This window comes from Streptomyces xingningensis (assembly GCF_054957865.1).
This window is the reverse complement of the sequence record NZ_JBDJPF010000006.1, coordinates 111,604-158,197: the sequence shown is the minus strand read 5'-3', so window position 1 is coordinate 158,197 and position 46,594 is coordinate 111,604. Positions and strand designations below refer to the sequence as shown.

Genomic DNA, 46,594 nt, shown 5'->3' with positions numbered 1-46,594 from the left:
CGACGGATCCGGGCCCGGCCGAGGTCGCCACCGCCGTTCACCACTACGTCGACGCGCTCCGCGCCATGGTCCGCGACCGTACGCGCCAGCCCCGGCGGTAGGTAGCCCGGGTCAGGTGCCGTCGTAGGAGATGACGCGGCCGTGCAGTGCCTCGGCGACCTGGGTGCCGAGGCTGCTGTCGCAGAGGTTGACCGTCCAGTTCCCGGCGGCGACCAGGGTCGCGGGGACGCCCTGGTAGGCGATGGTGGAGCGCAGGTCGGTGTCGCGGTCGGTGTCGGTGGTGTAGAGGGCGAGGGTTGCGCAGTTGGGGGAGTGGCCGGTGCGTTTTCCGGTGGTGCAGGTGAGTGTGCCGCTTCCGCCTGCGCTGCGGTTGGTGCAGCCGACGGCCGTGTCGAGCGCGTCGGCCAGGGCGTTCACTGTGCGGTAACGAGGGGCGCCCGGGATGTCGGGCAGCGGATACTTGGGGATCTTTACTTCATCTGGTGGGAGGACGACACCGCTCAGCGCCTTGGCCACCTGAGGCGCGAAACGGGGGTTCCTGACCCAGATGAACCAGTTGCCGGCGGCCACGAGGGTATGGCTGGTCGGGGGCTTGCGGCGGAGCCCGATGGAGTCGCCGTTCTGCTTCCGGTAGTCGGACCTTTGTGGGTTGGAGACGTTGATCTCGTTCTCGAATTTGGTGCCCTGTATCTCTGCCTGGCAGTCCAGACCGGTGCCGAAACCTGGGTCTGTCTCGGCTCTGCGCAGGATCTTGCAGGGCAAACCCGCCTTGCCCAAGGCTTCCACTATGGAATCGGCCGTGGCGTAGTCGGGCGTGGTAGGGACATTGCTGGGCATGGGAAGCAGTGCCGGTGGATTGCCGTTCTTCGTCAGCCCACATGAGGTGAGGACGGCGACCGTCACCCCCGCGGCCAGCAGTCGGCGCATCAATGTGTTCTTGCGGATGGCTGTCATTTGGGCGGTGTGGGAGGGGGGCCGGGTTCCGGAGAGGGGGTGCCTGGTTTGGGAGCGCCTGTTCCCCTGCCGCTTGAAGGGGTGTTCGTCCCGTAAATCGGGTCCAGATTATAGGAATGCCCCTTGGGGATCTGGCTTTCGAACTGCTGGACAGCGTGCCGACGTTGGTCGTCGGTGAGCGCGTTCCAGCGATGTGTGTCCTCGAGATGAGGTTGCAACAGGTCCCAGTTCTGCGCACGACGTCTTATCGCTTCGCCACGGTGGGCCGTGTCGTCGCCGAACCGCTCGTTGGATTCGCGCACTTGCTGAGTGTCGGCCGCGTAGAGCATGAACAACTGCTTGTCGGTACGAGCGCCGTAGGGGTTTTCCTGGAGGCTCTTGAGGTAGTAGGCGCTCAAGCGGATGTCTTCGTTGGGGTTTTCTTCGATGTACTTGGCCAGCTGGGCGTTGCTGAGTTCATTGAGGGATCGACCGCCGGCGGTGAACTCGTCCTTGTATCTCCCTATGACCGAGCGCGCCGTCTTCAGCTTCATATGGGTGATGCCCAGCGACTTGTCCGGCTTGATGGTCTCTTCGAGCCCCCAGTCGCGGAGCCGCCCGTACCAGGTGTACAGCCCACCGCCGGTCTTCTCGACCTCCTGATACGACTGCTGTTCCTGCCAGAGGATGGCGAGCAGCAGGTTTCTGCTCATCCCGGTTTCCTTGGAAGCCCGTTCCATCGCGGCGAGTTGGGCGGGGGAGACATTGACCGGGTGCAGGTCACCCGGGCCGTTGGCCATCCGCAACGCGATATTGAGCGGACTGCCTTCGGTGAGTCCTTCCTTGACCAGCTTGGGGTCCTTGATGTCGGTCAGGCCCCGGATGGTGCGGAGTGCGGCGGCGGCGTCGGTGTCCGCCTTGGTGGCCTTGGTGAGGGCATCGCGGATGATGCCGAAGGCGTGCTCCATCGCCTCTTTCTGCGAATCGGCCTCGCCGGGGGAGAGCGGAGCGGTAGCGGCCTGTATTCGGCCGCCTTCGTCGACGTGCAGGCCGTGCGAACCGGCGTAGTCGAGTGCGCTGTGCAGGTCGCGCTGGGCGGCTTCGACGGCGTCGGCGAGGTCGTCGTAGACCTTGGTGAGTGAGCGGAGGGAGAGGTTGGCGGCCTCGTAGTCGTCGGCGTGTTTGACGAAGACGCGGCGGGCTTTTTCGCCGGTGTCGCCTACCCAGCACTGCTGGAGGGTCGCGGCGACGTCATCGCGGGCCAGGCCGCCGATTTCCGCGCAGTGTTTGGCCGCGCGGAGGACGTCTTCGGCGGCGTCGCGCCAGAGTTGGGGCTTGGCGTTCTTGAGATCCGGCACCGAGACCATCAGGCGCCCTCCAGGGAGGCGGCGTCCTGGTCGAGTCGCCCGGCGAGGGATTTGTCCGTGCCGGTGTAGAGGTCCATGGCGGCCGGGACGGCCTTGGCCGCGGCGCGGGCGGAGTGCCCGAGGTCGTGCAGCCGGTTGCGCCAGGCGCCGACGCAGTCGTTGTTGACCGCCGCGACCGCCCAGTTGGAGTGGGCGTTGCCCGCGGTGATGGGGTCGTCCAGCTTGGTCTTGTCCTGGCCGTTGGAGCTGGCCGTGTGGAAGTCGGCGGCAGCGGTTTTGGGCCTCGCGGCCTGCACGCCTATGTCCGGGTATGGGTACATCGGTCGTCCCCTTGTTCGGTACGCGTTCGCGACAGGGTAACCGCCGGTTCACCAAATCGCTCGGGTCAGGCGCCCTCGCGCAGCACCGCGTGGATCAACTCCCGCTGTTCCTGGGTGAGATGGGGGTCAGCGCAGTGGACCTTGCGGCTGTCCACCGTGATTTCGTAGTGGAAGCCGTCCGGGACGCCCCTGACCGGGGACTGGTGCCCGGGGGCGAGGGCCCGGTGTGCCAGGGCCTCCAGGTGTTTGGCGTCGGGCCGGCCGGAGGTGTCCAGCTCGGCCCGGCGCTGAATGCCGGCGAATCCGCCGGTCCGGGTGATGACGATCCGCATGGCGTCATTGTCGCCCGGTGGGCTCCGTGTTACGAGGTGGGGACGCCCACCTGGGACCACGCCTTGAGCACCGCCTGGACCGCGTCGCCCTCGCCGTACAGGCTCCGGGCCACCGAGGCGGTCTGGGTGGCGAAGGTGGCGAAATCGGCATCGGAGGGCAGTTGGCCGCCGGTCAGGGTCTGGTACCAGATCTTTCCGGCCCGTTCCCAGGCATGGCCGCCCAGGGCGGTGGCCAGCAGATAGAAGGCGTGGTTGGGGATGCCGGAGTTGATGTGCACGCCACCGTTGTCCTGGGCGGTCTGGAGGTAGTCGTGCATGGTGGCGGGCTGGGGGTCCCGGCCCAGGTTGGGGTCGTCATAGGCGGTGCCGGGCGCCTTCATGGAGCGCAGCGCCGTGCCGTGGACCTGCGGAGCGAGCAGGCCCGCGCCGATCAGCCAGTCGGCCTGGTCGGCGGTCTGGCCGAGGGCGTACTGCTTGATCATCGAGCCGAAGACATCCGAGACGGACTCGTTGAGGGCGCCCGACTGGCCGTGGTACTCCAGGTTGGCGGTGTGCTGGGTGACGCCATGGGTCAGTTCATGGCCGATGACGTCCAGGGGGATGGTGAAGTCCAGGAAGATCTGGCCGTCGCCGTCACCGAAGACCATCTGCTCGCCGTCCCAGAAGGCGTTGTCATAGCTCTGGCCGTAGTGGACGGAGGCGATCAGCGGCAGCCCGGCGTCGTCGATGGAGTGTCGGCCGTAGACCTTGAAGTAGAAGTCGAAGGTCGCGCCGAGGCCCGCGTTGGCGCGGTTGACTGTGGCGTCCTTGGACGGCGGGGCTCCCTCGGCGTGCACCTCGTGCCCCGGCAGGGTCTGCTGGTGCCGGGAGTCGTAGATGGTGCGCTGGGGGTGATCGGATGCGGTGCCGGTGTCGGCCACGGCCGTGGTGCGGAGCGCGGTGATCCGGCGCCGGGTGCGCAGGGCCGCGTCGTGCTCGAGGGTGCTCCGGGCGGGCTCGTGGTGCCGGGGATCCTCGGCCTGGGCGAGCCGGTCCAGCAGGTGTGGAGGGACGATGCCGCGATGGACGGTGCTGGTGTCGGTGGGGTCCATCCCAGCAATCTGGCACCGGCGGGTGGGGCTGTCACTGCCCGGTGCCGGGATTCATGAGAATGGGTGGCGGGCCTCCGCTCCGGGCGACGGACCGGAGCGGATGGAGACGCCGGACCGGAGCGGACGAAGGCGACGGACCGGAGCGTTGCGTCCCGGATGCTGATACGCCCCGCCACATTCCGGCGACCTCGGTTAGGGTGCTGCACATCATGCGTTTCGGGCTGCTTCTTCTTAGCTGCCGCGGTGAGGGCCTGTAGTCGTAGGCCGACCCCCTCTCCGCGGAGTTCGGTGGTGCCCAGCAGACGGTATCCCTCGTCGGTCTCCCCTCCAGCGGACACCCGAGGAGCCCTGCACAGATGTCCAAGATTTTCGATTCCGTCGGCCGTCCCACCCCGCTCACCGCCGCCACCGTGACCCAGCGGCCGTCCGGGATGCCGGTGCACCGCTACGGCCGGTACGAGGCCGTGGAGATCCCCGACCGCACCTGGCCCGGCAATCGCATCACCGCCGCGCCGCGCTGGCTGTCCACCGATCTGCGGGACGGCAACCAGGCGCTGATCGACCCGATGTCCCCGGCCCGCAAGCGCGAGATGTTCGACCTGCTGGTGCGCATGGGCTACAAGGAGATCGAGGTCGGCTTCCCCTCCTCGGGGCAGACGGACTTTGACTTTGTACGGTCGATCATCGAAGAGGGCGCCATCCCCGAGGACGTGACGATCTCCGTCCTGACCCAGGCGCGCGAGGAGCTGATCGCGCGGACCGTGGAGTCGCTGCGCGGGGCGCACCGGGCCACCGTCCACCTCTACAACGCCACCGCGCCGCTCTTCCGGAAGGTCGTCTTCCGGGGCTCGCGGGAGCAGGTCAGGCAGATCGCGGTCGACGGGACCCGGCTGGTGATGGAGTACGCCGACAAGATCCTCGGTGCTGAGACCGCCTTCGGCTATCAGTACAGCCCGGAGATCTTCACCGACACCGAGCTGGACTTCGCCCTGGAGGTCTGCGAGGGCGTGATGGACGTATGGCAGCCGGAGGACGGCCGGGAGATCATCCTCAATCTGCCCGCCACGGTCGAGCGTTCGACGCCCAGTACCCATGCGGACCGCTTCGAGTGGATGTCCCGCAACCTGTCCCGGCGCGAACACGTCTGTCTGTCCGTCCACCCGCACAACGACCGGGGCACCGCCGTCGCCGCGGCCGAGCTGGCGGTGATGGCCGGGGCGGACCGCGTCGAGGGCTGTCTGTTCGGCCAGGGCGAGCGCACCGGCAATGTCGACCTGGTCACCCTGGGCATGAACCTCTTCTCCCAGGGCGTCGACCCGCAGATCGACTTCTCGCAGATCGACGAGGTCCGCCGGACCGTCGAGTACTGCACCCAGATGGAGGTCCACCCGCGCCACCCCTATGCGGGCGACCTGGTCTACACCGCCTTCTCCGGCTCCCACCAGGACGCCATCAAGAAGGGCTTCGAGGCGATGGAGGCCACCGCCGCCGCCGCCGGGAAGAGCGTGGACGACATCGAGTGGGCGGTCCCGTACCTGCCGATCGACCCCAAGGACGTCGGCCGCTCCTATGAGGCCGTCATCCGCGTCAACTCGCAGTCCGGCAAGGGCGGTATCGCCTATGTGCTGAAGAACGACCACAAGCTGGACCTGCCGCGCCGGATGCAGATCGAGTTCTCGCAGATCATCCAGGCCCGGACCGACGCCGAGGGCGGCGAGGTCACCCCGCAGGAGATCTGGTCGGCCTTCCGCGACGAGTACCTGCCCACCGAGGACCGCGCCTGGGGCCGGATCGAGCTGCGCTCCGCGCAGACCACCACGGCCGGCGAGGGCACCGACGTGCTCACCGTGGAAGCCGTGCTGGACGGTGCGGACACGGTGCTGCACGGCGTGGGCAACGGTCCGATCTCCGCGTTCTTCGACGCGCTGGCCGCGGTCGGGATCGACGCCCGGCTGCTGGACTACACCGAGCACACCATGAGCGAGGGCGCCGGCGCCCAGGCCGCCTCGTACATCGAGTGCGTGATCGACGGCAAGGTGCTGTGGGGGATCGGTATCGACGCCAATACGACGCGCGCCTCGCTGAAGGCCGTGGTGTCCGCGGTGAATCGCGCCTACCGACGCTGACGGCCGTTGTTCCGGGGCCAGTTGGCGTCCGGTCGTCAATGGCGCGCCGCCGAAACCACCGGATACGGTGGGCTCGGCGGCGCGTTCCGGGCATGCTCGGCCGAAGTCGGTGCACGAGGTACTGACGCCACATCATCGGTGTGGCTAACATCACGTCAACGCGGCCACGGGGCCGTGGCGTTATGGAGGTGCCCGGTGATGCACGCGCAAGGCCGACACAGCCCCGACTGGTGTGTGCTGGGCGTACGCACCGTATGGCGCACCATCGGCGACGGCGAGTTCTTCTGCCCCGGCTGCGGTGGCGACCGCAACTACCACCGCCGTACGGGCCGCCGCCGCCTGGTGGCGTTCGGGGTGCCGCTGCTGCCGCGCGGCCCGGTCGGGCCGATCGTGGAGTGCACGGCCTGCCACGCCCGGTTCGCCATGGACATCCTCGACCACCCCACCACCACCCGCTTCTCCGCGATGCTCCGGGACGCCGTGCACACCGTCGCCCTCGCGGTGCTGGCCGCGGGCGGCACGGAGGCCCGTACGGTCCGCCGGGCGGCGGTCGGCGCGGTGCGGGCGGCGGGGTTCGCGGACTGCAGCGAGGAGCAGCTGATCACGCTGATCGAGGCGCTGGCCGCGGACACCGGCCGGCTGCCGGGCGCGTGCGCCTCCTCGGCGGAGCTGGGACGGGACGGGTTCGACCCCTGTGGGACGGCGCTGGCGATCGAACTGCACGAGGCGCTGGAGCCGCTGGCCCCGCATCTCGCTCCGGCGGGGCGGGAGTCGATCCTGTTGCAGGGGGCGCGGATCGCGCTGGCGGACGGGCCGTACCGGCCGGCCGAGCGGGAAGTGCTGGCGACGGTGGGGCGGGCCCTGCTGATCTGCCCGGAGGACACGGACCGGCTGCTGACGGCTGCGCGTACGCCGTCGTAGGGTCCGCACCGCGCCGCGGGTGCGGGACAATGAGCGAATGAGTCTGTTCCGCGACGACGGCATCGTGCTGCGCACCCAGAAGCTGGGCGAGGCGGACCGGATCATCACCATCCTCACCCGGGGGCACGGCCGGGTCCGCGCGGTCGCGCGTGGGGTGCGGCGGACCAAGTCGAAGTTCGGGGCGCGGCTGGAGCCGTTCTCGCATGTCGATGTGCAGTTCTTCGCGCGCGGCAGCGAGCTGGTCGGGCGCGGGCTGCCGCTGTGCACCCAGACCGAGACCATCGCCGCGTACGGCGGCGGCATCGTCACCGACTACACCCGTTACACCGCGGGCACCGCCATGCTGGAGACCGCCGAGCGGTTCACCGATCATGAGGGCGAACCGGCCGTTCAGCAGTATCTGCTGCTGGTCGGCGGGCTGCGGACGCTCGCCGCCGGGGAGCATGCGCCGCATCTGATCCTGGACGCCTTCCTGTTGCGGTCGCTCGCCGTCAATGGCTACGCACCCAGCTTTGATGCCTGTGCGCGCTGCGGGATGCCGGGGCCGAACCGGTTCTTCTCGACCGCGGCCGGCGGAGTGGTCTGCGGGGAGTGCCGGGTGCCCGGAAGCGTCGTACCCTCCTCGGAGTCGATCGGACTCCTCGGCGCGCTGCTGACCGGGGACTGGACGACGGCGGACGCCTGCGAGGCGCGGCATGTCCGGGAGGGCAGCGGCCTGGTGGCGGCATATCTGCACTGGCATCTGGAGCGGGGACTCCGCTCCCTCCGTTATGTCGAGAACAGCAACCAGTCGAGAACAGCAACTAGGAGTAGTGGCACCGATGGCACGACGCGGGATTCTGGGCCGTTCCCGACGTGAGTACCGCACCCCCGACCCGCACCCGTCCGGTGCGCGGCCGCCGAAGATCCCCGGCGAGCTGGTGCCGGACCATGTGGCGGTCGTCATGGACGGCAACGGCCGCTGGGCCAAGCAGCGCGGACTGCCGCGCACCGAGGGCCACAAGGTGGGCGAGGCCGTCGTCCTGGACATCCTCAAGGGCTGCCTGGAGATCGGCGTCAAGAACCTCTCCGTGTATGCCTTCTCCACCGAGAACTGGAAGCGTTCGCCCGACGAGGTGCGCTTTCTGATGAACTTCAACCGGGATGTCATCCGCCGCCGCCGGGACGAGATGGACGAGCTGGGCATCCGCATCCGCTGGGCCGGCCGGATGCCGAAGCTGTGGAAGTCGGTGGCCCAGGAGCTCCAGGTCGCCCAGGAGCAGACCAAGAACAACGATGCGATGACCCTGTACTTCTGCATGAACTACGGCGGGCGCGCGGAGATCGCGGACGCGGCGGCGGCGATCGCCCGGGAGGTGGCGGCGGGGCGGCTCGATCCGGCCAAGGTCACCGAGAAGACCGTCGCCAAGTACCTGTACTACCCGGACATGCCGGATGTGGATCTGTTCCTGCGGCCGTCCGGTGAGCAGCGCACCTCCAACTACCTGATCTGGCAGAGCGCTTATGCCGAGATGGTCTACCAGGACGTGCTGTGGCCGGACTTCGACCGCCGTGATCTGTGGCGGGCCTGCCTGGAGTACGCCCAGCGCGACCGCCGCTTCGGCGGGGCGATCCCCAATGAGGCGGCCGCGGAAGGGTGAACGGGACGTGGCCTGGTGTGGGAGTGGTCCCGGGCGATGGCGAATTCGAGGGGCCACTCCCACGTCAGGGGTCAGCGCTTTGCCGCGCAGTCCCCGCAGGTACCGAAGATCTCGATGGTGTGGGCCACATCCACAAAGCCGTGCTCCTCCGCGATGGAGTCGGCCCACTTCTCCACGGCCGGGCCCTCCACCTCGACCGCCTTGCCGCACACCCGGCACACCAGATGGTGATGGTGCCCGCTGGAGCAGCGGCGGTAGACCGCCTCGCCCTCGCTGGTGCGCAGCACATCGACCTCGCCGGCGTCGGCGAGGGACTGGAGGGTGCGGTAGACGGTGGTCAGGCCGACGGAGGCGCCGCGGTGCTTGAGCATGTCGTGGAGCTCCTGCGCGCTGCGGAACTCGTCCACCTCGTCGAGAGCGGCCGCGACGGCGGCCCGCTGCTTGGTGGATCGGCCGCGTACCGGGGGACCGGCGGTCACCACAGTTGCCTCCTCAAGCTCGGCTGAACACCCAACGCACTGGTTACCGGGCCAATTGTGCCAGGCCCGGACCAGCGGCAGGTCACACCCGTACGTCGTCCGCGACGGCCGGGGAGGCCGGTGGCTCCAGGGTGCAGCGCTCCTCGTCGGCGGCCTTCCCGGCGCGTTTGCGGGCCAGCGGGGCGGCGAGGACGGTCAGCACGATGAAGACGCCGATCGCCAGCAGCACAATGGTCGCGCCCGGCGGGACGTCCACGTAGTACGAGGTGGCGGTGCCCGAAAGAGTCACCAGGACGCCGATGACAACGGACAGCGCCAGGGTGGTGGCGAAGCTGCGCGCGATCTGCTGCGAGGCGGCCACCGGGATCACCATCAGGGCGCTGACCAGCAGCAGGCCGACCACGCGCATGGCGACGGTGACGGTCACCGCGGCGGTGATGGCGATGGTCAGGTTCAGCAGCCGCACCGGGAGGCCGGTGACCCGGGCGAACTCCTCGTCCTGGCAGATGGCGAACAGCTGCCTGCGCAGGCCGAGGGTGGTCACGATCACCAGGGCGGCCAGCACACAGATCGCGACGATGTCCTGCTGCGAGACGGTGGTCAGCGAGCCGAACAGATAGGTGACCAGGTTGGCGTTGGAGCCGCTGGAGGAGAGGTTGATCAGCATCACTCCGCCGGCCATGCCGCCGTAGAAGAGCATGGCGAGGGCGATGTCGCCGCGCGCCTTGCCATAGGAGCGGATCAGCTCCATCGCCACCGCGCCGGCCACACAGACGGCCGCGGCCACCCACACCGGGCTGGTGTTGAGGAGGAAGCCCAGGCCGACGCCGGTGAGGGCGACATGTCCGATGCCGTCGCCCATCAGCGCCTGGTGGCGCTGGACGAGGTAGATGCCGATCGCCGGGGCGGTGATGCCGACCAGGAGCGCGGCGAGCAGGGCCCGCTGCATGAATGCGGCGTCGAGGATGTCCATCAGCTGAGCAGCCCTGTCCGAATCGGTTCCGCCGCCGGTCCGGCGTGCGGGTGTACATGGTCATGGCCGGGGAGGGCGTGCTGGCCCACGGCCTTGGGCGGCGGTCCGTCATGGACGACGCAGCCGTCGCGCAGGACGACCGCCCGGTCGATGAGGGGCTCCAGCGGCCCCAGCTCGTGCAGGACCAGCAGCACGGTGGCGCCCCGGGCGACCTCCGCGCGGAGTGCCTTGGCGAGGACCTGCTGGCTGGTGAGGTCCACGCCGGCCATCGGCTCGTCCATGATCAGCAGTTCGGGTTCCACGGCCAGTGCGCGGGCGATCAGCACCCGCTGGTGCTGGCCGCCGGAGAGGGCGTTCACCGAGTCCTTGATCCGGTCGGCCATGCCGACCAGTTCCAGCGCCTTTCGCACGGCCTCCCGGTCGGCCCTGCGGACCGGGCCCAGCCTGGTGCGCGCCAGGCGCCCGGCGGAGACCACCTCGCGCACCGTCGCCGGCACCCCGCCGGCGGCGGTGGTGCGCTGCGGTACGTACCCCACCCTCGACCAGTCGCGGAAGCGGCGCCGGGGGGTGCCGAACAGCTCCAGCTCGCCGCCGGTGAGCGGGACTTGGCCGACGATGGCCCGTACGGCCGTGGACTTGCCGGAGCCATTGGCGCCGAGCAGTGCGACCACCTCGCCGCGGCGCACGGACAGGTCGATACCACGCAGTACGGGCCGTGATCCCAGGGATGCCGTGGCGCCCCGCAGGGATATGACGGGCTGCTCCATGACTGCCTCCTCAGCTGTGCTCACTTGGCGCCGAGTGCCTTCTGCAGCGCGGTGAGGTTGGACTCCATCACTCCGAAGTAGTCGTGGCCCCGGGACTTGTCGGTGATGCCCTCGAGCGGGTCGAGCACATCGGTCCGGAGGCCGAGGTCGCCCGCGAGGGTCTTGGCGGCGGCCGGGCTGGCGATGGTCTCGAAGAAGACCGTGCCCACGTGGTGGTCCTTGGCCAGCTTGTGCAGGTCCTTGATCCGGGCGGCGCTGGGCTCGGACTCGGGGTCGACGCCGCTGATGGCCTCCTCGGTGAGGCCATAGCGCTCGGCGAGGTAGCCAAAGGCGGCGTGGGTGGTGATGAAGGTGTCCGAGGCACGGTTCTTCAGCCCGGCCTGGTACTTCTTGTTGAGCTCGTCGAGCTGCTTGACCAGGGCATCGGTGTTCTTCTGGTAGTCCGCCCGGTGGCCGGGGTCGGCCTCGGCGAGGGTCTTGCCGACGCCCTTGGCGGCCTCCGCGTACTTCACGGGGTCCAGCCAGATGTGGGGGTCGGCGCCCGCCTCGTGCTCGGAGTGGGAGTGGTTGTCGCCGGTGGTGTGGTGGTGGCCGTCGACCTCGGTGCCGTGTTCTTCCAGGCCGGTGAGGGAGGCCGCGTCGGCGATGTGCTTGACGCCGGACTGCTTGACCGCCTCGTCCACGGCGGGCTGGAGGCCCTTGAGGTAGACGATCGCGTCGGTCTTGCCGAGCTTGGCTATCTGCCGGGGCTTGAGCTCCAGGTCGTGCGGTTCCTGGCCGGGCTTGGTGAGGCCGGTGACCTTGACGTGATCGCCGCCTATCCGCTGGGCCAGGAACTCCATGGGGTAGAACGACGCCGTCACATGCAGCTTGCCGTCCTTGGCGGCGGCTCCCGAGGAGGAGCAGGCCGACAGCGTGACCAGGCCGAGGGCGGCGGCCACGGCGACGGCGGGGGTGGCTATTCGCGTGGTTATTCGGGGGACGCGGGAGCGGCTGACGTTCATGACAGTCATTTTCAACAAAAATGGAAACGATTGTCAACAAGGGGTGGGTCAAGCCAAGGCCAGAACCGATTTGATTCAGGGGGTGTCCGCGCCGGTAACCTGAAGCATTCGCCCACCCTCCCCCAGACTCCGTCCGGGGGTGCCCCCACCGACCACCACCCCCCATCGAGGCGCTACGCGCCACTCCTGTCCATTCGTTCGTCGTCGCAATGAAGAGAGCACCGTGGCCGCCGACAAGATCGACACCATCGTCAGCCTGAGCAAGCGCCGTGGCTTTGTCTATCCGTGCAGTGAGATCTACGGCGGCCAGCGCGCCGCCTGGGACTACGGACCGCTCGGCGTGGAGCTCAAGGAGAACATCAAGCGCCAGTGGTGGCGCTCCGTGGTCACCTCGCGCGACGACGTGGTCGGTATCGACTCGTCGGTGATCCTGGCCCGCGAGGTCTGGGAGGCGTCCGGTCACGTCGCCACCTTCACCGACCCGCTGACCGAGTGCACCTCCTGCCACAAGCGCTTCCGCGCCGACCACCTGGAGGAGGCGTACGAGGCCAAGCACGGCAAGCTCCCCGCGAACGGCCTCGCCGACGTCAACTGCCCGCACTGCGGCAACAAGGGCGGCTTCACCGAGCCCAAGCAGTTCTCCGGCCTGCTGTCCACCCACCTCGGCCCGACCCAGGACACCGGCTCCGTCACCTACCTGCGCCCCGAGACCGCGCAGGGCATCTTCACCAACTTCGCCCAGGTCCAGCAGACTTCGCGGAAGAAGCCGCCGTTTGGCATCGCCCAGACCGGCAAGTCCTTCCGCAACGAGATCACGCCGGGCAACTTCATCTTCCGCACCCGTGAGTTCGAGCAGATGGAGATGGAGTTCTTCGTCAAGCCGGGCGAGGACGAGAAGTGGCACGAGTACTGGATGGAGCAGCGCTGGGGCTGGTACACCGGCCTCGGCATGCGCGAGGAGAACATGCGGTGGTACGAGCACGCCGCCGAGAAGCTCTCCCACTACGCCAAGCGCACCGTCGACATCGAGTACCGTTTCAACTTCGGCGGCACCGAGTACTCCGAGCTCGAGGGCATCGCCAACCGCACGGACTACGACCTCCAGGCGCACTCCAAGGGCTCCGGCCAGGACCTGTCGTTCTTCGACCAGGAGGCCGGCGAGCGCTGGTTCCCGTATGTCATCGAGCCGGCGGCCGGCCTCAACCGGGCCATGCTCGCCTTTATGCTCGACGCCTACAACGAGGACGAGGCCCCCAACGCCAAGGGCGTCATGGAGAAGCGCACTGTGATGCGCCTCGACCCGCGCCTCGCCCCGGTCAAGGTAGCGGTGCTGCCGCTGTCCCGTAACCCGCAGCTCTCCCCGAAGGCCAAGGGCCTCGCGGCGGACCTGCGCAAGCACTGGAACATCGAGTTCGACGACGCGGGCGCGATCGGCCGCCGCTACCGCCGCCAGGACGAGATCGGCACGCCGTTCTGTGTCACGGTCGACTTCGACACCCTGGACGACAACGCGGTGACCGTGCGCGAGCGCGACACCATGAAGCAGGAGCGGGTCTCGCTGGACCAGATCCAGGGCTACCTGGGTGGGCGGTTGATCGGCTGCTGAGTACGTCCCGTACGGCTGTTGAGGGCCCCGGTTCCGCTGCGGCGGGGCCGGGGCCCTCGGCTTTGTCAGACCTCCCAGTCCGCGGTGTCCAGTTCGCAGTCGAAGGGGGCTGGGACGGGCACCTTGTCGCCGATCTTCACCTGCGTGTGCGCTCGGTAGCCGCGGTCGGGTGAGGGGTCGGAGTACACGGTGACCGACTCCTGCAGCACGTCGACGAGCACATAGACCGGCACTCCGGCCTTGCCGTAGACCTCGGTCTTCTTCTGGCGATCGTTGTCGGCTGTGGAACGGGAAGTCACCTCGCCGACCAGGGACAGCGCTTCGCCGGGAGCGTAGATGCCCTTGATCTTCAAGGCTGCCCAGTCGATGACGTAGAAGTCCGGGCCGTAAGCCTGTGACTGCTCGGCGAACCGGACAAGGCGGGGATACCCTCGCGCCCGATGTCCCTCGGGGACATGAGGACTCAGCTGTTCGATGGCGCTTTCGAGGATGTAGTCGTAGGAACACTGGGACCACGGTGACACGACGACATTCCCCCTGATGATCTCCGTGCGGTACCCATCAGGGAGACCTGCATCGACTTGCTCAAGAACCCGGCACAGCTCTTCGAATCCCCCTCCCCGGGGCTTCGGTGACCGTTCTATCGACTGGAGCGGCGGTGTCTCGACCATGACTGCCATGATGCGCCTCCTTGAGCGAGTAAGCGTGTCACCACACAACGTAGCGACCCCCACTGACAATCACCCCCGCCTCCCGAACCCCCGCCCCGCCACCACCGCGCACAGCGCCGCCAGCGGCAGCTCGGCCACCAGTGCCATCACCACCGCGGACGCGAAATCCGCCCCCGGCGCCGCCGTCATCATGTCGAACCAGGCGTCCATCACCAGCAGCGGCGTCGTCACCGCGGCGGCCAGTGCGTGGCGGGCGTCCCGGCGGGCGGCGAGTACGCCCGTGGTGATCAGGGCCAGCGCCTCCAGGGCGTCCAGGCCCACCCAGGCCGTGGACCACTTCGCGGCGGTCGTCTCGGCCGGGAGGCCGGTCGCCAGGACGAACAGCCAGGGGAGCAGCGCCAGTCCGCAGGCGGCGAGGCCGTACCCCAGCAGCCGGTGACGGCGCGAGCACAGTGCGGGAGCGGGAGCGGGGGCGTCCTCCCGCAGCTGGATCACCTCGGCGAGTGCGCCCGTCTCCTCTGCGTTGCCCACCGGCGTGGCGCGGCGCGGGGGTTCGAGGACGGTCATCGGAGGTGCTCCTTGGGGGGGCCGGGTGGATCTGGCCAGTTCAGAGTCGCCTGCCGAGGCGTGGAGATCAGTAGCGCTGCTGTCCGACCTGGGGTGGCACTGGCTATACCCCCGAGCCGGACGGCAGTGGCATGGTTCGGGCGTGACCTGCGCGCTTACGGTGTGGTCATGCACTTCCCCAGCTTGCTGCGGCCCCTGCTGCGCCCCTTTGAGAACGCCGGCCGGTCGATCGCCTTTCACTTCACCGGTGCCGCGGTGCACTTTGTCGCGCTGTTCGTTCTGGGCCTGCCGTGGCTGCCGGTGCCCGGTGAGCCGTCCGGGACGCTGGGCCCGCTGCTGGCGTTGACCGCTTCGCTGTCTGCCCTGATCGCCCTGACGCCCATGTTCACGGCGATGCAGCGGGCGCGCTTCCGGGGGTTCCTCGGGGAGGAAATACCCAAGCCGGTCAGGGTGGCGGGCGCGTCGCGCCGGGAGCGGGCCGAGAACTGGTTGCGCGCCGAGTCGTCCTGGCGGCAGGTCGTCTACCACCTGGTGATCGGGCCGCTGGTCACCCTGGGCGGGGCGGTGGTGCTGACGCTGTGGCTGGCTTCCGCCGCGGCGGCCACCGTCTTCGTCTGGGTCTGGGAGCTGACGCCGACCGAGTGGCGTGTGGAGCACCTGGGCTGGGCGACCCAGTCCATATACATCATGCCCTTTGGCATCCTCGGGCTGTTCGTCTCGGCCTGGCTCACCAACGCCCTCGCCCGGCTGGACACCCGGGCGGCCATGAACCGGCTCGGCCCCAGCCGCGCCGAGCAGCTGGCGCGCCGGGTCGAGGAGGTCACCGAGAGCCGCGCGGGCATGGTGGACGCGGCGGACGCCGAGCGGCGGCGCATCGAGCGTGATCTGCACGACGGGGCGCAGCAGCGGCTGGTCTCCATGGCGGTCAACCTGGGGCTGGCCAAGGTGAGTCTGACCGATCTGCCGGAGGACGCCCGGAAGGTGATCGACGAGGCGCACCGGGAGGCGAAGGAGGCGATCACGGAGCTGGGCAATCTGGTGCGGGGGCTGCATCCGGCGGTGCTGGAGGACCGGGGGCTGGACGCGGCGCTGTCGGGCATCGCGGAACGGGCGCCGCTGCCCGTGCACGTCCGGGTCGACCTGCGGTCGCGGCCCTCGTCGACCGTCGAGGCCGTCGCCTACTTCGTGGTGTCGGAGGCGCTCGCCAATGTGGTCAAGCATGCGCAGGCGTCGAGGGTGGATGTGACCGTCGAGCAGCATGGGGGGATACTTCTTGTCGTCGTTGCCGATGACGGTGTGGGCGGTGCGGATCCCTCCGGGGGCACCGGGCTGGCGGGGCTGGCCAAGCGGGTCGGGTCGGTGGACGGCACCTTCTCGATCAGCAGCCCCGTGGGGGGCCCGACCGTTGTGACTGTGGAGCTGCCGTGCGCGCCGTGATCGCCGAGGATTCCGTCCTGTTGCGAGTGGGGCTGGTGAAGGTCCTGGAGGCGGCGGGATTTGAAGTGGTCGCGGAAGCCGGGGATGCGGAGGCCCTGTTGGCCGCCGTGGAGGAGCACCGGCCGGACATCGCGGTGTGCGATGTCCGGATGCCGCCCGGGTTCACGGACGAGGGGGTGCGGGCCGCGCTGGTCATCCGCAAGCAGTGGCCCGGCATGGCGGTGCTGCTGCTCTCGCAGTATGTCGAGGAGCGGTATGCGGCGGATCTGCTCACCGGCGACACCCGGGGGGTCGGCTATCTGCTCAAGCAACGGGTCGCGGATGTGGAGGAGTTCATCGAGGCGCTGCGACGAGTGGCGGGCGGCGGTACGGCCCTCGACCCGCAGGTGGTCTCGCAGCTGTTGGTGCGGCGGCACAGCGATCCGCTGGACCGGCTGACGGCACGGGAGCGGGAGGTGCTGGAGCTGATGGCCCAGGGGCGGTCCAACGCGGGGATCGCCGGGGAGCTGGTGGTGAGCGAGAGCGCGGTCGCCAAGCACATCAACAGCATCCTGGCCAAGCTGGACCTGCCGAAGGCCGATGCGGACCACCGGCGGGTGCTGGCGGTGTTGCAGTTCCTCGGGGTGGGGTGAGGGGGTAGCGGGTCAGGCGTCGAGGCCGATGCGCTTGCGCTCGAAGCGTTCGCCGATGGCGTAGCGGCCGAAGCTGCGGACGAGGTAGGGGAGTGAGAAGCCGACAGCGACCGGGGCGGCGAATATCACCAGCACTTGGGCGATGCCCGAGCCCAGTGCGGCGGCGGTGCCCATGCGGCCGCCGGAACGCTTCCGACGGCCTGTGGCGCCGGCGATGCCCGACCGGTCCACGGTGCGGATGCCGTGGACGGCCACATAGACCGTGCCACCGCCGAGTACGGCATATACGCACAGGAAGATCGTCAAGGCGAGGGTGCCGGATGAGGCGACGCCCAGAGTGATACCGACAGCCATCACGCCGGTTATAGCCGATATCAGCAACCAGGCGAAGGCCAGGCCGATCCGGCGGCTCCAATAGGCTGGGCCCCGTTTCAGCCAGGTAAGCCCAACTCCGTGCAGTGGCCTGGGTGGTAGGCGCCATGCCGGGGGCATGGGTGGCTCGTCAGCCGAAGATTCCATGCCACACTTTCTTCGCTGTGTTCTCAGCCTTGTCCCGCATTCCCTTTACGTCGTTCTTCCACCATGCCTTACTGGCGTCCGCAAAGCCTTCTCCGATACCGACGATGACGCCGTCCTTGTGAATGTGGTCGCTGAAATGGGCGTTGTGGGTGAGTTCATAGCCGTAGGTTCCGACGCCGTAACCGACGCCTACCGCCACCACCACGCCTGCCGCGACAGTGGCTGCCGGGGCCCCCACCGGCACAAGGCCCTCCACGACGACGCCTGCCGCCAGTCCGGCCACCGCCGGGCCGCCGTCCTTGACCAGGGACTCGCGCCAGGACCAGCCCTTTTCATGGTCTTCCTGCATTTGGTAATAGACCAGGCCCGCGGTGAGGGCGCCGCTGAGCGGGCCCAGGGCGCCGTACGCCCCCATCTTCCAGCCGCGGGATTCATGCGCGATCTCCCCCAGCGTGATCCTCGCTCCGCGGCTCCCCTTGAACTTGCTCATCCAGCCCTCGACGGACGCGACCTTGAGGCGCTGTTCGATGACTGCGGCTCGAGCGGCGCGGCGGGCCTGGAAGTGCTCGTCCCATTCCGCGCTGCCCGGGGTGGCCGATGTGGGATTGTTCTTGAGGCCCTTCACCTCTTTTTCCAGCAATGCGAGTTTCTTCCGATGGGCCTCGGACAGGGCAGCCGGTACGGTGTACACCCCGCGGAGCACTTCGGCCAGGGTGAGTCCGTCCGCTTTGCTCAGCCCCTGAGTGGAGCCGCCGGGAATGATCTGTCTGGACACCGCGTCAAGGTGCTCGGTCGCCAACTTGCGGGCGGTGTCGGCGCGTTTCAGTGCCTTGTCCCGGCCGGTCTTGTATGTGGCCAGGGCGTGCTCGTCCGTGCCCTCCGCTCCGCCCCTGCTGTCGAGCAGGCCGGTGACCGTCTCATGGGCGATGCCGAAGGCATCGATGAGGCGCGTGAGCGCGGAACTCAGCGCGGCGTCCGCTACGTTGGGAGCCGGGTGGGATACCAGATGCTTGAATTGGTCGAGGTGTATCGCCTCGCCATGGAATCTTTTGCCCAAGTCGTCGATGTGGTCGATCGTGGCGTGGAGTTTGTCGGTCATGCTCGGTCTTCTTCCGCGTGCGACAGGGAAGTCGGGTCCACGGATATGACGGACATGCCCGCCCGGCCGTAGAAGACTTTTAACGCTCCTATGGGCAGTGCCACCCATGGCTGATCCGGGCCAAGGCAGGAAACCAGCCGCTCGGCGGAAGTGAACGCCCGACCGCAGAAATCACCGGACGCCGTCCGGCGTGTTTCGAACGCGACCTCGTTTTCCCCGCCGTCCACCGAGCGGGGATGCGCGGGTGCGAGGACGATGCGGTCGTCGGGCAGTGATGTATTCGACAGCGGTGCATTCAAGGGCGGAACTCCCGCCAGGCCGGGGCGACTTGACTGTGATCACCCTAGGCAGGGTTCAGGCCGGCAGTCCAGGAAAAGCAGGCCGGCCGCGCGTCAAGGGTGCGTTAGTGCACCGGATTTGAAGTGCGCAGCCCCCGCAGTATGAGGTCGCACACCGCGTCGAAGGCGGCGTCGATTTCGGGCCGGGACCACTCGGGCGCGTATGCGGGGTCATGGAAACGGCCCGTCGCGTCCCATATCGCGCGAGCGGTGCGGGCGGGGTCGTCGGCGGTGAACTCGCCCTGGCGGACGCCGCTTTGGATGATCACCGCGAGCTGGCCGATCATCGTCTCGATGTGCCGGTCGACCGTTGTGCTGTTCTCGCCGACGAGGACCATATACGTCGCGAACAGCTCCGGGTCGTCCCCCGCCTTGCGCCGCTTCGAGGCGAAGAGTGCCGCCAGCCAGTCGCGCAGCCGGAGGCCGGCCGGGCCGCCCGCCTCGGCGATCGCGGACAGCTCGGCGTGCGACTGGTCGAGCCAGCGGCCGGTCACGGCCTCCCGCAGCGCGGCCTTGCTGCCGAAGTGGCGGTAGACGCTGCCGTGGCTGACCCCCAGGGCCCGTGCTACATCGACCACGGTGGCCTTGGCCGGGCCGAAGCGGCGCAGTACGTCCTCGGTGGCTTCGAGGATGCGGTCGGGGGTCAGGGTCTCGGGCGGCATGGGGTGCAACGGTCCTTTCGGTCGCGGTCACCGACCGGTCGAGCGTAACGGGAGGTGCCAAGGTACTCCGCCCGACCAGGGCTACCGCTCGCTGTCCAGGTGCGCCATCTGCTCGGCGGGGTAGCGCTCGCCGGCCGCCGCGCCGGTCGGGACGGCCTGCTCGATGGCGGCGAGGTCGGCGGTGCCCAGGGTGACGTCGAGTGCGCCCAGTGCCTCGGTGAGCCGGTCGCGGCGGCGGGCGCCGACCAGCGGCACGATGTCCTCGCCGCGTGCGAGGACCCAGGCGATGGCGGTCTGCGCGACGCTGGCGCCGCGCTCCTCGGCGACCTTGCGCAGGGCGTCGACCAGGTCCAGGTTGCGCTGGAGGTTCTCGCCCTGGAAGCGCGGGCTCATGCCGCGGAAGTCGTTCGCGGCGAGCTTCCGGTCGCGGTCGAAGTGGCCGCTGATCAGGCCGCGGGAGAGCACGCCATAGGCGGTGACGCCGATGCCCAGCTCCCGGCAGACCGGCAGGATCTCCTGCTCGATGCCACGGGAGATCAGCGAGTACTCGATCTGCAGGTCGGCGATGGGGGCGACGGACGCGGCCCGGCGGATGGTGTCGGCACCGACCTCGGAGAGACCGATGTGCCGCACGTGCCCGGCCTCGACCAGTTCGGCGATCGCGCCGACCGTCTCCTCGACCGGGACGTCCGGGTCGACCCGGGCGATGCGGTAGATGTCGATGTGGTCGGTGCCCAGGCGCTGGAGCGAGTAGGCGGCGAAGTTCTTCACGGCGGCGGGGCGGCCGTCATAGCCGGACCAGCCGCCGTCCGGATCGCGCAGGGCGCCGAACTTCACGCTGGTGAGCGCCCTTTCACGGTGGGCGGCGCCCGCGCCGCGCAGCGCCTCGCCGATGAGCAGCTCATTGTGGCCCATGCCGTAGAAGTCGCCGGTGTCCAGCAGGGTGATGCCCGCGTCCAGGGCGGCGTGGATGGTGGCGATCGACTCGGCGCGGTCGGCGTCGCCGTAGAGGGCGGACATGCCCATGCAGCCGAGTCCGAGGGCGGAGACCTGGGGGCCGGTGGTGCCAAGAGTGCGGTGCAGCACGGGGGGCTCCTTTGTGAGCGAGGAAGGGGTGCCCGGACAGAGTGACACATGGAATGACAGATTTCAATATCTGTCATTCCATGTGCACTCCTCTGCTCCTGTGCTGCCGCGTCAGCGGACCTGGCGTGGCAGCCGCAGGCTCAACGCCACTGTCACCGCCGCCGCCACCAGCTGCACGGCGAGCGTGATCGTCAGGGCGTCCCGCATCCCCATCGACGGCGTCAGCGACAGGAAGAGCGTCCCGAGGCTGGCCACGCCCAGCGCCATGAACGACTGCTGGGTGGTGACCATGACCCCGCCGCCGACCCCCGCCTGGGCGACCGGCACCTCGCTCAGCACGGTGCGCATCGTCAGCGGGAACAGCAGCCCCTGGCCCAGCCCCTGAACGGCCAGCGCCGGAGCCGTGCCCCAGCCGTTCAGCCCGTCCCAGCCCCAGTGGAAGGTGGCGATCAGTGAGAGCAGGCCCGCCGTCTGGAGCAGCGCCCCGGTCGTCACCGCTCTGCGCCCGAAGCGCGCCGCGAGGCGCTGGCCGGCCATCGAGGCGGCGAGGAAGGCCAGGCACAGCGGCACCAGCGCCAGCCCCGCCGCCATCGGGCCGAGCCGCAGCCCCTCCTGCAGAGCCACCGCGATGACGAACATAAAGCCGCCCCAGCCGAGGCAGAACGGCATGATCAGCGCCAGCCCGCTGCGCACCGAGTGGATGCGCAGCAGCGAGGGCGGCACCAGCGGGGTGCGCCCCGAGCGCTCGGCGCGCCACTCCACCGCCAGGAACGCCGCCGCCGCGAAGGGGAACACCGCCAGCAGCAGCCACGACCAGACCGGCCAGCCCGCCGCCCGGCCCTCGGTCAGCGGCAGCAGCAGCGATATGAGCGTCAGCGAGAGCAGCACGGTGCCCGGCCCGTCCACCCGCGTCGGGTGCTCCGAGCGCGTCTCCGGCACCTGTCGCAGCGCCAGCAGCAGCGCGGCCGCCGCCACCGGTGCGTTCACCAGGAAGATCGCGCGCCAGCCGGTGCCCGCTATGTCCATGGAGACCAGCACGCCGCCCAGCACCTGGCCGACCGCGCTGGACACCCCGGCCGTGGCGCTGTACATGCTCAGCGCCCTGACGCGGGGCTGGCCGCTCGTGGTGGCCTGGATGGTCGCCAGCACCTGCGGCAGCATCAGCGCCGAGGCCGCGCCCTGCGCGACCCGGGCGGCCACCAGCGTCCAGGCATCCGGGGCGAGGCCGCAGGCCACCGAGGTGAGCCCGAAGGCCGCCGTGCCCCACAGGAACAGCCGCCGACGGCCGAGCATGTCGCCCAGCCGCCCGCCGAGCACGAGCAGCACCGCGTACGCCACGCCATAGCCGCCGACGACCATTTCGAGCATCGCGGGGCCCGCGTGCAGATCGTGGTCGATGGTGGGCAGGGCCACATTGACGATGAAGGCGTCCACCATCGGCAGCGCGGCGCCGAGGAGTACGGTCAGCAGGCCCAGTCCGCCGAGGGCGGGGGAGGAGCCGGAAGGGGCGGAGGAGGTAGGGGCGGGAGGGGTCGAGGCGGCCCGCTGCGGAGCGGGAAGGGCGGCGGCTGTACGGATTTCGCTCACGGATACAAGGATTGCGGCGACGGCAGCCTGGTACCAGAGTCTCCTTATCCTGGTACCAGCAGTACCTGGTAACCCGCTGGCCAGTCCCGCACTCTGGAGGCATGACCACGATGGTGCTTGACCCCCCGGCCCCCGCCGCCGACGCCATACGGCGTACCGAGCTGGCCGCCTTCCTGCGCAGCCGCCGCGAGCGGATAACGCCGGAGCAGGTGGGCCTGCCGCGCGGCGTCCGGCGCCGCACCCCGGGCCTGCGCCGCGAGGAGGTCGCGCAGCTCGCCGCCGTGGGGGTCACCTGGTACACGTGGATGGAACAAGCCCGCGACATCCAGGCGTCGGTGCAGGTGCTGGACTCCATCGCCCGAGCCCTGATGCTCGGCCGTGATGAGCGATCCCACCTCTTCGCCCTTGCCAATGTCACCGATCCGCTGCCGGAGACCGCGTGCACCGGGGTGCCCGAGTCGCTGCAACAGATGCTGGAGCAGCTGGAGCCGTTCCCCGCCTGTGTGCAGAACGCCCGCTACGACATCCTCGCCTACAACCGCTCCTACGGGCAGCTGCTCTGCGACCTGGACGCCCTTCCCGTGACGGACCGCAACTGCATGTGGCTCGCCTTCACCAACCCCGACTGGCGCGCCCGCGTGGTCCACCACGAGGAGACGATCCGGCTGATGACCGCCAAGTTCCGGGCCGCGATGGCCGAGCATGTGGCCGAGCCCGCCTGGAAGTGCCTGGTCCAGCGGCTCCACGAGGCCTCGCCCGAGTTCCGGGAGACCTGGGCGCGGCATGAGGTCCTGCACGATGCCGCCTCGCGGACCAAGGCCTTCCAGCACCCCGAGGTCGGCCTGCTCCGGGTGCGCCACAGCAGCCTGTGGATCGGCCCCAACCACGGTCCCCGGCTGAGCACCTACACCCCGGTCGACGAGGAGTCCCGCGAGCGCCTGGAGCAGCTCCACCGGCTGGCGTCGGCCGGACGGCCGGCCGCCCGCTGAGCCGGATGGGGGACACCGGATGGGGGACAATGGACGGTCGTCCCTCCCATCCCGCACGACCGAGCCCATCCCGCACGACCGAGGAAGCCTCTCCATGACGCAGCTCCAGATCGGCCCGCACTCGGTGCAGCCGCCGGTGGTCCTGGCCCCTATGGCGGGGATCACCAACGCTCCCTTCCGCACGCTGTGCCGGGAGTTCTCCGGCGGCAAGGGGCTGTTCGTCAGCGAGATGATCACCACCCGGGCGCTGGTCGAGCGGGATGCCAAGACCATGCGGCTGGTCCACTTCGACGGCACCGAGAAGCCGCGCTCCATCCAGCTCTACGGCGTCGATCCGGTGACCGTGGGCCAGGCCGTCCGCATGATCGTGGACGAGGATCTGGCCGACCACATCGACCTCAACTTCGGCTGCCCGGTGCCCAAGGTCACCCGCAAGGGCGGCGGCTCCGCCCTGCCCTACAAGCGCAACCTGCTGCGCTCGATCCTGCGCCAGGCGGTCGGCAACGCCGGTTCGCTGCCGGTCACCATGAAGATGCGCAAGGGCATCGACGACGACCACCTCACCTACCTCGACGCCGGGCGGATCGCCGTCGAGGAGGGCGTCACCGCCATCGCCCTGCACGGCCGGACCGCCGCCCAGCACTACGGCGGCACCGCCGACTGGGAGGCCATCGCCCGGCTGAAGGAGGCCGTCCCCGAGATCCCGGTGCTCGGAAATGGCGACATCTGGTCGGCCGAGGACGCGGTGCGGATGATGCGCCACACCGGCTGTGACGGCGTCGTGGTGGGGCGCGGCTGCCTGGGGCGGCCCTGGCTGTTCGGCGATCTGGTGGCCGCCTTCGAGGAGGGCGGTGGGCCCGGCGCCGCCGCGCCCACCCTGCGCGAGGTGGCCCGGGTGATGCTGCGCCATGCCGAGCTGCTGGGCCGGTGGCTGGAGAGCGAGGAGCGCGGTGTCATCGACTTCCGCAAGCATGTCGCCTGGTACACCAAGGGCTTCTCGATCGGCTCGGAGCTGCGCAAGAAGCTCGCGATCACCTCGTCCCTGGCCGAGCTGGACGCCTTGCTGAGCGAGCTGGATCTCGACCAGCCCTGGCCGCCGGGCGCGGACGGTCCGCGCGGGCGGACCTCCGGCCGCAACAGGGTGGTGCTGCCGGACGGTTGGCTGGACGACCCCTATGACTGCGCGGCCGTGAGCGCGGACGCGGAACTCGACACCTCCGGGGGCTGAGAGGGCCGGCGGAGCCTTCTCCGAGGCCCACCAAACGGCGTGATTCTCGCCACCTCTGATAGGGCTTGCGCTCAGATGAGCGATCTCGGCGGGGATGCATCTTCCAAAGGGTGGCACTGAGTGCCATCATTCTTGGGTTTACGAATTGACGACTCATGGCCCGATTTATCGACACCCTGTGATCGGTCGAATGTTTTCCGTGCTGCCGTGTTCAAGATGTAAATGATCTGCAGCGCCATCTCAATCGGGCGGGCGGCTTTCGATCTGTTGGCGGACGGGCGGTTACGACCCCATGACGATGGAGTGGACCTCCTCAGACGCCTTCGATCTGGGTACGCTCCCCGCCGTCAGGGCAGCCCTCCCCACCTGCGTCCGGGAGGCCCCAGTGAGGAGTCGAGTCCCGTGCCGGTAAACGAAGATCGCCAGAAGTTCGTCTACGACTTCACCGAGGGCAACAAGGACCTCAAGGACCTGCTCGGCGGAAAGGGTGCCAACCTCGCCGAGATGACCAACCTCGGTCTGCCCGTGCCACCGGGCTTCACCATCACCACCGAGGCGTGCAAGGTCTACCTGGCCGGGGGCCAGGAGCCCCCGGCACTGCGTGACGAGGTCACCGCCCATCTCGACGCGCTCGAGCGGCGGATGGGCAAGAAGCTCGGCCAGGCAGACGACCCGCTGCTGGTCTCGGTCCGTTCGGGCGCCAAGTTCTCCATGCCCGGGATGATGGACACCGTTCTGAACATCGGGCTCTCCGACGAGTCGGTGGCCGGGCTCGCCGCCCAGGCCGGTGACGAGCGGTTCGCCTGGGACTCCTACCGCCGCCTCATCCAGATGTTCGGCAAGACCGTGCTGGGCGTGGACGGCGACCTCTTCGAGGAGGCGCTCGAGGAGGTCAAGCGGACCAAGGGCGTCAGCACCGATGTCGAGCTCGACGCCGCCGATCTCCGCGGCCTGGTCGGGGAGTTCAAGGATATCGTCGGCAAGGAGACCGGCCGGGACTTCCCGCAGGACCCGCGCGAGCAGATGGACCTCGCCATAAGGGCGGTCTTCGACTCATGGAACGGCGACCGCGCCAAGCTCTACCGCCGCCAGGAGCGCATCCCCGGCGACCTGGGCACGGCCGTCAACGTCTGCTCCATGGTCTTCGGCAACCTCGGCCCGGATTCAGGTACGGGCGTCGCCTTCACCCGTGACCCGGCCAGTGGCCACCAGGGCGTCTACGGCGACTACCTGGAGAATGCCCAGGGCGAGGACGTGGTCGCCGGCATCCGCAACACCGTGCCGCTCGCCGAGCTGGAGCGGCTGGACAAGACCTCCTACGACCAGCTGATGCAGATCATGCAGACGCTGGAGACGCACTACCGCGACCTGTGCGACATCGAATTCACCATTGAGCGCGGCACGTTGTGGATGCTGCAGACCCGGGTCGGCAAGCGCACCGCCGGTGCCGCCTTCCGGATCGCCACCCAGCTGGTGGACCAGGGGCTGATCAGCGAGGCCGAGGCGCTGCAGCGGGTGACGGGCGCTCAGCTGGCCCAGCTGATGTTCCCGCGGTTCGACGAGAAGGCCAAGGCGGATCTGCTGGGCCGGGGCATCGCCGCCTCGCCGGGGGCCGCCGTGGGCAAGGCGGTCTTTGACTCCTACACCGCCGTCAAGTGGTCGCGCTCGGGCGAGAAGGTCATCCTGATCCGCCGGGAGACCAACCCCGACGACCTCAATGGCATGATCGCCGCCGAGGGCATCCTGACCTCGCGCGGCGGCAAGACCTCGCACGCGGCCGTGGTGGCCCGCGGCATGGGCAAGACCTGTGTGTGCGGCGCCGAGGAACTGGACGTCGACACCAAGCGGCGCCGGATGGAGGCCCCGGACGGCACGGTCATCGAGGAGGGCGACGTGGTCTCCATCGACGGCTCCTCCGGCAAGGTCTACCTCGGTGAGGTCCCGGTCGTGCCGTCCCCGGTCGTGGAGTACTTCGAGGGCCGGATGCACGCGGGCGCCGACGACGCGGACGGGCTGGTGCAGGCGGTGCACCGGATGATGGCCTTCGCGGACCGGATGCGCAGGCTGCGGGTGCGGGCCAACGCGGACAATGCCGAAGACGCCGCGCGCGCCCGCCGGTTCGGCGCCCAGGGCATCGGGCTGTGCCGCACCGAGCACATGTTCCTGGGCGAACGGCGGGAGTTGGTCGAGCGGCTGATCCTGGCCGACACCGACGCCGACCGCGATGCGGCACTCGGTGCCCTGCTGCCGCTGCAGAAGGCCGACTTCGTGGAGCTGTTCGAGGCCATGGACGGACTGCCGGTCACCGTCCGCCTGTTGGACCCGCCGCTGCACGAGTTCCTGCCGGACATCACCGATCTGTCGGTACGGGTGGCGCTCGCCGAGGCCCGCCATGAGCCGCACGAGAACGACCTGCGCCTGCTCCAGGCCGTGCACAAGCTGCATGAGCAGAACCCGATGCTGGGCCTGCGCGGGGTCCGCCTCGGCCTGGTCATCCCCGGCCTGTTTGCGATGCAGGTACGGGCCATCGCCGAGGCGGCGGCCGAGCGGCGGAACGCCAAGGGCGACCCGCGCGCCGAGATCATGATCCCGCTGGTGGGCACGGTCCAGGAGCTGGAGATCGTCCGGGACGAGGCCGAGCGCGTCATCGCCGAGGTCGAGCGGGCCACCGGCACCGAACTGCGCCTGACCCTCGGCACGATGATCGAGCTGCCCCGGGCCGCGCTGACGGCGGGTCAGATCGCCGAGGCGGCCGAGTTCTTCTCCTTCGGGACGAACGACCTCACCCAGACCGTGTGGGGCTTCTCCCGCGACGATGTCGAGGCGAGCTTCTTCACCGCCTACCTGGAGAAGGGCATCTTCGGGGTCAGCCCGTTCGAGACCATCGACCGGGACGGCGTCGGCTCGCTCGTCCGGGCGGCCGCCGAGGCCGGCCGGGCCACCCGCCCCGACCTCAAGCTCGGCGTCTGCGGCGAGCACGGCGGCGATCCGGAGTCGGTGCACTTCTTCCATGAGGTGGGCCTCGACTATGTCTCCTGCTCGCCGTTCCGGATCCCGGTGGCGCGCCTGGAGGCGGGCCGGGCCGCGGCGATCGGCGCGGTGAGCGACACCCGCTGACCGGCAGGCAAGCACCGGAGCCGTCATCAGGGAACCCCGACCCTCAGTTCCGCCGGCGGCTCCGGAAACCGTGTCGGCCGGTACGGCGCCACCGCGGGCGTAACCCGCGCGTAACGCGCGGGGCACCTCGTGGACGCCCCGGAACCGGAGCGGGCATGGCGGAGGGGCGGCGCCCGTGCGGGAGCGCCGCCCCTCGTTAACTCCCCCACCGGGAGTTGTTGCCGCCCGCATCGGCTCGGGCGGCAACTCGCATACTCAGCGGCCGCTTTTTTGCTCGCCACCCCCCACGGGAACGAGCCGGGGCGGCCCTGAGTGCCTGAATAGGATTTCGCTTCAGGGGTGTTCGCCGCGAGGCCTTTCAACTGTGGCCAAAAGGGCGTGGTAACAGCACGTATCGGTGTGCATACTCAGTGGGCGGGGGGTGACGGCGGATGTCTCATGTGGGGGTTTGGTGCTGCGTGTCCATTTCACTCAACTCGATCTGGCCCGGTTGCGCCTGGCCGGCGACCCGGACGTGCTCTGGGAATCCGTATTGAGTCTTCATCGGTTGCGGGACAAACAAGGGGAGTCGATCTTCGGCGATTGGCGCTCCGAAACCCGTACTCGGTTGAATAGTGAAACTCGGCTTCTGGCGCCGCTGGTTCCCCCACGTGGCTATTTCCCGGACTTCCTGACACCTCCTGAGGGCGTACTCGGACTCGAGTCCGGCATACAGGCGCTGCGTGCCACCCCGGCCGACCGGGTGCACGAGGAGCTGAGCAGACTGTCCACCGTCCGCACCCTGCCGGCTTGGATACGATCGCTCGCCGAGGGCGACACCCGGGCCTTCGGCAAGCTGATCGGAGCGCTGCATGCCTACCACGAGGCCGCCATAGCGCCCTACTGGCCGCACATCCAGGCGCAGATCGAGGCCGACCGCGCGGTGCGCGGCCGGGCGCTGCTGGACGGTGGCGCCGACGCCCTGCTGTCCTCGCTGCCGCCCACCATGCGCTGGCAGCCGCCGGTGCTGGAGGCCGACTACCCGGCGGACCGTGATCTGTATCTGAACGGGCGGGGGTTGCTGCTGGTTCCGTCTTTCTTCTGCCGGGGCAACCCGGTGACCTTCCAGAACCCCGAACTCACCCCCGTGCTCGTCTATCCCGCCCGGCATATGTCGGAGTCGGCCCCGGCCGTCCAGGCCGCGCCGCAGTCGCTGGGCAAGCTGGTCGGCCACACCCGCTCGGCGGTGCTGGGCTCGATCGGCGGCGGCTGCACCACCAGTGAACTCGCCCGCAGGGTAGGGGTGTCGGCGGCCTCGGCCAGCCAGCATGCGGGCGTGCTGCGCGAGGCCGGGCTGGTGCTGACGCTGCGCAATGGCAGCGCGGTGATGCACACCCTGACCCCGCTGGGCGCCGCCCTGCTGCGCGGCGGCCACCGGAGCCCGCAGGGCCGGCGGCTTCAGTCATCGATCCCCGAACGCTCGACTCCCGCCACGATGTAGCGCTGGAGCAGCAGGAACACCAGCAGCAGCGGAAGGATCGACACCGCCGCCGCGATGAACAGCTCATGCAGATTGACCGTTTGCGCGTTGCTGAAGGCCGACAGGGCGACCTGTACCGTCCAGGCGTCGCGGTCCTGCCCGATGACCAGCGGCCAGAGGAAGGCGTTCCAGGCGCCGATGAACACAATGGTGCCGACCGCCGCGAAGACCGGCCGCGAGTTGGGCACCACGATCCGCCAGTAGGTGCGCCAGTAGCCGAGCCCGTCCACCTGTGCGGCGTCCTCCAACTCCCGGGGAAAGCCCAGGAAGTACTGCCGGAAGACAAAGCAGGCAAAGGCGCTGAAGACCGTCGGCACGATCAGCCCGCGCAGCGTGGAGACCCACCCCAGCGAGGAGACCAGCACAAACGACGGGACGAAGGTGACCGCCGCCGGCACCATCAGGGTGCCCAGGATCGCATAGAAGACGGCATTGGCATGGCGGTAGGGGATGCGGGCCAGGCCATAGCCGGCCAGCGAGGCCAGCAGCACGGTGCCGACGGTGGTGAGCACGGCGATCAGCGTGGAGTTCAGCAGGGCGTGTGCCATCGGCACATCGGGGTCGTCGAAGAGCTCGCGGACATTTGACCAGTGCAACTCGCCGGGGAACAACCGCCAGTCGGGCGAGGTGATATCCGACTCGGTGGCGAGGCCGTTGCGCACCAGCAGATAGAAGGGGATGAGGAACAGTACGGCCAGCGCGATCAGCAGTATCAGCCGCACCGCGCGCCCGACCCGTACCAGGGCGTCCTGCATGGCGTCATTCCTCCTTGCGGCCGAGGCCGAACCAGCGGGCCTGAACCACCGTCACCACCGCGATGATCAGGGCGAGTACGACCGCACCCGCACTGCCCAGGCCCAGGTTCTGCCCCTGCCCGAGCGCGGTGTAGTAGAGGTAGACCAGCGGCGGCCGGGCGTAGGGCGGGTAACCCCGGGCGTTGGACAGCAGGTTGAAGAACTCGTCGAAGGCCTGGAAGGCATTGATGACCAGCAGCAGCGCCACCGCCACCGAGGTGCCGCGCAGCGCGGGAAAGGTGATGTGGCGGAAGGTCTGCCACCCGGGCCGCGCCCCGTCCAGCGCCGCCGCCTCATAGAGCCGCACCGGGATGCGCTGCAGTCCGGCCAGGAACAGCACCATATAGAAACCGGCCTGCAGCCACAGCCGTACAGTCACGATGACCGGCCAGTACCAGGGCGGATGGGTGGTGGACAGCCAGGCGACGGGCTCGGTGCCGAACCAGCCGAGCACGGTGTTGGCGAGTCCGAACCGCACCCCATTGAAGATCGACAGCTTCCAGATCAGCGCGGCGACCACATAGGAACAGGCGGTCGGCAGAAAGAAAACCGACCGGAAGAACGCCTGGGCGAAACGCAGTCGGTTGACGGCCAGGGCCAGGCCCAGGGACAGCGCGAAGGTGGTGGGCACGATGAAGGCGGTGAAGACCGCGAAGGTGGCCAGGGAGGAGCGGAAGGCCGAATCGCCCAGTATCTCCGTGTAGTTGTCCAGGCCGATGAAGTTGCTGGGGGTGACGGTGTTGTGTGCGTCGAAGAAGCTGAGGAAGACGCTCCAGCCGAGCGGGACATAGGTGAACAGGAGGAGGCCGAGAGCGAACGGGCCGACGAATACCCAGAACCAGAGGGTATGGTTCCGCTGTCTGCTAGGGGCCACTCAGGGCTTCTTCCGTAGGCGTCCCAGCTCGGCCTCGGCCTTGCGCACCGCCGCCTTCAGCTGGGACTCCGGGTCGGCACTGTCCTTGATGATCCGGCTGAGGGCGTCCTGATAGGCGGTCCGCGCGGCGTCCGTCCACAACAGGGGCTGGGCATGGCCGTGTTCGGTGGCGAACCGCACCGCATCGGCGGCCGGGCCCTGGCGCAGCTTGTCCGCCTTGGTGGCGAGCGAGGTGCGGGCGGGAATGTGGAAGCCATAGGAGAGCGCGAAGTCCTGCTGGAGGTCGGTGCGTTCGATCCACAGCCACTTCACATAGGCCTTGGCCGCGTCCCGGTGCCCGCTCCGCGCGCTCACCGCGGCCGCATACGCCCCCACCGGAACGGCGGGCTTGCCGTTCGGCCCGTCCGGTGGAAAGGGCAGTACCCCGAAGTCGTCGCCGAGCGCCTTTTTGATCTGCGGCAGCGCCCATAGCCCGGACCACTGCATCGCGGTGAGCCCCTGGATGAACGCGGACGGGTCGGACCAGTCGCTGGGCGCGCCCAGCAGCAGGGACTTGTCGGCGTACAGTCGGCGGATCTTGGCGAGGGCGCGGGCGGCGGCCGGATCGTCGAAGCCGACCTTGCCGTCGGGGGTGATCAGGGACAGCCCGGCCGCGTGCAGCGGGGTGCCGTCCAGGACGCCGGCGCCGCCGTCATTGCCGAGGAAGAGCCCCTTGGTCTTCCGGTCGGTGAGCTTGCGCGCCGCGTCCACCAGCTCGTCCAGCGTTCCCGGCGGCCGTACGCCCGCGGCGTCCAGCAGGCTCTTGCGGTAGTAGAGCAGCTGGGTGTCGATGGTCTGGGGGATGCCCCAGATCCGGCCGTCGTAGGTCTTGGGGGCGAGCACGGCCGGGTTGTAGTCGCCCTTGGTGCTCTCGATCAGATCGGTGAGATCGACGACCTGCCCGCCCCGGATCTGCTCCAGGGTCGGTCCGTTGACCTCGAAGACATCGGGCCCGGAGTCGGTGAGCAGGGCGGCGGCGGTCTGCTGGTCGTAATTCCCGGGCCGCCACTGCACTTTGACGCTCGCGCTCCGGTAGGTCTCCGCATAGCGCCGGACGGCGCTTTCGGTGCCGGGCTCGCCATACTGGTGGTACCAGTGGGAGAGGCCAGGGTCCGAACCGGAGCCGCTCCGGCCGGTGTTGGAGCCACAAGCGGCGGTGAGGCCGCCGGTGAGGGCGAGGCCCGCACCGGCTGTCAGCAGCTGTCTGCGGTTGATCGGCAAGTCCCTGTCCTCTTATCTGGGTTGGGTGGTTTCCGGTCGTCAGTGATCGTACGGATCTCGGTCAACGATGGAGAGGGATTGCGGCAGGGATGTTGCCGGAGTATGTCAACAGTTGATATCGAACATAAATTCGATCAATCGAATCCTCGTATACCCTGAAATGACCTGTGCCGGGGGACCCGGCCAACGCCCTGGACTGCAGGAACGGAGCGCGCCACCATGCCTGGCCCCGATGTCACGGTCATCATCGCCGCATACAACGCCATGCCGTATGTGACCCGCAGTGTCACCTCCGTCCTTGACCAGACCCTGGGAGCGGACCGGATCGAACTGATCGTGGTCGACGACGGATCCACCGACGGCACGGCGGGCGAGCTGGACCGGCTGGCGGCCGGAGCGCCCCTGATGCGGGTGATCCACCAGCCGAACTCCGGCGGACCGGCCGGCCCGCGCAACCTCGGCCTGGACCGGGCCACCGGCCGCCATGTCTTCTTCCTCGACGCGGACGACCACCTGGGCCCCGAGGCGCTGGAACGCATGGTCGCCGCCGCCGACGAGAACGGCTCCGATGTCGTCCTGGGGCGGATCGTCGGGGAGGGCGGGCGCCGCGCCCCGCGCTCGATGTTCGGCCGCAACCAGCCCAGGACCGATGTCTTCGCCTCCCGCGTCTACTGGACGCTCAACCCGATGAAGCTGTTCCGGCGCGAGCTGATCGACCGGCTCGGACTCCGCTTCGAGACGGGGCTGTCCATCGGCGAGGACCAGCCGTTCACCGCCACCGCCTACCTCGAGGCCGCCGCGATCTCGGTGGTCGCGGACTATGACTGCCTGTACTGGGTCGCGCGCCAGGACGGCAACAACATCACCTCGCAGCCGCACGGCACCCGGATGCGGATGGACCTGTTCCGGCTGATGACCGAACTGGTGGCCAAGCGGGTCGGCCCCGGCACCGACCGGGACACCCTGATGCACCGGCACTTCGCCGTCGAACTGCGCGACGCCGTACTGCAGTTGTGCCGCGAGCCGCACCGCGAGGTGCAGGACAAGCTCCTCGGGGAACTGGGCGACCTGATCGCGCCGTACTACCACCAGGGCCTGGCCGCCAGGCTGCCCGCCGTGGTCCGGCTGCGCTGCCACCTCATCGAACACGGTCTCCTCGACGAACTGCTGACCCTGGTGCGCTGGGAACTGGACCGGGGAGCCGCCAGCTATGGCATCACCACCCTGGCCGCCACGGCCGCCGTGGGCCCGGAGATCCTCACCGAGAACGGCCGGGCCTACGCCCGCTACCCGTACTTCCGCGACTCCACGCTCAACATCCCCGACGACTGCTACGACATCACCGCCGAGCTGGGCGTCCGCCACCTGGTGGAGACCGCGGAACTCGACGCGTCCGGGCCGCTCCGCCTCACCGGCCACGCCTACCTGGCCCGAATAGCCACCCGGGACGTCACCACCGAACTCATCCTGCGCAAGCGCGGTTCCAGCGCGGAGTACCGGCTTCCCGTGCGCCACACCCCGACGCCGGGCCTGGGCGCGGACGAGGACGGCGGCCGCACCGACTACTCCACGGCCGGTTTCGAGGTGACCGTGGACCCGGCCACCGCCGCCGACGGCGCACCGCTGCCCGCCGGACTGTGGGACATATCCCTGGCCGTGGGCGCCCAGGGCATCGTCAAGGAGGCCCGCCTGGGCAGCCGCCGCGCCGACTCCGTGACCACCGGGACCACCACCCTGGTCACCCCGGACGGCACCCCGGCCGCGCTCTTCACCACCAAGCCCTACGGCAACCTCACCCTCGACCTCGGCGAAACCCGGCACCGCGTCCTGCCCCACCTGACCGTGACCGGCGCCGCCTGGGCCCCCGACGCCCCCGCCACCCTCGCGGTGACCGGGCAGTGCACCCTCGCGGGCCGGCCGGCCGGAGCGCTGACGGTACGAGCGGTGGGCCCCGAGGGCGCGGAACTGACCGCCCCCGTGGAGCGCACCGGCGACTTCACCGTCCACCTCCCCTGCACCACCCCCGGCGAATGGCGGTTCACCCTGCGCCTGGCCGTCCGGGACAAGCAGTGGTCCGTCCCCGTACCGCCGCAGCCGAAGCTGGAACCCGCCCGCTGGCAGCGGCTGGGCCTGCCCTGGTACGCCAAGCCGGTGCCGGGCAAGGACGCACTGACCCTGCGGGTCGGCAAGGTGGAGCTGCTGAAGGGGGTGCGCGGGCGTCTCAAGCGGCGTTAGCCGGTCAGCGCAGGGCGTAGCCGCCGTCGGGGTAGAGCGTCGAGCCGGTCATAAAGGTGTTGGTGAACAGGAAGTGCACCGCGTCGGCGATCTCGCGCTCGGTGCCGGGCCGGTGCAACAGGGCGTCCCGGCCGTACTGGGCGAAGCTCGCCGCACGCACCTCGGCGGGACGCTGCGCCCAGAGATTGCCGTCGACCGTGCCGGGGGAGACGACGTTGACGCGGACGGGCGCGAGTTCCACCGCGAGCCCGCGCCCGAGCCCCTCGATCGCCGCGTTGCAGGCCACGTAGGCGGGTGCGGCGGCCGGGGGGCGCACGCTCGCGGCACCGGACATCAGCACGACGGAGGCGTCCGCGGTCAGCTTGGGAGCCGCGTGCTTGACGGCGTGGTACTGCCCCCAGAACTTCGACACAAAGGGACTCTCGGCCTCGCTGTCGGTCAACTCCCGCATGGGGCCGACCTGGTAGGACGCGGCCGGCGTGAAGAGGTGGTCGATCCGGTCGATGCCGTCGAAGAACCCGGCCAGCGACTCCTGGTCGGTGTTGTCGACCACGCCCCAGGTGGCACGCTCCCCGAGCGACTCCGCGGCCGTCGCCAGCTTCCCGGCATTCCGTCCGCCGATCACGACATACGCGCCGTCGGCGATGGCCCGGCGGGCGACCTCCAGGCCGATGCCCGAACTTCCGCCGACGATGACGACATGGCGGTCGGCGAGCGGGGTGGCAGGGGCGGGGGAAGCCGTGGCGGTCATGCGGTTCGCCTTTCGGTGGGATGCGGATTCTGTCCGTCCGAACCCCATCGGTGATCACTTCATTCCGGCATTCCGGCATTCGGACTGCGGCCGTCGGCCATCGTGTCAGTCCCCGATGACACGATCTCCATCATGACGACGATCGAGCGCCCCATGCCGCCTCTCAACGCCGACGAGCGCACCACGCTGGAGAGCTGGCTGGACTTCTACCGCACCACACTGGCCATGAAGTGCGAAGGACTGAGCGACGAGCAGGTACGCCGCGCCTCCGTGGCTCCTTCACCGCTGACCCTTCTCGGCCTCGTTCAACACATGGCCGAGGTCGAGCGAAACTGGTTCCGCCGTGTCCTGACCGGCGAAGAGGTCGCGCCGATCTACGACCCGCATGCTGATCCCCATGGCCACGACGGCGGGTTCGATCTCACCGAGAGCGTCTCCTTCGAGATGGCCCGGGCGACCTGGCAGGCCGAGATCGCCCGCGCTCGGGCCAACTGCGCCGCTCGCGAACTGGAGCAGACCAGCCCGTTCATGGGCGGCGACGTGACCTTGCGGTGGATCTACACCCACCTGATCGCCGAATACGCCCGGCACAACGGACACGCCGACCTCATCCGCGAACGCATCGACGGCACCACCGGTGTCTGACCGGCCCGCTGTGCGGTTGCGGACCCTGGCCGATCTCGAACACCCGCGGTCACGGCCTGCGTTGTGGTTCAGCGTGCCGTGGTGGTGTGGTGCCGGTGCTGCGGGCCGAGGACGCGCAGCATGTCCAGGGCCTCGGTGCCGCCGGGCGGCGGGGTGAAGATCAGCAGTCGCTGGTCGGCGGCGGGTGTCGCCAGCACCTCGCAGTCGAACTCGATTTTGCCGAGCTCGGGATGTATGAGCCGGTACGGGTGTGATCTGCGCACCGCGACCTCGTGCCGGTCCCAGAGCGCCACGAACTCGGCGCTGGCCTCGCGCAGTCGCGTGACAAGTGCGCGGGACGGCGCGTCGTCCCCGCGGCGGGCCACCGCGGCGCGCAGGTCGGCGACCAGCTGCCGGGCGTGCTCCTCGTGCTCCTCGGCGGCGAAATGGTCCCGTACGTCCTGCTCGGTGAACCAGCGCAGCATGATGTTGCGGTCCTCGCGGGCCACCGTGCACACGCAGCCGAACAGCGCCTGCGCCATGTCGTTCTGCGCCAGCAGGTCGCCCAGGTCGCTCAGAATCTGGACCGGAACGTTGTCCAGCCGGTCGAGGAGGTACAGCATGCTCGGCCGCAGGTACTCCCCGGCCCGCGCCCCCTCCGGCGGGCGGTGCCCGGCGAGCAGGTACAGATGGTCCCGCTCGTCGATGGTCAGCCGCAGCGCGCGCGTCAGCGCGGTCAGCATCTGAACCGAGGGCTGCGGGCTCCTGGCCTGCTCGAGCCGCATGTAATAGTCGGCCGACATCCCGGCGAGCGCCGCGACCTCCTCGCGGCGCAGTCCCGGCGTACGCCGCCTCGGCCCCTCGACCAGTCCGACGTCCTGTGGAGCCAGCCGGTCCCGGGACCGGCGCAGGAAATCGGCAAGGTCCTCGCGTTGCATCCCCATGCCGGTAGTCATATCACCGTTCGTCGAACGCATCCTCGGACCGTCGGTCCTAGGTAGACCACTCCGCTCCCGGGCCGCCGAAGGCGATGGCAGGGTCGGGGTGTGGCCATCGAGGCGCGGTCGTCACCAGTCCGAACGAGGAAGAGCGGTGATCACATGATGAAGGCGGTACGACTCCACGAGTACGGCGGGATCGATGTCCTGCAGGTGGCGGAGGTGGAGCGTCCGGTTCCCGGCCCCGGGCAGGTGCTGGTCGAGGTTCGCGCGGCCGGGATCCAGCCCGGCGAGGCGGCGATCCGGCAGGGCGCGCTGCACGAGCGCTGGCCGGCGACGTTCCCCTCCGGGCAGGGCAGCGATCTGGCCGGCGTCGTGGTGGAGGCCGGCCCGCAGGTGCGCGGCTTCGCGGCGGGGGACGAGGTCCTGGGCTTCACCCACAGAAGGGCGAGCCACGCGGAGTTCGTCGTGGTCGACGACGTGAATCTGGTCTTCCGTCCGGAGGGACTGTCCTGGGACGTGGCCGGGTCGTTGCACGTGGCCGGCACGACCGCGTACGCCACCGTGTTCGCGGTGGACCCCGGACCGGCCGACACGGTCGTCGTGTCCGGTGCGGCGGGCGGCGTCGGTTCGCTTGCCGTGCAGCTCGCGCGGCGGCGCGGCGCCACAGTGATCGGGCTGGCGAGCGAGTCGAACCATGCCTGGCTGAAGGAGCACGGTGTCGTCCCGGTCGAGTACGGGGAGGGCGTGGCCGAGCGGATCCGGCAGGCCTCCGGCGGGACCGTCGACGCGTTCATCGACACGTTCGGCACCGGCTATGTGGACTTGGCAGTGGAGCTGGGCGTGCGGCCCGAGCGGATCAACACGATCCGCGACTGGCAGACGGCGGCCAGGGTCGGTGCGCGGACCTACGGAGAAAGCACGGCGGCATGCGCGGCCGTGCTCGGCGAGCTGGCCCGGCTCGCCGCGCGCGGGGAGCTCGAGGTGACGATCGCCCGCACCTACCCGCTGGAGCGGGTGCGGGACGCGTTCCGCGAGCTGGAACTGCGGCACACGCACGGCAAGATCGTGCTACGCCCCTAGGGCGGAGACGATGAAACGGACCCGCTCCTCGACGGATGACCGGGGGAGCGGGACCAGCTCATAGCCGTATTCCCCGTATGCCTCCACCATGCACTGATGGGTGCGCTCGGCCTCTTCCGGGCTCTGCCTGCGCTCGGCGTCCCGCCGGTAGATCTCCGGCCAGGGCGGCGCGATGAACACCCTCGGGCGGTACCGGAACCGCCGGGCCGCGCGGTGCAGGTGCTCCGGCACCGGCCGCCGCTCCAGGCGCAGATAGCCCACGATGTCCGGGATCCCGCGATCGAAGAACACCGGGCCCGCCGCGTCCTCGGCCAGGCGGTGGGAGCGCAGCTCCCAGCAGAGCATCAGCTCGGCGAACAGATCCGGATCGGCCCAGGGCAACGCGCCTCCCCCGATGGCCACTTGGTCCTGGATGATGCCCCGCCCCGCCTCCTGCGACCGCGCGTAACCGGCCTTCTGGAGATGGTCGATCAGGGTGCTCTTCCCCGACCCGGGCCCTCCGGTGATGACCGTGAAATGCAGTTCCGGATCCAATGGCATGCTGTCGCTCCTCCCTGTGCGTGAACCCGACCGTACCGGCGGGGCAGACACACTTGGCGCGTACACTCATCACGTATCGTGATCGACGGGGGAGTGCATCACATGGAACTGCGCCAAATCCGCTATTTCCTGGCGGTCGCCGAGGAACTGCACTTCGGGCGGGCCGCGGAACGGCTGCACATCGTCCAGCCGACCGTCAGCCAGCAGGTCCGGCGGCTGGAGCGCGAGCTCGGCCTGGAACTGTTCCACCGCACCACCCGCAATGTCACGCTCACCGCCGCGGGCGGTGCGTTCCTGCAGCATGCCCGCGCCATCCTGGCCGCCGAGCAGCTGGCCCTGGAGGGCATGGCCGAGCTGCGCACCGAACAGACCACGGAGCTGCGCATCGGCACCAACATCGGGCTGGGCACGCGGCTGGAGGCAGTGCTGGCGGCCCTGGCCGAGGACTCCCCGCGGACCGCGGTGGAACTCGTCAGCGCCCCGCCCGCCACCCGGCTCCAGCAGGTGCGGGACGGTGAGCTGGACGCGGCCTTCATCCGGGGCCCGTCCGAACACCCCGACCTCGACTTCATCCCCCTCTGGCAGGACCCGCTGGTCGCCGCCCTCCCGCAGTCCCATCCGCTGGCCGCCCGGGACACCGTCGACCTCGCCGACCTGGCGGGCATGCCGCTGCGCATCGTCCCCCGCGAGGTCAACCCGCACCTGGTCGACCTGATCACCGAAGCCTGCCGCGCCGCGGGCTTCGAGCCGGTGCTGGGACCCGCCTTCACCACCGACCAGGACACCCTGGCCGCGATCGGCGTCAGCGGGTCCGGCTGGACGGTCTACTACGCCGCCAAGGCCGCGATCATGCCGACCACCCTCACCGTCTTCCGCCCGTTCACCCCACCCGCCCCCGCCATGCGGAGTTACCTGGCGGTACGCCCGTCCACCCCTGCGCGGCGGCTGGCACCGCTGCTGGACGCGTGCCGGGCGCAGGGGGATTGAGCGGGGCGGGCGGGGGCCGTCACCCTCTTTTGTGGGGGATGCGCGAGAGATGGTCGGCCCACCCCCTGCGGTACTCCGCTTCTTGCTTCAGGGCCGCGTGGAGTTCGGTGTCCGTTCCGGCGACTTTGGCCCACTGGGCTCGTCCGACAGCTCCGTTGACGGCGCTCCGGAACCGGTCGCAGATACTGCATTCGTCCTGCGTGGGGTAGCAGGGCGGGCCACCGACATGCTGCACAGGGGGCAGAGGATTCAGCACGTGTGCCCCTTGTGGTTGAACATCGGGACGCGGGCCCTGAGTTGGTCAGTGCGGCTGACGGGACGATAGGTGGTGGTGTGCCACATCTTGCCGTCATCGAGCGGCTTCAAGGTGACCTGTTGCTGCTCTCTGTCCCAGGCAACTGCCGTGCCCGCACGGTCATATGAGGTGTCAGTGACCAGCATGCCGGGCGCGGGTACCCATCGGGCCATACCAGAGTGGTCCACCGTGAACGCGGCAGGGCGTTTCTCACCCACCAGTTACCTCCTTGCGGTAGATGCACCCGTCGGGTCGTGCGGACATTCCGACGCTGGACGGGTGGGGCGTGGTGCACCACTCAGTGCACCGTCTGAACGGGCACTGCGGGCCTCGAGGAGCCGGACGTTTAGGCGGACGTTTTCACCCACTGCGGGAGTCATGTGGCTACGGTGAGAGAGGGTGGACGACGGTTGTGAGGGGAAGCGCATGACAGGCAAAGCCGTGAGACGACCGGCGGGGTTACGGCGGGCTGCCGGATACACGCAAGAGACCTTTGTGAGGGCGTTCGCCGAGGAAGCCACTCACCTTGGCATCGATGCTTCCGTGAGCGTGCGACAGCTCCGCCGTTGGGAGCGTGAGAATCCCCCGCCGCTCCCTCACCCGGGTCAGCAGGTCGTGCTGGAAGCGATGTTCGGCGTACCGCTTGCCGAGATGGGCTTTGACGTCCCTTCCCATCGCGGGGCTGTCTCAGCGCCGATCAGTGACACCGGAGAGGTGAGGCGGAGGACGTTCGTCGCCGATGTCGGGGCTCTTGCCGCGGCGGCCGTTGGTTCCGCTCGCCCGGGCCCGAGACTCGGCTCGACCGATGTCGCGCGCCTGCGCGTATGGCTTGACGGCCTGTATTGGACGGATCACACGGCTGGCAGCGTGCCCGCCATGACGCAGGCGGACCGTCTCGAGGGCGAGATCACGGGCGCCCTCGCTGCCGCTTCGTACACCGGCCGCGTCGGTCGTGAGTTGCAGAGGATGCTTGCCGAGCTGCACGGTCATCGGGCGTGGTACGGCTACGACGGCGGACGGACCGATCAGGGACGGGCCGCCTGCATGGAAGCTCTCGCAGCGGCACAGTTCGTGGACGACCCGCTGCTGCAGATCTCCGTGTTGGAAACGCTCGTGCTGCTTGCCATCAAGGCAGAGAGGGTCTGGGAGGCCGCGAGCGCGGTCGAGAGCGCTTACCGGCTCGCCATGCGTGCGGGCGCCGGGCATACGGTGCGCCTTGTGATCGCGCTGCGGGACGCCAACGTAGCCACCCATGCAGGAGACCTGTCCGGTACTCGCCGGGCCCTGAGCCGGGCCGTCAACCATCAGGGGCGCGCAGACACGGACATCGAGGTGCCGAAGTGGGCTCGCTTCGCGGGCCCGTTCGAGGTCGACTATGCGACGGCGGACATGTACGTGCGGGCCGGGCAGCCTAAACGTGCCGTTCCATTCCTCCGGGCCGCCGTGCGCGCCATGGGCGATGACCTTGCCCGCAACAACGCCTCGTACCGTGTGAAACTTGCGCGAGTACTCCTTGAAGCCGGGGAAATCGAAGAGGCGTGCGCAGAGATGGCCGCCGTCCTCAACGCATGCGTCAGCATCGCCTCACCGCGGCTGCTGGGCAGGATCCGAGGGTTTCAGCGGGCCGTCGCCGGTATCGACAGCGCCACTGCCCGCGAATGCGGGGAGCGTATCCGAGGGAGCGCCACGTGACAGCGCAAGGGGGCATCACCGTAGAGCGCATGGACGGGTCGGCCGCTGCGCGGGCCGAGGGCGCGTTCAGGCTGGTCTACGCCGAGGCGTTCGCGGAACCGCCGTACAACGAGACCGCGGGCGGCGTCGCGGCCGCCTTCCGGCGCTTCCGGTCCCAGACCCGCAAACCCGCCTTCCGCGCCGCCCTGGCCCGTACCGAGGACGGTGAACCCGTCGGTATGGCGTACGGCTATCCGCTCGGCCCTAACACGGGCTGGTGGGACCAGCTGGCCGATCCCGTACCCGACGACATGCGGCGTGAGGACGGGCACCGCACATTCGGGCTCATGGAGCTTGCCGTTCGCGAACCGTGGCGTCGGCAAGGCGTCGCACGCCGCCTGCACGAGACACTGCTCGACGGCACCGGGGCCGAGCGGGCGCTGCTCAACGTCCATCCGGACAGCACGGCGGCGTCGGCCGCCTACGGGGCATGGGGGTACCGAAAAATCGGCGAGGCGCGCCCATGGGAGGGCGCCGGCCTCCATGATGTGATGCTGCTCGACCTGCGCTGAGCACGCCATGGGTTCCCCGCGCGCAGGGGGAGTGAGCGGGACAAAGCGGTGAGCGCGCGGCGGTTCCTGTCGGCGAGGACGCTGGTTCGCTCCCGCGGAGCAGCGTAAACCACGCAGCACGGTTGAGCTCCGGGCCCCCACGGGAGGAAATGGGGTCCTCAGCACCAACGGCACATGAGTGTCAATGCGTTCATGTCACGGCGCAGCTGCCCCGTAGAGGGCGGGCAGGTCGACCAGGAGAAGGTCGTCACGGCAGCCGACCGATTCGACCAGGTCGGGATGGAAGCCGTGCAGGGAGTACAAGGCCAACGTGGTGCCGGTGGTGTCGTACCCCTGGTCGGCGAGCAGGGTGCGGATGTGTTCCAGACGTTGCAGGTCTCCGGTGCCACGGCGGGCGGCGGTCGCCTTGGCCTCACCGAGCAGCGCGATCGTCGCGCGGGGGGACTGCGCTCGCTCGCCGGCAGCCAGGGCGATGACGTCGACCTCGTGCTTGGTACGGGCCTGTGGGTCGGCGACCTCGGTGGTGCCGACCGGGCCGGGCAGCCCGCCGGGCAGCAGCGGGTGGGCGTAGCGGCGGGTGAAGTCGCGTGCCAGGTCCTCGAAGTGCGGTCCGAGGATCTTGGAGTTGAAGGTCGGGGTGGCCTGCTGCCACACCTGCTCCGCGAAGCCCTGCTCCACTGCGGTCACCTGCGGCAAGGTGATCAGCTGATTGAAGCGGATGACCGGGTCGGCGAGCGTGATGACCGGGTGGCGGGAGCGCAGGACGTCCTGCTCGCGCCGGATGTATCCGGTCGACTCCAGTACCCCGAGAGGGTGGGCGACGGCGTTGCGCGGGCGCTCCAGGGCGGCACCGATCTTGCTGGGGGTGGTGGCGCCCTGGGCGATGGCGGTGAGGATGTCGTAGTACAGCGTGTGCTGCGTGATCCTGGGGTCCTCTCGCAGCAGATACTCGGTCTCGGTGCGCGAGTACACCGCTCGGCCCGGGTCGAGGAGGGTGCGTGCCAGCCAGGCATCGAAGCCGTCGTCCGGATGCGGGCGGGCAGCCACCGGCCGGTATCCGGGTGCACCGCCGAGGACCGCGTGCACTTTCAACGCGGTCAGCGGATCGGTGATCTGCCAGAAGGCCCGGCTGTCCCGGTAGTCGAAAGCCCCCAGCCGCAGATCGACCACGGCCCTGCCCCGCAGCGGCTTCGTCCCCGACAACAGTTCGTGCATGACACTCATCGCGGAGCCGCACAGGATCAGTCGCGGGCCCGGTCCGGCCCCGGGCCGGGCGCCGCGCTGGCGCTCGTCGTAGAGCTGCTGGAGCAGACCCGGGATCTCGGGTGAGTGCTGCAGCAGATACGGCAACTCGTCGATCACCAGCAGCGGATGCGACGAACGGGCCGTCACATCAAGGGCGTTGGACAGCACATCGCGCCAGTCGGTCAGCCGCAGGCTCCCCGCCCGCAAGCCGGCCCGGGCGGCGACCGCGTCGCTGAACCGCTGGATCGCGGGCAGCCGCCCTTCTTCCCGAACCGCCGTGACGTACAGTCCGCCGACCTGCTCGGACAGGGCCTGCAGCAGGTACGACTTCCCGTGCCGCCGACGCCCGGACACGATGCCGAGCCGCATCGCGGGATCCGGGTCGGCGAGGAACTCCGCGAGGAGGTTCCACTCGCGGTCCCGGTCGACCACATCATCAGGCTTGGCCGGCAGATCCTTGGTCACCGGGACTCCTTCAAACCGACTACGACACATCCCGTCCAAGTCTACTTCGACGAAAACCGTCGCACTGGATTTACTTCACCCCGCCACTGCCACCGCCGCCCGGCGCCGTACCGCCAGGTCCTGGGTGCCCACCGACACCGCCATATAGGCGTAGAGAGTGGAGGGGCCGAGCAGGCCGACCCCGGTCGTGTGGTCTATCCAGACGTCCAGACCGATGTGCGCGGCGAGGGAGGCCAGCCACAGTGCCACCGTCGCCGCGGTGCCCTTGCGGAGCGCGAGGCCCGCCGGGTCGCGCCACACGCGTACGGTGCGGGCGCGGAGTGCGCCGAAGGCCGTTGCGACGACGAGGGCCACCGCCAGCAGGATCACGGTCGCCGGGGACAGCGGGTGGGAGTCGGTCACCGACTTCACGCCGAAGGTGAGCGCCAGGACGCCGAGCACGCCGAGCAGGCCGAGCAGCCGGAGGTCCGCCGACTGGCGAACCGGGCGGGTGCGCAGCTGGCGGCGGAGGATCAGGGCGACGATGACGAGGCCGATGGCAGCGCTGGTGCTGTTGTTCATGCAGAAAGCTCCCCCCTGGTGAATCTTTGGCCACTGTATTGCGGGGGAGAGGGCGACATGAGGGTGGCATAGGGGGTCCCCGGCGCACCGCCGGGGCCCCTGTGCGGTCGCGTGGTCAGCGCGCCTCGGGCGTCCCGATGCGGAAGCGCAGGCGGCAGATCACCGCGTCGGTGTCCCGGCGCACCGCGTGGGCGACGACCGCGCCGCGCTGGTTCTGCAGCACCCGCTGCCAGAGGTGGGCGGGTTCCACCTCGGGGATGAGGACGGTGACGCGGTTGTCCGGGTGCCGGTCGGTCAGCTCGCGTACGTAGTCGACGATCGGGCGGCCCAGGGCGCGGGTGGGGGCGGGGAGTTCGACGAGGTCGACACCGGGGTTCCACAGTTCCCAGTCACGGCGCAGGGATTCCGACGCCCGGCGGCCCTCGGTGTCGGACTGGGCGACGGTGACCGCGACCACCTCGTCGCCGAGGGAGACGGCGGCGGTGAGGGCCTTGCTGGTGAGGCGGGAGAGGGAGGAGACGGGGACGACGACCACGGAGTGGCAGCGGCGCGGGGTCTCGGGGACCCGGCCCAGCTCCAGGCGCTCGCCGATCCGCCCATACGCCCGGTGGACGGCCTCAAAGGTCACCACCAGCACCGGCAGCATCAGGACGATCAGCCAGGCACCCTCCTCGAACTTGGTGGCGGTGACGACGACGGCCGCGACCCCGGTGAGCACCGCGCCGAAGCCGTTGAGGAGGGCCTTGCCCTGCCAGCCCGGGGAACGTTCCTGCCGCCAGTGGCGGACCATGCCGACCTGGCAGATGGTGAAGCCGACGAAGACGCCGATCGAGAACAGCGGGACCAGGGTGTTGACATCTCCGCCGGAGAAGACCAGGAGCAGGGCGGAGATGGCGGCCAGGGCCAGCACGCCATGGCGGTGGACCTGGCGTTCGGCCTTGAGGCCGAAGACATGCGGGAGGTAGTTGTCCCGGGCGAGCAGGCTCATCAGGACCGGCAGGCCGCCGAAGGAGGTGTTCGCAGCCAGCGCGAGCAGCACCACGGTGGCGAACTGGACGACATAGAACGCCCAGTTGTGGCCGAGCGAGGCATCCGCGAGCTGGGCGAGGACGGTGACGCCCTCGACCGGCTGCAGGTGGAAGCGGCCGATGAGGACCGACAGGCCGATCAGCATGATGCCCAGCAGCGCGCCGAGCGCGACCTCGGTGCGCTGGGCGCGCTTGGCACGCGGGGCGCGGAAGGACGGGACGGCGTTGGCGACGGCCTCGACGCCGGTCAGCGCGGAGCAGCCGGCCGCGAACGCCCTGAGCAGCAGGAGGGCGCCGACGGTGGTGGCGTTCTCGCCGAGCGCGGAGGCGTGTCCGGCGGCGGCCGCGGTGCTGGCAGGTGCGTCACGGAAGAGCCCCACGGCTATCAGCACCAGGATCGAACCGACGAAGACGGCGGTCGGCACGATGAACGCCTTGGCGGACTCCACGATGCCGCGCAGGTTGACGGCGGTGACCAGGGCGAGCACGCCGATGCAGATCCACAGCCGGTGGTCGTAGAGGGAGGGTACGGCGGAGGTCAGGGCGGCCACGCCGGCGGTGACCGAGACCGCCACGTTCAGCACGTAGTCCAGGACCAGGGAGGCCGCGGTGACCAGGCTGGTGCGCCGTCCCAGGTGCCGTTTGGCGACGGCGTAGGAGCCGCCGCCGTCCGGGAAGGCCGCGATGACCTGCCGGTAGGAGGCGACGAGGACGGCCAGCAGGGCGGCGATCGCGAGGGTGACCGGCAGGGTGAAGCCCAGGCCGTAGGCTCCGGCCGCCGCCAGCACGAGGACGATCGACTCGGGTCCGTAGGCGACCGAGGCCATCGCGTCCAGGGACAGGGCCGCCAGGCCCTGGGTGGCCGTGAGCCGGTGCCGGTCCTCGGCGGTGGCCCGCGCGGCGTCGGTATCGGGCGGTTCCTCGCCGGTGCCGCCGGGCCACTTGTCCGTATTGGCCAGCATGGACATCTCTTGTCGTACCTCCGTGACGTGGGAGGCTCAGCGTGCGTCCGCGCGGACCGGACCGTGCCCGCCGTTGGCGTGCTCTTGGCGCGTTTTGGCGAGATCTTCACGCGTTCTTGATGGCGAGGGCGGAAGGCGCGTCAGCGCCGCGTCAGGGTTGCGGGCCCGGGCGTCAGCGTGGCGTCAACATTCCACGGCACCGGGAAGAAGCGGTTCTAGCGTCACCGGCATGGGACGGCGACTGGGGCTACGGGCGCGCGGACGGGGCGAGGCACAGGGAAAGCGGCCGTCGGCCCACCCTCCGCCGCCCGGCGGCGCGGTGCTCGCCTGGGACCGGGGCTGGCGGCGCGAGGCCAGGTCGGCCTGGTGGTTCGGCGCGGGGCTCGCCGGGATCCTGGTGCTCGCCGATCTCGCCCGGGGCTCGCTGGACTGGCCGCGCGGGGCCTGCTGGGCCGCGCTGGGCGCGGCGCTGGTGTGGGTGCTGCGGCCGGCCAGGGTCACCGCGGGGGACGGGTGGCTGGCGGTGCGGGGGTTGCTGCGGGAGCGGCGGGTACGGGTCGACCGGCTCACCCAGGTGCGGCGGGCGGACGGGGTCGCGCCGCGGCTGGTCCTGCGGGACGCGGCCGGCGGGCGGGTGGAGCTGGACCCCCGGGTGCTGAGTGCCAATCCGCTGCTGTGGCACCGGCTGGACGCGGGGGC

At 69.6% G+C, this 46,594-nt stretch carries 45 protein-coding genes (1 of these 45 cut by a window edge); 18 read left to right on the top strand and 27 right to left on the bottom strand.

Annotated elements, in window-relative coordinates:
- Positions 1-111: 111 nt before the first annotated feature.
- From ABCR83_RS05665 to ABCR83_RS05645, 5 genes are all read right to left on the bottom strand, one after another.
- Positions 112-954 (bottom strand): hypothetical protein, encoded by an 843-nt coding sequence (locus ABCR83_RS05665; RefSeq protein ID WP_462693673.1) that lies wholly within the window; start codon positions 952-954, stop codon positions 112-114.
- The gene (locus ABCR83_RS05660; protein WP_462693672.1) at positions 951-2,300 is read right to left on the bottom strand and encodes a hypothetical protein; all 1,350 of its coding nucleotides are present in this window, start codon (positions 2,298-2,300) and stop codon (positions 951-953) included. The genes ABCR83_RS05665 and ABCR83_RS05660 overlap by 4 nt, the downstream gene beginning before the upstream one ends.
- Positions 2,300-2,620: a hypothetical protein gene (locus tag ABCR83_RS05655; protein ID WP_462693671.1), complete on the bottom strand. Its 321-nt coding sequence runs from the start codon at positions 2,618-2,620 to the stop codon at positions 2,300-2,302. Before ABCR83_RS05655 ends, ABCR83_RS05660 begins: the two co-directional genes overlap by 1 nt.
- A gap of 65 nt (positions 2,621-2,685) precedes the next feature.
- Positions 2,686-2,952: a protealysin inhibitor emfourin gene (locus tag ABCR83_RS05650; RefSeq protein WP_462693670.1), complete on the bottom strand. Its 267-nt coding sequence runs from the start codon at positions 2,950-2,952 to the stop codon at positions 2,686-2,688.
- A gap of 29 nt (positions 2,953-2,981) precedes the next feature.
- A complete protein-coding gene (locus ABCR83_RS05645; RefSeq protein WP_462693669.1) occupies positions 2,982-4,043 on the bottom strand; it encodes a M4 family metallopeptidase in 1,062 nt (353 codons plus the stop codon).
- 356 nt (positions 4,044-4,399) lie between these two features.
- Between ABCR83_RS05645 and leuA the strand changes: the two genes are divergently transcribed.
- From leuA to ABCR83_RS05625, 4 genes are all read left to right on the top strand, one after another.
- Positions 4,400-6,169: a 2-isopropylmalate synthase gene (gene leuA, locus ABCR83_RS05640; RefSeq protein WP_462693668.1), complete on the top strand. Its 1,770-nt coding sequence runs from the start codon at positions 4,400-4,402 to the stop codon at positions 6,167-6,169.
- A gap of 198 nt (positions 6,170-6,367) precedes the next feature.
- A complete protein-coding gene (locus tag ABCR83_RS05635; protein WP_462693667.1) occupies positions 6,368-7,090 on the top strand; it encodes a tellurite resistance TerB family protein in 723 nt (240 codons plus the stop codon).
- Between the two features lie 37 nt (positions 7,091-7,127).
- Positions 7,128-7,949: a DNA repair protein RecO gene (gene recO / locus ABCR83_RS05630; protein ID WP_462693666.1), complete on the top strand. Its 822-nt coding sequence runs from the start codon at positions 7,128-7,130 to the stop codon at positions 7,947-7,949.
- The gene (locus ABCR83_RS05625) at positions 7,912-8,730 is read left to right on the top strand and encodes an isoprenyl transferase (protein ID WP_462693665.1); all 819 of its coding nucleotides are present in this window, start codon (positions 7,912-7,914) and stop codon (positions 8,728-8,730) included. Before recO ends, ABCR83_RS05625 begins: the two co-directional genes overlap by 38 nt.
- Positions 8,731-8,801: 71 nt before the next feature.
- Here ABCR83_RS05625 and ABCR83_RS05620 read toward each other — a convergent pair whose 3' ends face one another.
- The 4 genes from ABCR83_RS05620 to ABCR83_RS05605 form a co-directional block, all read right to left on the bottom strand.
- Entirely contained in the window at positions 8,802-9,212 is a 411-nt protein-coding gene (locus tag ABCR83_RS05620; RefSeq protein WP_462693664.1) for a Fur family transcriptional regulator, read from the bottom strand.
- Between the two features lie 79 nt (positions 9,213-9,291).
- A complete protein-coding gene (locus ABCR83_RS05615) occupies positions 9,292-10,182 on the bottom strand; it encodes a metal ABC transporter permease (protein ID WP_462693663.1) in 891 nt (296 codons plus the stop codon).
- Positions 10,182-10,949 carry a metal ABC transporter ATP-binding protein gene (locus ABCR83_RS05610; RefSeq protein WP_462693662.1) on the bottom strand — a complete coding sequence of 256 codons (768 nt, stop codon included), beginning with the start codon at positions 10,947-10,949 and terminating at the stop codon, positions 10,182-10,184. The genes ABCR83_RS05615 and ABCR83_RS05610 overlap by 1 nt, the downstream gene beginning before the upstream one ends.
- Before the next feature lie 20 nt (positions 10,950-10,969).
- A complete protein-coding gene (locus ABCR83_RS05605; protein ID WP_462693661.1) occupies positions 10,970-11,962 on the bottom strand; it encodes a metal ABC transporter substrate-binding protein in 993 nt (330 codons plus the stop codon).
- Between the two features lie 214 nt (positions 11,963-12,176).
- On the opposite strand from ABCR83_RS05605, the gene ABCR83_RS05600 reads away from it, so the two are divergent.
- A complete protein-coding gene (locus ABCR83_RS05600) occupies positions 12,177-13,559 on the top strand; it encodes a glycine--tRNA ligase (RefSeq protein ID WP_462693660.1) in 1,383 nt (460 codons plus the stop codon).
- Between the two features lie 65 nt (positions 13,560-13,624).
- Here the strand turns inward: ABCR83_RS05600 and ABCR83_RS05595 are convergent, their stop codons facing one another.
- Positions 13,625-14,239: a Uma2 family endonuclease gene (locus ABCR83_RS05595; protein WP_462693659.1), complete on the bottom strand. Its 615-nt coding sequence runs from the start codon at positions 14,237-14,239 to the stop codon at positions 13,625-13,627.
- A gap of 60 nt (positions 14,240-14,299) precedes the next feature.
- On the bottom strand, positions 14,300-14,797 hold the full coding sequence (locus ABCR83_RS05590) for a hypothetical protein (RefSeq protein WP_462693658.1): 498 nt from the start codon (positions 14,795-14,797) through the stop codon (positions 14,300-14,302).
- 168 nt (positions 14,798-14,965) lie between these two features.
- Here ABCR83_RS05590 and ABCR83_RS05585 point away from each other — a divergent pair, with 168 nt between their 5' ends.
- Positions 14,966-16,234 (top strand): sensor histidine kinase, encoded by a 1,269-nt coding sequence (locus ABCR83_RS05585; RefSeq protein WP_462693657.1) that lies wholly within the window; start codon positions 14,966-14,968, stop codon positions 16,232-16,234.
- Positions 16,222-16,866 carry a response regulator transcription factor gene (locus tag ABCR83_RS05580; RefSeq protein ID WP_462693656.1) on the top strand — a complete coding sequence of 215 codons (645 nt, stop codon included), beginning with the start codon at positions 16,222-16,224 and terminating at the stop codon, positions 16,864-16,866. Before ABCR83_RS05585 ends, ABCR83_RS05580 begins: the two co-directional genes overlap by 13 nt.
- 12 nt (positions 16,867-16,878) lie before the next feature.
- Here ABCR83_RS05580 and ABCR83_RS05575 read toward each other — a convergent pair whose 3' ends face one another.
- From ABCR83_RS05575 to ABCR83_RS05550, 6 genes are all read right to left on the bottom strand, one after another.
- Complete coding sequence (locus ABCR83_RS05575) at positions 16,879-17,220, bottom strand: hypothetical protein (RefSeq protein ID WP_462693655.1); 342 nt, start codon at positions 17,218-17,220, stop codon at positions 16,879-16,881.
- A gap of 148 nt (positions 17,221-17,368) precedes the next feature.
- On the bottom strand, positions 17,369-18,484 hold the full coding sequence (locus ABCR83_RS05570; RefSeq protein ID WP_462693654.1) for a DUF6317 family protein: 1,116 nt from the start codon (positions 18,482-18,484) through the stop codon (positions 17,369-17,371).
- Positions 18,481-18,783: an SAV_915 family protein gene (locus ABCR83_RS05565; RefSeq protein WP_462693653.1), complete on the bottom strand. Its 303-nt coding sequence runs from the start codon at positions 18,781-18,783 to the stop codon at positions 18,481-18,483. Before ABCR83_RS05565 ends, ABCR83_RS05570 begins: the two co-directional genes overlap by 4 nt.
- Positions 18,784-18,887: 104 nt before the next feature.
- Positions 18,888-19,484 (bottom strand): TetR family transcriptional regulator, encoded by a 597-nt coding sequence (locus ABCR83_RS05560; protein ID WP_462693652.1) that lies wholly within the window; start codon positions 19,482-19,484, stop codon positions 18,888-18,890.
- A gap of 81 nt (positions 19,485-19,565) precedes the next feature.
- Positions 19,566-20,570 carry an aldo/keto reductase gene (locus ABCR83_RS05555; protein WP_462693651.1) on the bottom strand — a complete coding sequence of 335 codons (1,005 nt, stop codon included), beginning with the start codon at positions 20,568-20,570 and terminating at the stop codon, positions 19,566-19,568.
- Positions 20,571-20,681: 111 nt separating this feature from the next.
- On the bottom strand, positions 20,682-22,157 hold the full coding sequence (locus tag ABCR83_RS05550; protein WP_462693650.1) for an MFS transporter: 1,476 nt from the start codon (positions 22,155-22,157) through the stop codon (positions 20,682-20,684).
- A gap of 101 nt (positions 22,158-22,258) precedes the next feature.
- Between ABCR83_RS05550 and ABCR83_RS05545 the strand changes: the two genes are divergently transcribed.
- The 4 genes from ABCR83_RS05545 (at position 22,259) to ABCR83_RS05530 (ending at position 28,971) form a co-directional block, all read left to right on the top strand.
- Positions 22,259-23,146 (top strand): helix-turn-helix transcriptional regulator, encoded by an 888-nt coding sequence (locus ABCR83_RS05545; RefSeq protein WP_462693649.1) that lies wholly within the window; start codon positions 22,259-22,261, stop codon positions 23,144-23,146.
- Positions 23,147-23,240: 94 nt separating this feature from the next.
- Positions 23,241-24,374 carry a tRNA dihydrouridine synthase DusB gene (dusB, locus tag ABCR83_RS05540; RefSeq protein WP_462693648.1) on the top strand — a complete coding sequence of 378 codons (1,134 nt, stop codon included), beginning with the start codon at positions 23,241-23,243 and terminating at the stop codon, positions 24,372-24,374.
- Positions 24,375-24,596: 222 nt separating this feature from the next.
- A complete protein-coding gene (gene ppdK, locus ABCR83_RS05535) occupies positions 24,597-27,491 on the top strand; it encodes a pyruvate, phosphate dikinase (RefSeq protein WP_462693647.1) in 2,895 nt (964 codons plus the stop codon).
- A gap of 451 nt (positions 27,492-27,942) precedes the next feature.
- On the top strand, positions 27,943-28,971 hold the full coding sequence (locus ABCR83_RS05530; protein ID WP_462693646.1) for an ArsR/SmtB family transcription factor: 1,029 nt from the start codon (positions 27,943-27,945) through the stop codon (positions 28,969-28,971).
- On the opposite strand, the gene ABCR83_RS05525 is transcribed toward ABCR83_RS05530, so the two are convergent.
- Genes ABCR83_RS05525 through ABCR83_RS05515 form a run of 3 tightly spaced genes read right to left on the bottom strand, consistent with a single transcriptional unit; the run spans position 28,929 to position 31,938 of the window.
- Entirely contained in the window at positions 28,929-29,765 is an 837-nt protein-coding gene (locus ABCR83_RS05525; RefSeq protein WP_462693645.1) for a carbohydrate ABC transporter permease, read from the bottom strand. The genes ABCR83_RS05530 and ABCR83_RS05525 overlap by 43 nt on opposite strands.
- 4 nt (positions 29,766-29,769) lie before the next feature.
- Entirely contained in the window at positions 29,770-30,678 is a 909-nt protein-coding gene (locus tag ABCR83_RS05520; protein ID WP_462693644.1) for a carbohydrate ABC transporter permease, read from the bottom strand.
- A complete protein-coding gene (locus tag ABCR83_RS05515) occupies positions 30,679-31,938 on the bottom strand; it encodes an ABC transporter substrate-binding protein (protein WP_462693643.1) in 1,260 nt (419 codons plus the stop codon). It abuts the gene before it with no gap.
- Between the two features lie 219 nt (positions 31,939-32,157).
- On the opposite strand from ABCR83_RS05515, the gene ABCR83_RS05510 reads away from it, so the two are divergent.
- Positions 32,158-34,173, top strand: a complete 2,016-nt coding sequence (locus tag ABCR83_RS05510) for a glycosyltransferase family 2 protein (protein ID WP_462693642.1) — start codon at positions 32,158-32,160, stop codon at positions 34,171-34,173.
- Between the two features lie 4 nt (positions 34,174-34,177).
- On the opposite strand, the gene ABCR83_RS05505 is transcribed toward ABCR83_RS05510, so the two are convergent.
- Positions 34,178-34,924: an SDR family oxidoreductase gene (locus ABCR83_RS05505; RefSeq protein ID WP_462693641.1), complete on the bottom strand. Its 747-nt coding sequence runs from the start codon at positions 34,922-34,924 to the stop codon at positions 34,178-34,180.
- Positions 34,925-35,056: 132 nt separating this feature from the next.
- Between ABCR83_RS05505 and ABCR83_RS05500 the strand changes: the two genes are divergently transcribed.
- Positions 35,057-35,569, top strand: a complete 513-nt coding sequence (locus ABCR83_RS05500; protein ID WP_462693640.1) for a DinB family protein — start codon at positions 35,057-35,059, stop codon at positions 35,567-35,569.
- 68 nt (positions 35,570-35,637) lie between these two features.
- On the opposite strand, the gene ABCR83_RS05495 is transcribed toward ABCR83_RS05500, so the two are convergent.
- On the bottom strand, positions 35,638-36,492 hold the full coding sequence (locus tag ABCR83_RS05495) for a helix-turn-helix transcriptional regulator (RefSeq protein ID WP_462693639.1): 855 nt from the start codon (positions 36,490-36,492) through the stop codon (positions 35,638-35,640).
- Between the two features lie 159 nt (positions 36,493-36,651).
- Between ABCR83_RS05495 and ABCR83_RS05490 the strand changes: the two genes are divergently transcribed.
- A complete protein-coding gene (locus ABCR83_RS05490; RefSeq protein WP_462693679.1) occupies positions 36,652-37,569 on the top strand; it encodes an NADP-dependent oxidoreductase in 918 nt (305 codons plus the stop codon).
- On the opposite strand, the gene ABCR83_RS05485 is transcribed toward ABCR83_RS05490, so the two are convergent.
- A complete protein-coding gene (locus ABCR83_RS05485; RefSeq protein ID WP_462693638.1) occupies positions 37,558-38,109 on the bottom strand; it encodes an AAA family ATPase in 552 nt (183 codons plus the stop codon). The two genes, ABCR83_RS05490 and ABCR83_RS05485, sit on opposite strands and share 12 nt — an antisense overlap.
- Before the next feature lie 102 nt (positions 38,110-38,211).
- On the opposite strand from ABCR83_RS05485, the gene ABCR83_RS05480 reads away from it, so the two are divergent.
- Positions 38,212-39,096 (top strand): LysR family transcriptional regulator, encoded by an 885-nt coding sequence (locus ABCR83_RS05480; RefSeq protein ID WP_462693637.1) that lies wholly within the window; start codon positions 38,212-38,214, stop codon positions 39,094-39,096.
- Positions 39,097-39,345: 249 nt separating this feature from the next.
- Here ABCR83_RS05480 and ABCR83_RS05475 read toward each other — a convergent pair whose 3' ends face one another.
- Positions 39,346-39,609 (bottom strand): hypothetical protein, encoded by a 264-nt coding sequence (locus tag ABCR83_RS05475; protein ID WP_462693636.1) that lies wholly within the window; start codon positions 39,607-39,609, stop codon positions 39,346-39,348.
- Positions 39,610-40,006: 397 nt separating this feature from the next.
- Here ABCR83_RS05475 and ABCR83_RS05470 point away from each other — a divergent pair, with 397 nt between their 5' ends.
- Complete coding sequence (locus tag ABCR83_RS05470) at positions 40,007-41,083, top strand: hypothetical protein (protein WP_462693635.1); 1,077 nt, start codon at positions 40,007-40,009, stop codon at positions 41,081-41,083.
- Positions 41,084-41,112: 29 nt separating this feature from the next.
- Positions 41,113-41,634 (top strand): GNAT family N-acetyltransferase, encoded by a 522-nt coding sequence (locus tag ABCR83_RS05465; RefSeq protein ID WP_462693678.1) that lies wholly within the window; start codon positions 41,113-41,115, stop codon positions 41,632-41,634.
- Between the two features lie 195 nt (positions 41,635-41,829).
- On the opposite strand, the gene ABCR83_RS05460 is transcribed toward ABCR83_RS05465, so the two are convergent.
- The 3 genes from ABCR83_RS05460 to ABCR83_RS05450 form a co-directional block, all read right to left on the bottom strand.
- Positions 41,830-43,344, bottom strand: coding sequence for an AAA family ATPase (locus tag ABCR83_RS05460; protein WP_462693634.1), 1,515 nt, complete (start codon positions 43,342-43,344; stop codon positions 41,830-41,832).
- 75 nt (positions 43,345-43,419) lie between these two features.
- Positions 43,420-43,905, bottom strand: a complete 486-nt coding sequence (locus tag ABCR83_RS05455; RefSeq protein ID WP_462693633.1) for a hypothetical protein — start codon at positions 43,903-43,905, stop codon at positions 43,420-43,422.
- 115 nt (positions 43,906-44,020) lie between these two features.
- Positions 44,021-45,895, bottom strand: a complete 1,875-nt coding sequence (locus ABCR83_RS05450) for an APC family permease (protein WP_462693632.1) — start codon at positions 45,893-45,895, stop codon at positions 44,021-44,023.
- A 229-nt stretch (positions 45,896-46,124) separates the two neighbouring features.
- Here ABCR83_RS05450 and ABCR83_RS05445 point away from each other — a divergent pair, with 229 nt between their 5' ends.
- Positions 46,125-46,594: the 5' portion of a hypothetical protein gene (locus ABCR83_RS05445; RefSeq protein ID WP_462693631.1), read on the top strand. Its footprint extends 118 nt past the window's final position; 470 of the gene's 588 nt are visible here — the first part of the coding sequence; its start codon is at positions 46,125-46,127; its stop codon lies beyond the right edge, outside the window.

What these genes read in the sequence shown, in the direction of transcription:
- ABCR83_RS05665 (WP_462693673.1), bottom strand. Translation starts at nt 954, where the DNA reads ATGACAGCCATCCGCAAGAACACATTGATGCGCCGACTGCTGGCCGCG.
- ABCR83_RS05660 (WP_462693672.1), bottom strand. Translation starts at nt 2,300, where the DNA reads ATGGTCTCGGTGCCGGATCTCAAGAACGCCAAGCCCCAACTCTGGCGC.
- ABCR83_RS05655 (WP_462693671.1), bottom strand. Translation starts at nt 2,620, where the DNA reads ATGTACCCATACCCGGACATAGGCGTGCAGGCCGCGAGGCCCAAAACC.
- ABCR83_RS05650 (WP_462693670.1), bottom strand. Translation starts at nt 2,952, where the DNA reads ATGCGGATCGTCATCACCCGGACCGGCGGATTCGCCGGCATTCAGCGC.
- ABCR83_RS05645 (WP_462693669.1), bottom strand. Translation starts at nt 4,043, where the DNA reads ATGGACCCCACCGACACCAGCACCGTCCATCGCGGCATCGTCCCTCCA.
- leuA (WP_462693668.1), top strand. Translation starts at nt 4,400, where the DNA reads ATGTCCAAGATTTTCGATTCCGTCGGCCGTCCCACCCCGCTCACCGCC.
- ABCR83_RS05635 (WP_462693667.1), top strand. Translation starts at nt 6,368, where the DNA reads ATGCACGCGCAAGGCCGACACAGCCCCGACTGGTGTGTGCTGGGCGTA.
- recO (WP_462693666.1), top strand. Translation starts at nt 7,128, where the DNA reads ATGAGTCTGTTCCGCGACGACGGCATCGTGCTGCGCACCCAGAAGCTG.
- ABCR83_RS05625 (WP_462693665.1), top strand. Translation starts at nt 7,912, where the DNA reads ATGGCACGACGCGGGATTCTGGGCCGTTCCCGACGTGAGTACCGCACC.
- ABCR83_RS05615 (WP_462693663.1), bottom strand. Translation starts at nt 10,182, where the DNA reads ATGGACATCCTCGACGCCGCATTCATGCAGCGGGCCCTGCTCGCCGCG.
- ABCR83_RS05610 (WP_462693662.1), bottom strand. Translation starts at nt 10,949, where the DNA reads ATGGAGCAGCCCGTCATATCCCTGCGGGGCGCCACGGCATCCCTGGGA.
- ABCR83_RS05605 (WP_462693661.1), bottom strand. Translation starts at nt 11,962, where the DNA reads ATGACTGTCATGAACGTCAGCCGCTCCCGCGTCCCCCGAATAACCACG.
- ABCR83_RS05595 (WP_462693659.1), bottom strand. Translation starts at nt 14,239, where the DNA reads ATGGCAGTCATGGTCGAGACACCGCCGCTCCAGTCGATAGAACGGTCA.
- ABCR83_RS05590 (WP_462693658.1), bottom strand. Translation starts at nt 14,797, where the DNA reads ATGACCGTCCTCGAACCCCCGCGCCGCGCCACGCCGGTGGGCAACGCA.
- ABCR83_RS05585 (WP_462693657.1), top strand. Translation starts at nt 14,966, where the DNA reads ATGCACTTCCCCAGCTTGCTGCGGCCCCTGCTGCGCCCCTTTGAGAAC.
- ABCR83_RS05575 (WP_462693655.1), bottom strand. Translation starts at nt 17,220, where the DNA reads ATGGCTGTCGGTATCACTCTGGGCGTCGCCTCATCCGGCACCCTCGCC.
- ABCR83_RS05570 (WP_462693654.1), bottom strand. Translation starts at nt 18,484, where the DNA reads ATGACCGACAAACTCCACGCCACGATCGACCACATCGACGACTTGGGC.
- ABCR83_RS05560 (WP_462693652.1), bottom strand. Translation starts at nt 19,484, where the DNA reads ATGCCGCCCGAGACCCTGACCCCCGACCGCATCCTCGAAGCCACCGAG.
- ABCR83_RS05545 (WP_462693649.1), top strand. Translation starts at nt 22,259, where the DNA reads ATGACCACGATGGTGCTTGACCCCCCGGCCCCCGCCGCCGACGCCATA.
- dusB (WP_462693648.1), top strand. Translation starts at nt 23,241, where the DNA reads ATGACGCAGCTCCAGATCGGCCCGCACTCGGTGCAGCCGCCGGTGGTC.
- ppdK (WP_462693647.1), top strand. Translation starts at nt 24,597, where the DNA reads ATGATCTGCAGCGCCATCTCAATCGGGCGGGCGGCTTTCGATCTGTTG.
- ABCR83_RS05525 (WP_462693645.1), bottom strand. Translation starts at nt 29,765, where the DNA reads ATGCAGGACGCCCTGGTACGGGTCGGGCGCGCGGTGCGGCTGATACTG.
- ABCR83_RS05510 (WP_462693642.1), top strand. Translation starts at nt 32,158, where the DNA reads ATGCCTGGCCCCGATGTCACGGTCATCATCGCCGCATACAACGCCATG.
- ABCR83_RS05505 (WP_462693641.1), bottom strand. Translation starts at nt 34,924, where the DNA reads ATGACCGCCACGGCTTCCCCCGCCCCTGCCACCCCGCTCGCCGACCGC.
- ABCR83_RS05500 (WP_462693640.1), top strand. Translation starts at nt 35,057, where the DNA reads ATGACGACGATCGAGCGCCCCATGCCGCCTCTCAACGCCGACGAGCGC.
- ABCR83_RS05495 (WP_462693639.1), bottom strand. Translation starts at nt 36,492, where the DNA reads ATGGGGATGCAACGCGAGGACCTTGCCGATTTCCTGCGCCGGTCCCGG.
- ABCR83_RS05490 (WP_462693679.1), top strand. Translation starts at nt 36,652, where the DNA reads ATGAAGGCGGTACGACTCCACGAGTACGGCGGGATCGATGTCCTGCAG.
- ABCR83_RS05485 (WP_462693638.1), bottom strand. Translation starts at nt 38,109, where the DNA reads ATGCCATTGGATCCGGAACTGCATTTCACGGTCATCACCGGAGGGCCC.
- ABCR83_RS05480 (WP_462693637.1), top strand. Translation starts at nt 38,212, where the DNA reads ATGGAACTGCGCCAAATCCGCTATTTCCTGGCGGTCGCCGAGGAACTG.
- ABCR83_RS05465 (WP_462693678.1), top strand. Translation starts at nt 41,113, where the DNA reads ATGGACGGGTCGGCCGCTGCGCGGGCCGAGGGCGCGTTCAGGCTGGTC.
- ABCR83_RS05455 (WP_462693633.1), bottom strand. Translation starts at nt 43,905, where the DNA reads ATGAACAACAGCACCAGCGCTGCCATCGGCCTCGTCATCGTCGCCCTG.
- ABCR83_RS05450 (WP_462693632.1), bottom strand. Translation starts at nt 45,895, where the DNA reads ATGCTGGCCAATACGGACAAGTGGCCCGGCGGCACCGGCGAGGAACCG.